Raw genomic sequence first — 50,490 nt, forward strand, 5'->3', positions numbered from 1 at the left:
AATGGGTTTCCATTGCACGAAGTCCGGGTTATTCACGCGAAACTTGAGCTAGTGGAGGATTTTACAACCGGCCGTAACAGTGGTTCTGGTTGCTCTACGAGCACCCCGGAGCCGTCTGATTCGAGTTGCTGCTCCCCGGCAGCTCCTGCGGATCGCTCGGCCGCCTCTAGGGTTTGCTGTGGCTAGTCATCGGCCCCTGTTTGCCGCGTCCATGGTTGCGCTCTCGCTCCTGGGCGATTCGTTTCCGCATCCCGTCCTTCCGGTCTTCTATCCCGACGCCCGAATCCGCCTGGTTGCGGTGGGATGGCTACTCGGCTTGTGGGGGCTCGTCGGCGGTATCATGGCCCTGGGTATGTTGTTCGACCGGACGCAGGGTTAGCACCCCAAGATGGCCTCGCAAAGGAACTCCACAACATCTTCGTGAAGTACCACGCAGTGGCAACACGGAGATGGGACTGGACTCCGACTAGCATATGAGACAGTGCATCGCCTGCACCGCGAGATGGCCATGAGACGGAGAGGCCGATCGAGCGGGAACTCAACCTGAAGTCCGCCTGCCCCTGCGCGCAGGTCGCCGGACTCCCGACTTGGCGGGTGCACGCGTCTTTCGGGGCCACACGGGTGAAGGGGTGGCCCTGACCCCGACAAGCAAAACAGGCGACGGCGCTCGTCCCCGATCGGAGGGGGAGCGCCGTCGCTTTGCTCTGCTCTAACCCATTGCCCTGTCCCATCCCTTGCTGCCCGGGTCGACCGCAAGCATGGGGCCTTTGTGGTCACGGGTGAACGATAGGAATCGTGAGCGCCAAGGGTCAGGACACTAGTGACAAGTGACAGATTCTATTTTGCGGTGACAGAAACTATTGGACGGTGACAGTTACTATTTGGCGTCCACAAAGGGGATGCCGCCTGTCGCGCACTTCACTCCACCGTCACGCTCTTGGCCAGGTTCCGGGGTTTGTCGACGTCGGTGCCGCGGGCGGTCGCGGCGTAGTACGCCAGCAGCTGCAGCGGCACCGCCGCCAGGGCGGGCATGAGGTACCGGTGCGTACGGGGCAGGGAGAAGAGCCGGTCGCAGTGCCGGGCTGTCTCCTCGTCGCCCTCCTGCGCCAGGCCCAGTACGAAGGCCCCGCGGGCCCGGGTCTCTTGGATGTTGGCCGCCGTCTTCTCCACCAGCGCCGACTGCGTGTTCAGGGCCACCACCGGCACCCCGTCGGTGATCAGGGCCAGCGTGCCGTGCTTCAGCTCGCCCGCCGCGTAGGCCTCGGCGTGGATGTAGCTGATCTCCTTCAGCTTCAGCTGCCCCTCCAGGGCCACCGCGTAGTCCAGGTTCCGGCCGATGAAGAAGACGTGCTCGTGCCGGGCCAGCTCCTGCGCGGCCGCCTTCACCGCCTCCTCCAGGGCCAGCACCTCCTCCATCTGCCCGGGCAGCCGACGCAGGCCTTCGACCAGCGCCGCCGCCTCGGCCGGGTCGATGCGGCCATTCTGCTGCCCCAGCCAGATGGCCAGCAGGGTGAGGACAGCCAGCTGCGTGGTGTAGGCCTTGGTAGAAGCCACCGCGATTTCGGGTCCCGCCCAGGTGTACAGCACCCAGTCCGCCTCGCGGGCCACCGTGGAGCCCACCACGTTGGTCACCGCCAGGATGCGCGCACCCCGGCTCCGGGCCTCCCGCAGCGCCGCCAGCGTGTCGGCGGTTTCACCGGACTGCGAGACCGCGACGAAGAGCGTGCGGTCGTCCACCATGGGCTCCCGGTAACGGTACTCCGAAGCCAGGTCCCACTCGACGGGAATGCGGGCCAGCCGCTCGATCAGGTACTTGCCCACGAGCCCTGCGTTCGCCGCCGTGCCACAGGCGACCACGGCCACCTTGCTGAGCCGCTGTACGTCGGCCGCATTCAGCCCCAGTTCCGGGAGCAGCACCCGGCCCTCCGCCGGGTCCAGCCGGCCCGAGAGCGTGTCGCGCAAAGCGCGTGGCTGCTCGTGGATCTCCTTGAGCATGAAGTGGGCATAGCCGCCCCGCTCGGCCTGGCCGGGATCCCAGTCCACGTGGGTGATCCGGGGCTCCACCGGCTCCCCGGCCACGGTCGTGATGGTGACGCTCTCCCGGGTGAGCACGGCCAGCCACCCCTCCTCCATCACGATCACCCGCCGGGTGTAGGGCAGCAGGGCGGGGATGTCCGAGGCCAGGAAGGTCTCCCCCTCCCCGAGCCCGATCACCAGGGGGGAGGCGACCTTGACGGCCACGATCTTCCCGGGCTCGTCCTGGCAGACCACCGCCAGGGCGTACGCCCCGCGCAGCAGCGGCACCACCCGGCGCACCGCCGCCACCACGTCGCCGTCGTAGTGGGCGGCGATGAGGTGGGGAATCACCTCGGTGTCGGTATCGGAGCGGAACGCATACCCCCGCCCCTGCAGATCCGCCTTCAGCTGGGCGTAGTTCTCGATGATGCCGTTGTGCACCACGGCGAACCGGCCCGACGCGTCCGTGTGGGGGTGGGCATTCTCGTCCGACGGCCGCCCGTGGGTCGCCCAGCGGGTGTGGCCGATGCCCACGTGGCCACCGGCCGGGATCCCGCCCAGAGCGGCCTCCACCTCGCTCAGTCTCCCCTTCCGTTTCACCACCCGGGTCGCGCCCGCCGCGATGACGGCCACACCTGCGGAATCGTATCCCCGGTACTCCAGACGCTTCAGTCCGTCGATCAAGATGGGCAGGGCCTCTCGCCCGCCGACATAGCCAACAATGCCACACATGGCGCTTTTCCTCCTTGAGCAGACGAAAAAGGGCCGTGTCCGCCCAACCCACGGGGGCTCGCCCCGCAGGCCACCGTCTGGACACGGCCAACAGACAACAGGATGCCCGGGACGGTCACTGCCCGTCCGCGGCCTCACCTGGCCCCTTTGTCTCCGGGATCGCTCCCGGCCTTTGTAGAGCCGTTTACGGTCGTGAGCAACCGGGGGTCACCCGCCGAATACTCCGAGATCCCCCACCTCGTCAACTTGCGGCCAACCCGGCCGCAAGTCCAGGCGCTTGCATGGATAGCACGTGTCCCTATGCGCTTTTGCAAACCGCAAGTCGGTGTGTCTGCCTTCCTCCCTCCCTTCTTCCCCAAATGTACGGAGCAGGCAGAAGACCTGTGCGCGCCGGGTGCCGGCGTGCCCGGCGTCCGGCCTTTCTACCCGCCGCCATACAATATGACCGGTTCGACCTGGTACAGGTTCCACGCCTCCAGGTCAGCCCGGCTCACGGGCTCAGACCAGACAAAGCCGTCCAGCTCCGCCGGACGCCCGTCCACTCGCAGCAGCACCGCGTCGACCCCGGGGATTTCGGTGAGCGTGTAGACCAGGCTGGCCATCACGGCGTCAGCCGCTTCCCCGCGCACCGCCTCCACCTCGGGAGAAAGCTCCACCACCGCCACGCCGCCCACCAGGTCGGGGGCACCCGCGGTGGTGCCGGGCGGGAACTCCCCGTAGAACCCCACCTCCAGCGGCGGATGGAGCAGGTGCTCCAGCGCGTCCGCCACCGGGGTGGCGGTGGCCGGCACCTTGATCTGCACCGGCTGCAGGGTCAGGCCGCCGGTCTGATCATCCAGGTAGTACACGGTAAGGAACGTCGTCTCCGCCGCGCCGCCGGAGCGGTCGATGGCAGACCGGCTGGCGGCGGGAGCCCATCCCTGCGCATAGGCCTCAGCCCATGCACCGGCTTCGGCCGCAGCGTCGGTTCCGGCCGCCGCGGCTTCCACCGGCAGGGGCTGCTGGTCCCCAGTCGACTGGGTGGAAGCGGTCTCGCTTTCCTCACCGGCCTGTGCGGGTGAGGCTGCCTCAGCCGACGCCTCCCCCGCCACGCCCGCCTCCGACGCAGGCGCAGCGGCGGGCGCCGGGGCCTGCTCGTCCTTCGTCACCCAGTAGCCCAGCGCCAGGAGGAGGAGTACCCCCAGGAGCACCGGTGCGAGCGGGCTGGCCAGAGCCTGGCGGCCGCCATTCGAACGGCGCGCGCGGCTGCGGGCGCCGCGTTTCACGCGGGCGCCCGTCGCAGAACGTCGTTTCGCCTTGCTCGCCTTACCGGAGTTCAGCGCGGACCACCTCCCCGATGGCCGCGGCCAGGCTGCGGAGCTGGTCCATGTCGGGCCCCTCCAGCATCACCCGGATCAGCGGCTCGGTGCCCGAGGCGCGCACCAGCACGCGGCCACGGCCCGCCAGCGCCGCCTCGGCCTCCGCCACGGCAGCCCGGATGGCCGGGTTCTCCTCCCAGCCCTCCTTGCGACTCACCCGCACGTTCTCCAGCCACTGGGGCAGGCGCTGCCACTGGTTCGCCAGCGCCGAGAGGGGCTGGCCCTCACGGGCGACCACGGAGAGCAGCTGCACGGCGGTGAGGATGCCGTCGCCGGTGGTGGCGAGCGCACCGAAGATCACGTGGCCTGACTGCTCGCCGCCCAGCGTGTAGCCGCCCTTCAGCATCTCCTCCAGCACGTACCGGTCGCCCACCTTGGTCCGCAGCAGGCGGAGGCCGTGTTCGCGGAGGAAGAGTTCCAGGCCCATGTTCGACATCACGGTGGCCACCACGGTATCGCCGGGCAGGAGGCCGCGCCGCTTCAGGTCCAGCGCGCAGATGGACATGATCTGGTCGCCGTCCACCAGCTGGCCCCGCTCGTCCACGGCCATGCAGCGGTCGGCGTCGCCGTCGTGGGCGATGCCCGCGTGCGCCTTGTGCGCCAGCACCGCCTGCTGCAGGGCCTCGGGGTGGGTGGAGCCGCAGCCGTCGTTGATGTTGATGCCGTCCGGCGCGGTGTTGAGCGGAATCACCTCCGCACCCAACCGCCGCAGCACCTCGGGGGCCAGACGGTAGGCGGCGCCATGGCCGCAGTCCACCACCACGCGCATCCCACGGAGCGGGCTCCCGGTGGCCACGAGGTGCTGGATGTAAGCCGCAACCTCAGCCTCGCTGGTGCGGATGGTGCCCAGATCCGCCCCCGTCGGGCGGGGCATCGTATCGGTGGTCGAGCGCACCAGCGCCTCCAGTTCGTCCTCCACGGCGTCGGGCAACTTGTACCCGTCGCGGGAGAAGAACTTGATGCCGTTGTCGGGAGCCGGATTGTGCGAGGCCGAAATCATCACGCCGAAGTCGGCCTGCATGTGCGTCGTGATGAACGCGACACCGGGCGTCGTCACCACGCCCAGGTCCACCACGTCGCCGCCGGCGGAACAGATGCCGGCGGAAAGCGCCGCGGCCAGCATGGGGCCGGAGCGCCGGGTATCGCGGCCGATTACCGCCACCGGGCGTTGGCCCGCGTCCCTGCGGGCCAGGGTGGCCGCCGCCCGGCCCAGCGCAAAGGCGAGTTCGGGGGAGAGATCGGGAGTGTTGGCCACACCGCGTACACCGTCAGTTCCGAACATCCTGGGCATTCAGCCCGCCCCTTTCTAGTCAGTTTCTACCGGAGGAGCAGAGATGGTCACTTCGACCACCGCCGGGTCGATGGCCGACTCGACGATTTCGGGCGGGTACGTCACCTTCACCGGCAGCCGGTGGGTGCCCGGCCCGAGCCCGCCCACGTCCACGAAGGCGCCCACGGCGCTCGCGTCCAGCGGGTGGATCAGCGTATAGCGGCCCGTCAGCCGCACCTGGACGGTGGGATGGCTGAGGGCAACCTCGAAGCCCTCGGGGGCGTTCTGCACCATGATGGGCACGGCGCCGAACACCTTCTCCGCGGTGAGCTCGCGGATCGTAACGGTGACCTCCACCGAGGTCTGCGCCACGCTGGTCCCTTCGGGTGCGATCAGCCGGGCCACCGTGGTGAAGCTCTGCGTCTGGCCGGTAAGGTCCACCGGCTCCGTCAGCACCGTGGAGACCGCGGGCAGGGTGCCGTCCAGGCTGGCCGAGCGGATGGTGACGGTCTCGGGGGAGACGCTGAGGCCGCCCAGCTCAAACCCGGCGGGCAACTCGCCGGTGGTCTGGGGCTGCACCGTCACCCGCTTGCCCGGCGGCAGCTCCTCCCACGTGATCACCACGTCCGCGTAATGCTCTGCCAGCTTCTCCACCGGCTGCATCACCGCGTCGACCAGGCGGACGGGCTTCTGCAGCCGCATGCTCGACTGCGTGAGCTTTCCGTCTTCCAGGGGCGGCTCCAGGTCAGAGCTCTGCAGGGAGACCACCGCCGTGCGCACCAGCCCCAGGTAGTCCGACCGGCCCGACACGGAAATGGTTTCGCGCACGGGCCGGGCGGTGTACCGGAACTCCCGGTCGCCCACGGCGACGATGCCGGAATCGGGGGTGACCATCACCGGGACCGTGATGGTGCGGTTCTCCACCAGCGTCACGGTCACGGTGGGCGGGGTGGCCCGGTACTCCAGCTGCCCCCGGTAACGCTCGGGGCCCGATACCTGCACCCGCACCTCCTGGGCGCGGCCGGGCTGCTGCACGGTGCTGTAGTCGACCCACGCGTGCAGGTCGTCGGCGGTCAGCGAGGAGACCAGGAGGTTCGGCCCGGTCACCCGCACCTCCACCTCGGTCTCCAGGTCCAGCCTGCCCTCGTAGACCTCCCACTCGGGGTGCGAGATCACCTCCAGCGGCACGTCGAACGAGACCGAGGTCACCTTATTGTAATCCTGTACCACCATCGCCCAGAGCAGGACGGCGGCAACCACCGCCAGGGCCTTCAGCCAGAAGTCCTGTTTCACGAGGGAGAGCAGCCGCTTGATCATGACGAAGACCCCCAGCCGAAAAGCCCCCGCACGCTGCTTGGCCGCTTGCCGCGGTCCATCAGCTTGAGCAGTATCTCCCGCAGGGATTTCTCGTCCAGATTTCGGGTCAGCCCGCCCTGATAGGCCACCGAGATGATGCCCGTCTCCTCGGAGACGATCACCACGACGCAGTCGGTCTGCTCCGTGATGCCGACCCCCGAGCGGTGGCGGGTGCCCAGGTCATGCGAGAGGACGGTGGACTCGGCCAGGGGCAGCCAGCAGGCCGCCGCAGCCACCCGGTTGTTCTGGATGATGGCAGCGCCGTCGTGGAGGGGGGTCTTTTCCACGAAGATATTGACCAGAAGCTCGGCGGAGACCAGGGCATCCAGCTTGATGCCGGAGTCGATGTACTCCTTGAGGCCCGTCTCCCGCGCAAGCACAATCAGGGCGCCCGTCTTGTTGCGCCCCAGGATCTCCGCGGCGCGCACCACCTGGTCGATGGTGCGCCGCATCTCCGCGTCCTGTTCCTCGTCGGATCGCAGGCTCGCCTTGATCAGGCGGCCCCGGCCGAGGTGCTCCAGGGCGCGCCGCAGCTCGGGCTGGAAGATGATCGGCAGCGCCACCGATGCCGCGATGAAGACGTTCTCCAGGATGAACTGGATCGTATACAGGCGAAGCCACTCAGCAACCTGGAGCGCAACCACGAGCGTGATCACGCCGTTGATGAGGGGCACGGCCCTGGTGCCGCGAATCAGGGAGAACAGCTTGTAAAAGATGTACGCCACCAGGGAGATGTCGAGAATGGTACGGAAAAAGTCCCAGGGGGAGCGCATCCCAACGGCTGCCATGAAGTTGGCGATATGGTCGAGGTTTACGGCGACCACCCCCTCGTGGCAGAGGCCCCAGCTTCTCGCTCCATGATAGCATGGCTTAATCGACCGGACTATTGGACGAAACGGCGCCCAGAAAAGTTCGGCGGCGCCCCTCAGGGGAACGCCGCAGCGACAAGTTTACTCCCCTTCGCCCGGATCTTCCTCGCTGGCGGAGGTGTAGTAGGCGAGGCTCTGGAGCTCAATGGTCAGGTCGATGTTCTGGATGAACACACCATCCAGCTTCAGCTTGGCCGGTGCGAAGTTCAAAATGGCCTCGATGCCGCCCTGCTTCATTAACTCCGCGGTGGACTGTGCGGCGGAGGCCGGCACGGTGAGGATGCCGATCTTCACGCCCTGCTGGCGGCAGGTCTCCACCAGCTGCGACACGGGTTGGATCCGGACGCCCATCACGTCGGTGCCGATCTTCTCGGGGTCGGTATCGAAGAGTGCGGTGATCTGAATGTCCTTGTGCTGTGAGATGGAGTAGCGGGCGAGCGCGTGCCCCAGGTGACCCACGCCGACCAGTGCGGCCCTCACCCCGCGGTGCAGGCCCAGGATCCGGGCGATGCGGCGGCTGAGCAAGGACGTGTCGTAGCCCACCCCCCGGGTGCCGAACGCCCCGAAGTAGGCCAGGTCCTTGCGAATCTGCTCCGGCGAAAGTCCCGTCCGCTCCGCCAGCTCAGCCGATGAGATGATGGGCACGTCGGCGGCCGCAAGCTCGCTGACGACGCGCAGGTAGATCGGCAGACGCCTGATCGCAGCCTCGGGAATATTGGTCCGTCGCATACCGTTGCCTCCTGATCACCAGGATGAAAACCGGATATCAGAACTTCCGGTTGACAACAAAATCGGCAAGGGTCTTCAACACAGGCCGGGTGGTCAGCGTGGGCACCCGCTCCAGCGCCCGCACGGCCCGGTCGATGTGCTCCCGCGCCTTCTCCCGGGCGTAGTCGAACGAGCCGGAGGCCGCCAGGATCTCCTTCACCCGCTCCACCTCTGCCGCACCGATCGACCGCGTGCCGATGATCTCCCGCAGTTCGCCGCGCATGGGCGAGTGGTGCAGGGCGTGAATGACAGGCAGCGTCAGGATGCCGATCTTCAGATCGCCACAGACGGGCTTGCCCAGCGTGCTCTCATCGCCGAAGAAGTCGAGCAGATCGTCGGCGATCTGGAAGCTGAGGCCGATGCCCATGCCGTACTCGTAGACGGCGTCAACTTCCTCCTCGCCGGCGCCGGCCATCACGGCCCCGAGGCGGCACGCCTCTGCGATCAGGTACCCGGTCTTCTGGGCAATGCGCTTGAAGTAGTCCTCCTCCGTCTGCTCCACATCAAAGTAAGAGGCCATCTGCGCCAGCTCGCCCTGGCTCATCTCGCGCACCACCTCGGACATGAGGCGCACGACCCGGTTGTTGCCCGTCTCGGAAAGCAGGGTGAAGGACTTGGCGAAGAGGTAGTCGCCGACCAGGACGGAGACCTGGTTGTCCCAGATGGCGTTCACCGTGGGCCGTCCCCGACGCAGCGTGGCGTTGTCCACCACGTCGTCGTGCACGAGCGTGGCCATGTGAATGAGTTCCACCGCAACCGCCACGTCGATCACCTTGTCGAGGCTGACGCCCGGGAAGCGGCTGGAGAGGATCACCAGCGCCGGACGGATGCGCTTGCCCCCTGCCCTGAGCAGATGTATGGAAACTTCTTCCAGCATCTTCTCGCGCGTCGACAGGGCCGCTTCAATGGCGGTCTCCACCCGGCGCAGATCGTCGGCAATGGTTGCGAAGACGTCCAGCGGCTTCAGATTGTCGGCGAGCGGTTGGAAACTCACCTGATCACCTGCTTTTCAGAGGGTAAGCTGGCTGAGCAGATGGAGCATGGCATCATGCAACATCGAGCTTGTGAATCATTCCTATTGTACCATGACGAGGGTCATTCGCAAGCTGTATAGACTACGTATTGCGGTTCACAGGAGGGCGTCAGAAAGCGCCATGAGCTGGCGCATCCGGTGTGCCGCCCCCGATTTGCTGACCGGCGGACGGCAGAGTTCACCCAGCTCCTTCAGGCTCGCGTCGGGATAGGCCAGCCGGAGGGCCGCCAGCTCCCGCAAGGGCGCGGAGAGGCTGTCCAGGACGCCGGCGGCCTTCAGCCGCTCGATGGCCTCCACCTGCCGCGCCGCGGCGTCGGCCTGCTTCGCCACGTTGGCCAGTTCGGCGTTGACCTGCCGGTTGACCCGGTTCTTCATCTCCTTGAGGACCCGCACCTGCTCGTAGCGCAGGAGGGCCTGGTGGGCGCCGATCACGCCGAGGAAGCGGACGATCTGCTCCGCCTCCTTCACGTAGAGAACCAGCACATCCCTGCGGGCCACCATGCGCGCGGCGATCCCGTAGCGGAAGAGCATCTGCCCCAGCGCGTCGGCCGCCTCCGTGGCGCTGGTGCTCAGCTCCAGGTGGTGCTGCTTCTCCGGCGCCGCCACCCATCCGGTGCCCAGGAACGTCCCCCGCAGGTACGCCCGGCAGCAGTGGTCGTTGGCGAGCTCGGGCGGCTCCGCCCACTCGGTGAGCTCGCCTTCCGGGGTGACGAAGCCCGCCATCCGCAGCAGCTCGCGGATGCCGGGCTGCGGCGGGATGAAGACCCGGTAGACCAGGTTCTTGCGCAGCTTGCGCCGGCGCATCACCACCAGCTTATACTCCACCTGCGAGACCGTGCGCAGGAGCCGGATCGCTTTCCGCGCCACCGGTCCCGAGTCTGTGGAGAGGGTGAGCGCGACGCGGCCCCCTCCGTGCAGCTCAATCCGGCCGATGGCCCGCACGAGCCCCGCCAGCTCCATCCGCTGGCAGCAGGGCAGCTCCGGGCCCGGCAGTGCCAGCTCGGCCTTGACGGCGGCGGAGAAGGACTGTTCTTCGGCCAACGCTCACGCCCCCCCGGGCTGCCCGTAGCGGGTCTGCATGTATCGGAACAGCCGGCGTCGCTCCTCCTCGGGCAGGATAATCGGCTCGCCCAGATGGCTTGCGATGCAGTAGAGTTGCGCGGCCTCCTCCACCCCGACGGCCACCGCATAGGCCCGGTCAAGGGTGGGCCCCACGGCCATGACGCCGTGGTTCTGGAACAGCACGGCCACGTCCTCGTCGCCGAGGGTTTCCACGGCCGTCTGCGCGAACTCCTCGGTGCCGCTCGGCGCGTACGGCGCGCAGCGCACGGCGCTGCCCACCAGGCCCGCCAGTTCCGTGGAGATCACCGGCAGTTCCCGGCCGACGCAGGCGAAGGCCGAGGCGTAAAGCGAGTGGGTGTGCACGATGCCGCCCACGTCGGGGCGCCGGCGGTAGGTCAGCCGGTGCAGCGGGGTCTCCGTGGAGGGGCGGCGTCGCGCGTCCACGACGTTGCCGTCAAGGTCGAGCACGCAGATGTCCGCCGGTTCCAGGCGGTCGTAGGGCATGCCGCTGGGCGTAATGGCCAGCAGGTCCGTGCCCGGAATCCGGCAGGACACGTTGCCCGAGGTCAGCCGCACCAGACCGTCGGCCTGCATCCGGCGCGCGATGACGATCACCTTCCGCCGCTCGGCCTCGTAGGGCAGCGCCGGTTCCGCCTCCTCAGCGACGCTGAGCAGCAGGCCGTCCACCCGGGCGCGGCGGCCCTCCCACTCGGGGGAGACCGCGGCGACGCCCCAGAGCAGCGGGGCATCGCCCACCACCGGCGGCTCTCCGGCCGCCATCACGGCCGGGCGGGTGCGGTCCAGCACCTCCAGGGGTGAGAACTCCGGCGCCACGAGGATCGCGTCGTCCGGGTACGCCGTCCCCTCCAGCCGCCGGGCCAGCCAGCGGGCGACCATCTGCAGGGCCTGCGCCCGCTCCGCCAGCTCCTCGCTGCGCGCCATCACCCCCGCCACGAGTGCGGCCGCCTCCTCCAGGGCCGCCGGCGCGGCCAGGCCGTGCTGGTCGATCAGCATGGTGACCCGTTGCGTGAAGGCCGCGTCCTGCAGGGCCTCGCGGCACTGTTGCAGCACCACCCTCCCCCCGAGGGTGGGCTGCCGCTCGATCCACGTCTCCAGGTCGGCCAGCCCGCGGGCCAGCGCCTCCCGCAGGCGTCCGATCTCCGCCGGCCGGTCGGCGCACTGCGCCCGCTCCGGCCTCTCCGGCGCACCCACCCAGACGATGCGCCCCTCGGCCGTCCCCGGCCAGCCTCCCGCCGCGGTGTAGACCGCCATCTACCGTCTCCCCTCCTCCATCGACCGTTCCCGCAGCCGCTGGCGAAACAGGAAGAACTCCCACGGGGTGCGCTCCTGGCGCGGCCGGCGGGTCAAGAACAGCTGTCCGATCGCCTGAGCCAGTTTCTCCGGATGGTGGCGCACGTAGTCGCCCTCCACCGTGAGCAGGTCGCGGGCCACCACCTGGACGCCGAGCCTGTAGGCCGCCGGGTCGATCACCACGGGAACCGCCCCTTGCTCTGCATAGCGTTCCCGTACCTTCGCCGGCACCGGCCGGTTGTTCGCAAGGCAGACGTCGATCAGGCCGTAACCGCCGTGGTCGATCAGGGCCCGGAGGTGGTGCGACACGGCGTAGCCGTCGGTCTCGCCCGGCTCGGTCATGACGTTGCACACGTAGATCTTGAGGGCCTGTGAGCGCCGGATGGCGTCGGCCACACCCGGCACCAGCAGGTTGGGGATGATGGAGGTGTAGAGGCTGCCGGGGCCCATCACGATGACCTCGGCCTCGGCGATGGCGGTGAGAACGTCGTCCAGCGGGGCGATGGTGCCCCCGTCCGCCCGCTCCAGGAAGACCCGCCGGATGGGGCTGCCTGCCTTGCCGATGAACGACTCACCCGAGACCACGCGGCCGTCGGCCAGCTCCGCTCGCAGGATCACGTCCGCAAGGGTCGATGGCAGCACCCGCCCCCGCACCGCCAGCACCTCGCTGGCCGCCCGCACGGCGTGGTAGAAGTCGCCGGTCGTCTGGCACATGGCGAGGATGAAGAGGTTGCCGAAGGGGTGGCCGGAGAGCCCCTCGCCGCCCTGGAACCGATACTGGAAGAGGCGCTCCATCAGCGGCTCGGTGTCGGCCAGCGCCACGAGGCAGTTGCGGATGTCACCCGGCGGCAGGATGCCGAACTCCGTGCGCAGCCGGCCGGAAGACCCGCCGTCGTCGGCCACCGTCACGACGGCGGAGATGTTGGCCGTGTACTCCTTGAGGCCCCGGAGCAGGGTGGAGAGACCCGTCCCGCCGCCGATGGCGGTGACGCGCGGCCCCCGGAGCAGCAGGCGCCGCTCGAAGAACGCGTCGGCCATGCCCTTCTCCCGGGCCGTCAGCGTGGCCAGCACGGAATGCACGAGCCGGCTCACGCCGAACCAGGTGAGGGCGACGCCCAGCGCCAGCACGAAGAGCCCGACCCACATCGGCCCCTTTCTGAACACGGCGGCGCTGGCGCCGATGTTCTCCACGAGCCAACGGCCCACCAGGGCGTACAGGTTGATCTGGAGGGTGAGCGACAGGCCCACGGCCACGAGGGCCACGCCCAGCACGGCGACGAGCAGCCACCGCTTGATGCCCAGCCCCGGCGCGAACCAGCGCAAGATCCGCATCATGCCTGTTCACCTTCCGTCTGCGCTCCATCCCCGTCGGCCGGAGCCTCCGGCTGAAGCCGCATGTCGCGGTGTTCCACCGACACCGCGTAGCCCTTGTCGCGAATCCAGTCGGCCAGTTTGCGGGCGATGCAGACCGAACGGTGCCGGCCCCCGGTGCAGCCGATGGCGATCGTCAGCTGGCTCTTGCCCTCGCTGACGTACTGCGGCAGCAGGAAGCCGATCAGGTCGGTGAGCAGACGGAAGAACTCCTGCGTGGTGTTCCACTTCATCACATATTCCTGAACCGGGGCGTCCTCGCCGGTCAGCCGCCGCAGATTCTCCACATAGTGGGGATTCGGCAGGAAACGCACGTCGAACACCAGGTCGGCGTCCATGACCGCGCCGTGCTTGAAGCCGAAGGAGACCACGTTCACGCGGAACCCGGGCTCTTCCCCCTCCTGGCCGAAGAGATCCTGCAGTTCCCGGCGCAGGTCCGACGGTTTCATCGCCGACGTGTCAATGATGTGCCGGGCGAGGCCCCGCAGTTCCTGCAGCAGCTTCCGCTCCTTGCGGATGGCCTCCAGCAGCCGGCCCTGCTCCGCCAGCGGGTGGCGGTGCCGGCTCTCCTTGTAGCGGCGCACCAGCACCTCGTCGGAGGCATCCATGAACAGAATCTGGTAGGCCACGCCGATCTGCTCGGTTTGCCGCAGGGCGCCGATGATCTCCTTGAAGAACCTGCCGCCCCGGATGTCGAGACCCAGGGCGAGCCGGTTCACCTTGCCTTCCGTCTGGTCGAACAGCTCGGCGAGCTTTGGCATGAGCGACGGGGGCAGGTTGTCAACGCAGAAGAACCCGAGGTCCTCCAGGAATTTCAGGGCCTGGGTCTTTCCTGCTCCGGACATTCCAGTCACAATCACCAGTCGAATGGAGTGATCCACACCCTCACCCCCTAGCCTTTCACCGCCCCAGGTTTTCGCCCCCGCGGTGCGCTTCTCCTGTTGCGCGGGTGCGCTTCCTGAACCTCCCCCGCGCCGCCAGCGGGGCGACGATCTCGGTGCGCGGCGCCGGGGCCGTTGCGGCGGTCTCACACGAACGCAACGAGGGCAGGTCGCTCACGACCTGCCCTCCGTGTGCCGACGTCAGCGCCAGACCAGCGTCGCTGCGCCGATCAGCCCGGCGTCGTTGCCGAGCGACGCCTGCACCACCTTCACCACGCTGGCCGGACCGGGCATCGCGTGCCTGGCGATCATCTGCCGCATCGGCTCCATCAGGAACTCGCCGCCGTGGGAGGCGCCGCCGCCGATCACAATCAGCTCCGGGTTCAGGGCGGAGACCAGCATCGCCGACACCAACCCCAGGTACTCCCCGGCCTTGCGCAGGATCTGCTGCGCCTCGGGGTCGCCCCCGCGCGCCGCCGTGATCACAACCCGGGCGTCGAGCCGGCCGCCCTGCTCCGACGCCAGGCGGGCCATCGCGGGGGAGCGCCCCGCCGCCACGACCTCCCGGGCCGCCCGCGCCATGGCGGTGGCCGACGCCACGGCCTCCAGGCAGCCCTTCAGCCCGCAGGTGCACTCGGGGCCGTCCGGGTCGACGCAGATATGGCCCAGTTCGCCCGCCCAGCCGGTTGCGCCGCCGTAAATGCGTCCGCCGAGGATGAGGGCGCCGCCCACGCCGGTGCCCAGGGTATACAGGATCACGTCATCGTGCCCGCGTGCGGCGCCGCACCACTGCTCGCCCAGGCCGGCACAGTTGGCGTCGTTCTCCAGCCGCACGGGAACCCCCAGCCGTTCCCGCACCAGCGCCGCCAGCGGCACGTTCTTGAAGTTCAGGTTGCCGGAACTGACGACCACGCCCTCATCGACGTTGCAGATGCCCGGCGTGCCCACCCCGACTCCGTCGAGGTCAGACAGTTCCAGTCCCGCCGCCCGCAGCGCATCCCGCCCGGCCAGGGCGATGTTCTCGGCCACGCCGGCCGGCCCCTTCTCCGGCTCCGTGGCCCGCTCCGCCCGGGCCACGATCTCGCCGGCGCGGCTCACCACCCCGGCCTTGACGGTTGTAGCCCCCAAGTCGATCCCGAGTGCGTACCCTTGCTCCGCCATGGTTCTGAGCCTCCTCAGTATAGCTGCCTCAGTATTGCTGCCGTTGTTGCCTCCACAGGAGCCAGATGCCGGCGCCCAGGGCCAGGACGCCGAGTGCGAGGCCGTTGACGAATCGCTGCACGTGATACAGGCCGAGCATCCGCAGAAGGTCGACGGTCAGCACCCGCCACAGGGCCAGCGCGCCGATGGCGATGAGTGCAATGCCGACCTGGCGCTGGTTCCAGTGCGCCAGCAGCGCCCGCACGTCGACGAAGCCGCGGTCCTCCACGTCGAGCCCCTGCCGGATGCGCAGGTGGATCTCGCGGGCATCGAAGATGCTGAAGAAGATGGCACCGGGAATGTAGAGGGCCAGCAGGCCCGGAAAGACCAATCCGAGGATCGCACCGCCCACCAGCGTGCCCACGAAGAACTGCAGCCCCCGGTTGAAGAGTCCCATGTACAGGTGGCCGACCCCGGGTGCAATGGAGAGGACGAAGCGCACGAACCCGTTAATCTCCCTGGCCGGACGCTCCATCCGGGCGGTCAGGCAGGTCTTGCAATAGGGGCGGCCGCTGAGCTCGACCAGGCACTCCGCGCAGACCGGCCGGCCGCAACTGCTGCAGATGCCCCGGACTTCCCGGTCAGGGTGGTAGGCGCAGCTCATGTTGTTTCCCTCCTAAAGCTAGTACAGGAAGGCCGTCAGCGCGTACCACACGCTGAGGAGCCGCTGGGAGAAGGGGGCTGCGTGGGCCTCCAGGGCCGCCCAGTACGCCTGGCCCCGGGCCGCCCAGACCGCCAGCCGGCCGGTGGCCTGGCTCCAGAGGAAAAGCCCGTTTCCCAGCGAAACTACCACAAAGGTGGCGCAGAGCGCGTAGGCGAGGCTGGCATACTGGTGCGCCGACCACCGGGTGCGCAGCCAGGGCCACAGCAGGTTGAACGGCCGCGGCTTCTCGGCGGCCACCCGCGCCATCACCCGTTCGGTGAAGTCGTCGGGCAGGGGCGGCGGCTCCGTCAGCACCAGCCGTGCCAGCTCAGGGTCATCGAGATCGGCCGCGAGTTCGTGGCCCTCCGCCAGGAGCCGGCAGTCCTCGCAGCAGGCGAGATGCGCCTCCAGGGCTCTGCGCTCCGGCTCAGGGAGTTCCCTGGCCCAGTAGCTCTCCAGTTGCAGGAGCACGTCGCTGCACCTCACCGCGGTCACCTCCCTCCTGGGCCTTCAGCAGCCGCCTCAGGTTCGCTCTGGCCCGGTAGAGCCTGGTCTCCACCGTGCGCACCGGCACCCCGAGCCGGTCGGCAATTTGCTGGTAACTCAGGTGGTAGAAGTGGTAGAGCACCACCACTTCGCGGTAGTCCGGCGAAAGTTGGCCGATCGCCGCCCTGAGGTGCTCCCGCCGCTCCTCCCTGAGCGTCAGTTCCTCCGGTCCTTCGTCGGGGCTGGGCAGGTCGGCCGGGCGCCGGTCCTCGTCGTCGGGCGGCGGCTCCAGCGGCACCGTCAGCGGCCGGCGCTTGCGGGCCCGGAGCCAGTCGAAGGCGAGGTTGAGGGTGATGCGGTGGAGCCAGGTCGTGAAGGCCGCATCGCCCCTGTACCCCGAGAGGGAGCGGTAGACCTTTACGAAGACCTCCTGCGCCAGGTCCTGCGCATCGGCGGCGTCGCCCACCACCTGATAGAGGGTGCGATAGACCCGGCCCTTGTGCCGGTCCACAAGGGCCGCAAACGCCTCCATATCCCCACGCTGTGCGGCGAAGACCAGAGTCTCATCACGGGGCGTCAATGGGCGACACACCTCTCGGGAGTTCTACCGGTTAGACGCCGGCTCGCTGCCCCATTCCTTCAGCGAGCCCCCATTTCGATTTAAGTGAGCGGAGGCTCAGATATCGTGCACACAGATCAACTGGCTGCCCTGGTGCGGGTCCTCAGTTTCTACCTGGTGGCGCTGGTTGCGCTGGTCTTCTTCGGCGGCCTGCTCCAGCACACGCTCGGCCTGGCTGGAGTGGTGCTCTCCCAGCTTCTGATCTTCGTCCTGCTGCCCCTGTTCTTTACCGCCGAGGTGGAGCGGCGCCCGCTCCGCCCCTTCCTCCGGCTGCGCATGCTGACGCCGGGCGGAATCGGCCGGTCGGCGCTGCTCGGCGTCGTGGGCTGGCTGACCGCCCAGCTCATGGGCGCCATGCTGGTGCTGCTCGTGCGACTGCTGGGAGGAGAGATGGTCCACACCTACCAGATGCTGCTGGACGCGGGCTCGGGGCCGGCGCTGCTGGTGGGGGCGCTGCTGCCCGCCATCTGCGAGGAGCTCTCGTTCCGCGGCTATGTCCTCGGGGCACTGCGCCCGCTGGGGCCCACCGCCGCTGTGCTCCTCACCGGCCTGCTCTTCGGTGCGCTGCACCTCAGCCTCGTGCGGCTGGTCCCCCTCACGCTGCTGGGCATGCTCTGGGCGCTGGCGGTTCAGCGTTCGGGTTCCATCCTGCCGGGGATGATCATGCACCTGTTCAACAATGGAATTGCCCTCGGGCTGACCTTTTTCGTTCAGAATCGGACAAATCCTGCCGAACTGGAGAGCCTGGAGGCGGTTCCCGATGCGGCCCTCTGGGCGGCGGTGGTCATGCTGGGGCTGATGGCCACCGGCCTCGGCGTGACCGCCTACCAGCTGGCGATGGGCTTCAGCCCCCGCCACCTCGCCCGCCCGGTCGAGCTGGAGGTGGAACAGGACTGGCGTCCCCGGCCGGAGCCCGCCCGGGACGCCGCGGCCGACAGCCCGGAGGTGGACCGGCTGCGGGCCGAACTCGCCGTGCTCCACCAGCGGCGCCGCCTCCTGCTGGGCGCCGCCTCGGTGCTGATGGGCGGAATGACCCTCTGCATCTACCTCTGGGCGTCCTTCCAGGAATTGGCGGTCGTCTTTGGCTGACGCGATTCAGCGTTTCCCTTTTTCCTGTACCAGGTTGTTCAGGAGAGCGCTGATCACGGCGTAAAGCACCGAGACCACCACCGCGTTGAGGAAGCCACCCACGTGGAAACCGTCCACCAGGGCCGCCGTCAACAACATCATCAACGCGTTGATCACCAGCGTAAACAGGCCGAAGGTGAGGCACGTGATCGGCAGCGTCAGGAGGCGCAGGATTGGCCTCACGGTCAGGTTAAGCACCGAGAGAATCAGCACCGCGACCGCGGCGGCCCGAAAATCGGAAACGTAGAACCCCGGCAGGACGTCCAGGGCCTCCGCCGCGTAGGCAATTCCCAGGAGCGCAAGGGCGTTCAGCACCCAGCGAATCAGCACGCTCACGGAAACCGAACCTCCTCAAAAAGGGGGCCCGCCGCTTTCGTCGCGGCGGGCCCTCTCTACTTGCCTTTCCAGCGCGCCGCACAGAGGCTATTCGACGGTGATGGAGCCGAACCCTGTGCGCACGCGGAGAGAGACCTTCGGTTCTGCCGTATCGAACCCCTCGGTGTGGGCGATCACGTGCTTGTAGCCAATGTTGCGCTCGTCCAGCTCGTAGACCAGGCCGGAGCGGGAGATCGAAACGCTGCCCATACCGGTGTGGGCATCGATGTAGAGGCCGGTGTCCCGGGACAGCCGCCCGGTGTCGATGGTGGCGGAGCCGTTGCCGGTCTTCAGCTGCATCTGCTCCGAACGGCGGCCCGTTGGGATCACGCGCAGGGAGCCGTTCCCGGTGGACGCCTCCAGGTCGGCCACGTCGGCATCGACCTCGATGGAGCCGTTGCCGGACTTGAGGTAGAGCCGGTCGGCGATCACGTTGCGCACGGTGATGCGGCCGTTGCCGGTCCGGGCGCTGCCCTCGCTGAGCCGGAGACCCTCGATCCGGATCGGGCCGTTGCCCGTGCTGGTCTCCAGATGGTAGACGCGGTCCCTGGGCAGGAAGAGCGTCAGGTGTACCTCAACGTCAGACAGGGCGTTCGCGAAGCCCCGGTCTGTCTCCAGCTGGAAGCCGGTCTCGGTGGCCGTCACCCGGCAGGCCTCCTGCGCCTGCCGCTGGGCCTCGGCCTGATTGGACGCACGGGTCTTGGAGACGATCTGGGCCTTGTAGCCGGGCTCGTCCCAGCTCCGCAGTTCCACGGGGCCGTTGCCGGAGAAGATGCGCAGCGGCACCTCGTCGACCGTGAACACGCCGGTGATCTCGGTGGGGAACTGGTACTGCTGGCCCTTAAGCTCGCTGAGCACCCCGGCGACCCGTTCCACCGTCTCCTCGATCAGATTCGTGAGGCTGGAGCCCAGGCCGCCGGACTGGCCGCTGCGCTGGCCAGTGCGCGGCGGCGCGGACGTCCCGCCGGAAGGCTCCTCGTCTCCCTCGAGGGCCTGCAGGAGTGCGACGCCCTCGCTGGGGGTGATCTTCTTGTCGGCCACCATCTGCAGAATCATCAGCCGTTCGTCCTGAGACATCCATCCACCCTCCTCAACGTCTCGGTCTGCACCGCCGACTTCCGCTCCAGCCACCCGGCCAGGGCGCGGATCTGGCGGTAGGGCTCCCGCTGCTCCTGTTCCGCCAGACGCCGCTCCATCACACGCAGCGCCCGGTCCAGCGCCTCATCCACCTCCCGCAGGACGCGCCGCACCAGCTGAGCGGGGCCGTACCCCCGCGGGGTCGGTGCGGCCGCGGACGAGGCCGGCTCGCCGGAGGAACCCACCGCCGCGGGCTCCGCCAGGGCGTCCAGCAGCGCCTCTGCCTCGGCCACGGTGATCTTGCCTTCGGCCAGCATCTGCAGCACCAGCTGTCGTTCTTCGTTCACAGCTGCCACCCCCTAGAGGCTCCTCAACTCGGCCAGCGCCTCCTCGGCGGTGATCTCCCCGCGGTTCAGCCGCTCCAGGAGCTCCCTCCGGCGCTCCTGCTTGGCGCGGGTTTCCTCCTCGACGGAGGTGCGGTCCACCCGGAACCCGAGCGCCTCCAGCACCGCGTCCAGCCGCGCGCGCACGGTGGGGTACGACATGGAGAGCGCGCGCTCGACCTCCTTGATGTTCCCGCGGCACTTGAGGAAGGTGGCCACGAACTCCAGCTGCTCCTCCGTCAGCCGGGCAAAGCGCGTCGCAGAAAACCGACCCTCCAGCCGGGTGTCGCAGTGGCTGCACTGCAGCTGCGTCACGATCAGGTCGCCGTTGCACACGGGGCACCGACTGGGCATTCGCCAGGTCTGCAAACCCGTTCACCTCGCCTCTCCGGGGTGCCCTTCCTCATTGGTTAAGGCCACCCCTTAAGATCTTTAAAGACGTGCTTTCACGTTGATAATACGCGCGCGGAGGGGCAGCTGTCAACAGGTGCCTTTAATGTTTTCAAAGCACCAGTTTCATATTTCGCAGGTTGCACCTTAACATCGCGCACACCCTGAGACGCGTCTGGGCTGCGGCGCGGCTGGGCGGCACTGACCGCTGACGCCCGGCTCCGGTGGTGCCCCGGATGCGCGTGAAGAGCGGGGAGCCGCGCTCCCCGCTCTCTGTTCGCTATGGCAGCACCACGAACTCGTATCCCTCCGCCCGCAGGGCGTCGATGATGAGCGGCACCGCCTCGGCGGTGTGCTTCATCGTGTCATGGGCCAGGATGACCGAGCCCGGATGCAGTTGGTCCAGCACGGCTTCCACCACGAGGTTTGGATCTTTGTACCCGTCCACGACCCCGTCCCAGTCCAGGGAGCCGTTGCTCCAGTTGATCGCCTCCAGCCCCAGCTCGTCCAGCGTGGCCAGGAGCTCGTCATCGTAAGCCCCGAAGGGAGGGCGGAAGTACTTGGGCGGCTCGCCGGTCACCTCGGTGATGAGGTCGATCAGGGGCTGAATCTCGGCGATCTGCTCCTCGCGGCTCAGCTCCGTCATGTTCGGATGGGTCATCGTATGGATCCCCAGCACGTGCCCCTCCTCGTGGATGCGCTTCACCAGATCCGGGTGCTGCTCGGCCCCGTAGCCGGTAATAAAGAACACCGCCTTCACGCCGGCCGCCTTCAGCCCGTCCAGCACCTGGGGCGTGTAGTTCGAAGGGCCATCGTCGAAGGTGAGCATGGCGACCTTCTTGTCTACCGACGGGTCGCTGGGTACCAGCGGGTAGCCGATCCCGCTCGGCTTCCAGGTCACCTCCGGACCGGTGGGGGCTGGGGGCTCGGAATCAGCCGGCCCGCCTGCGGGATCCGACACATCGCCGGACCCGGCTGGCTCGGTGGGTTCCGTTGTGTGGCCGGACGGGTCGCCGGACTCGTTCGGGTCGCCGGAGTCGGCGGAACCGCTCGCCGGTGGCTGGTCTGAGGACCCGGGGCCGGGCTGCGGGTTCGTGACGGCACCGCCGCAGCCGCCCAGGAGCAGAACAGTGCAAAGCACAGATGCGATCCAACGCTTGTTCATACGTACATGATCCTTTCCAAATAGCAATAAACTAAGGGACAATCCTTACTGGGTCGCGCCGCCCAGCGCCTCCTTTACGCGCTCGGCCAGCTCCCGGTTCAGGCCGGGAACCGCCGCCAACTCTTCAATCGAGGCGGCCCGGATGGCCTTCAGCGAGCCGAAGTGCTGCAGCAGGGCCTTCTTGCGCTTCGGGCCGATGCCCGGCACGTCGTCCAGCCGGCTGTGGCTGGCCGCCTTGCGGTGCAGCTTGCGGTGATAGGTGATGGCGAAGCGGTGGGCCTCGTCGCGCACCCGCTGGAGCAGGAAGAGCCCCTGGGACCCGCGGGGCAGTTCGATCCAGCCCGGCCGGTCTTCGGCGCAGAGGAGTTCCTCCTCCTTGGCGAGGCCGAACGTCGGGATATGCTCCACCCCCAGCTCCCGCATCACGGCCCGGGCGTACGAAAGCTGGCCCTTGCCGCCGTCGATGATCAGGAGGTCCGGGAACACCGCAAACTTGCCCCCGTAATCGGCGCCCCCCTCGGCCACCTGGTTCTCCGCCAGGTCCTTCACCCGGCCCTCCACCTGGGCGGCCCGCTCGGCCAGGCCCCGCCGGAAGCGGCGCCCGACAGCCTCCGCCATGTTGGCGAAGTCGTTGTTCTGGTCCACCTTCATCTTGAAACGCCGGTAGTCTTCCTTCTTGGGCTTGCCGTCCTCAAAGACGACCATGGAGGCCACCACTTCAGAACCCTGCACGTGGGAGATGTCGAAGCATTCGATGCGGCGAGGCAGTCGCGGCAGGCCCAGGGCCTGCTGCAGCTCCATCAGCGCGCCCTCGGTGGCGGCCAGCTCCAGCTCGCGTTGCTGCTTGCGCTCCGCCATGGCCTCCTGAGCGTTCTGGGCCACCATCTCCACCAGCCCGCGCTTTTCGCCCCTGAGCGGGCGGCGCAGCACCACCCGGCCGCCGCGCTTGGCGGAGAGCCACTCGGCCAGCATGTCGGCGTCGGGCACGTCTTCGCTCACGAGGATCTCCCTGGGCACGAAGTCCGTCTGGGCGTAATGCTGCTGGATGAACGCGGCCAGGATCTCGCCGCCGCTCATCTCGTCGGCCCCGGTCATGATGAACTGGTCGCGGCCCACCAGCTTGCCCTGGCGGACGAAGAAGACCTGCACACCGGCCTCGTCGTACAGCCGGGCATAGGCGATGGCGTCCAGGTCGTCCATCTCGTGGCTGATGATTTTCTGTTTCTCCGTGACCTTCTCGATGGCCCGCAGCTGGTCGCGCAGTTCGGCCGCCCGCTCGAACTCCAGGTTCTCGGCCGCCTGCTCCATGCGAGCCCGGATGCGCGCCACCACCTCCTGCGTGCGGCCTTCCAGGAAGGCCTGGAGGTCCCGCACCGCCTCCGCGTAGGCCTCGTGCTGATTGAAGTCCGGCAGGCAGGGCCCGAGGCAGCGGCCGATGTGGTACTGCAGGCATCCCCGCGGATGTCGGGACGGATCGTTGCAGGTGCGCAGCGGGAAGAGCCTGCGGGCGAGCTTCATCGTGTCCCACATGGCCTGGCTGTTGGTGTACGGACCGAAGTAGCGGGAGCCGTCCTTCTTCATCGTGCGGGAGACCACCAGCCGCGGCCACTGCTCGGTGAGCGTGAGACGCAGGTAAGGGTAATGCTTGTCATCCCGCAGGCGGATATTATACTTGGGCTTATGTTTCTTAATTAAATTAGACTCGAGCACCAGCGCCTCGGTTTCCGTGTCGGTGACGATGTGCTCGATTTCCGCAATCTGGCTTACCATCGCCAGCACCTTGGCGGTGAGGTTGCGGGAGGACTGGAAATACTGGCGGACCCGGTTCCGCAGGTTGCGCGCCTTGCCGACATAGATGATGCGGCCGGAGGCATCCTTGTAGAGGTAGCACCCCGGTCGCTCCGGCAGCAGTCTGATCTGCTCCTCGAGGTCCACGTGCCTTCACCTCCCCCTCTCTAGTGTAGCACCCGAAGCGACAGAAACGCCCCGCCGGTGCGGGGCGAGCCGTTCTGAAATCGTTTCCTCAGCGCAACAGCGTGATCTCGGCAGACGACCAGCGCAGGTCGCCCGCCCCCAGGCCGCCCCGGTCTGCCTGACCGGGCAGGAAGGCGCCCACCCAGTGACCGGGTGCGAGGACCACAGGCTCCAGTGCCGGCCTGGCCGGCACGGCAAGGAACCAGCAGAGTCCCGCAGCCACGCCCACCGCCAGCAGCTGCCGGAACGCCGCGGTCGCGCGCTGCATCCGGGCGCCCTGTCGGTTCCGGTCGCGCTCCAGTTCCCGGCTGATTCGCTCCCACAGGTCGGGCGGAGGAGAAACTCGCTCCGCCTCGGCTCGCAGTACCTCCCGAATCATCCGTCCATCGACGCGCATGCGCTCACTCCTCGCAGGGCACCAGCGGGGTGTGGGCCGAAAGCCGGTGGTACGACAGGGCAACCAGATCCGGCCGGCCGAGCTGGCGCGCCATGTGATTGCGCAAGAGCTCACGCGCCCGGTGCAGGCGAGACTTTACCGTGCCCGGGGGGCAGCCGATGATGGCAGCAATCTCGCTGTCAGAGAATTCGTGGAAATACTTGAGCACCACCACGGAGCGGTGGACGGGATCCAGGCGGCCGATGGCCACGTGTAGCAGACGCCGCTCCTCGCTGTCGAGCACCGCCTCCTCGGGCTGCCACGCACGCTCGAGGCGGCCGCGCTGGTGCTCCTGGATCGCACCGGGCATCGGGTCCAGCTCTTCCCGGATCCTGCGGCGGCGCAGGAGCGTGATGGCCTCGTTCACCGCCACCCGGTAAAGCCAGGACTTGAAGCTGGATCGGAACTCGAACTTGTTGATGGAGCGGAAGACCTTCAGGAAGGTCTCCTGCACCACGTCCTGAGCCAGGGTTGCGTCCCGTACGACCAGGTAAGCGAAGCGAAAGACATCGTCGCGGTAGACCAGGAACATCTCTTCCAGAGCCGACTGGTCCCCCGCTTGGCAGCGCGCGATCAACTCCGACTCCACGTCGCGCACGGGCTCCAACTCAGCGATGGCCTTCGCCCCCCCACCTACAAATATAACTTACTATACCACAACACTTTCTTAGACTGAAAGACCTCAGTTCGAAAAGAGTTTTCTCAGTCTTCTCCACGCGAGGCGCGTTCTCCTTCCTTCACCCCTGTGGTAAAGATCATCGGTGCTGCACTAAAGAACGCGAGCGCACCGCGCGGCCTTGCGCGCGGTGCGCTCCGTCCTCTGCACTAGCGCTGCAGTTCGTAATGCCCGTCGACCCACTCGAACACGTACACCTGGGCCGCCCGGTTCTCGCCCGTCTGCGGATCAAAGCTGATGGTCGTCGACCAGCCCTTCAGCCCCCGCGTCGACCGCACCAGCTCCGCGAACTCGGCCCGGTCCGGCACCTCGCCGGGGTGCTCCTCGCCGTAGCGAATCAGCGCTTCCAGGATGACCCGCGCCGCGTCGTACCCGAACATGCCGTAGCCGCGGGTGGGCTTGCCCAAAATCGCCTCGTAATGGCGCAGGAACCGGCCGTCGGTCCCCCGGGTGTAGTGGGTGAAGTAGATCTCGCTCCAGCCGCGGCCCTCCGTCTCCTCAAACGCCGGGTTGTACAGCTCGGCCCCGCCGATGATGGGCACCGTGACCCCCTGCCGCCGAAGGGCAACGGCCGCCTGGTAGCCGGACTGGCTGTTGCCGGCGTAGAAGATGGCGCCGGGAGCATACGCCCGGACCGCCGCGGCCAGGGACGCGGCGTTGATCTCGGACGGCAGCACGATTCGCCCGGCCACGGGGAGGGCCATGATCTCGGCCGCGGTCTCAAAGGCGGCTGCCCGCGCTGCAGCCTCCTGGCTGCCGTCCAGCAGCAGCAGGACGGACTCAGCACCGAGGCTGCCGTTCGCAAAGGCGGCGGCAGCCGCCGCCAGGCGTGCCCCGTTGGGCACCAGCCGGTTCACGTGCGGCCACCCCTGCTGCAGGAGGTCCTCCGACCCGGCGATGGGCACGATGAGCACGAGCCGGCTGTCCCGCAACCCCTCCGCCAGGCTGGCGGTAACGGAACTGGTGAAGCTGCCGATGACGCCGATGACCTCCTGATCGTACGCCAGCCGCCGGGCGTGCTCGGCCGCGACCTCGGGCCGTCCCTGGTCGTCGTAGCGGACCAGAGACACCTGATAGCCAACCTTCTGCAACTCGGCCTCCAGGTCCCGCAGGGCCAGTTCGGCCCCGCTGGCCAGGTCGCTGCCCCACACGCCGTGCGTGCCGGAGAGCGGCGTCACCGTGGCCAGCACCACCGGCGTCTGCGCCGTGGCCGGTGTTGCGCTGCATGCAAAGGCCACCGGCTTCTCCACCCAATCGGCAATCAGCCGGCCCACCTCTCCGGCGATGGGCACGGCATAGGCGATGGCGTTGTCGGCTCCGGCGGTGACGATACCCACCACCTCACCGGTCTCGCGCAGGATCAGCGGTCCGCCGCTGGCGCCGTGAAGCACGCTCGCCCCGCGCACCTCCATCAGGCCGGCGTAGTACCGGCCGTCGATCCGGCGGGAGACGCCTGTCTGGCTGACCTCGGCCGGCACCAACGCCTGGTGCGGGCTCCGCTCGGGATTGCCCCAGGCATACACGGAATCGCCTGCCGACAGCGGCTGCGACGAGAGGGTGAGCACGCCGGGCCAGCGGACCAGCGTGGGCGCGTAGATGACCGCAACGTCGCGGTTGCTGTCGGTCCCCACCACCATGCCCTGGTGGGTCGTGCCGTTGTCGTCAATGAGGGTCACGCAGCCGCGGTGCCCCTCCATCACGTGGGCGCTGGTGACAATGTGGCCGCCGGTATCAATGATGAAGCCGGTACCGACCCGGCTCCCCTGCTCACCCCGCACTTGGATGGAGACGATGGCGCGCAGCAACTGCTCCGGAACCGTCTCCGGCCCGTCTTCCCCGTTGGTCTCATCGCCCCCGACCGTTTCGGGCGGCTCGGCCGGTTCGGGGTTCGCGAGAGCCGGCTCGGCGGCGTTCCAGGGCCAGCGGCCCGCGTGGAGGCGGAACCCGCCCAGCACGCCGGAGCTGAAGAACGTGAGCAGGACCACCACGACGACCCAGACGGCCACCCCGCCACCAGGGCGCCCCCGCCGGCGGGCAGGCGCGGGCGCGGCGGCCGCCCTGAGAGGCGTGCCGCAGGAATCACAGTAGTTAGCGGAAGGAGAGACCTCCGTCCCACAATAAGGACACCTGATCGGTTTCGTCACCGGTCTCCTCCCCTGTCTGGCCTTCTCGCACGGGCTGTGTGGAAGACTTCGAGAAGGGGATCGGCGCTCCCTGCCGGTCAGTCGGTCCCCGCCGCCGCCTCCAGCGCCGCCAGGGCGCGCTGCCGCTCCATGTGCCGTTTCAGGAAGATGCCGGTGTAGCTGTTGGGGTTCTCACACACCTCTTCCGGTGTGCCCTCGGCGACGATCTGACCGCCCCGGTCGCCGCCCTCGGGCCCGAGGTCGACAATCCAGTCGGCCTGCTTGATCACGTCGAGGTTGTGCTCGATCACCAGCACCGTGTTCCCGGCGTCGACCAGCCGCTGCAGCACGTCCAGCAGCCGGTGCACGTCGGCCGTGTGCAGGCCGGTGGTCGGCTCATCCAGGATGTAGATCGTGCGGCCCGTCGCCCGGCGCGAGAGCTCCGTGGCCAGCTTCACCCGCTGGGCCTCGCCGCCGGAGAGGGTGGTGGCCGGCTGTCCGAGCTTGATATAGCCGAGGCCCACGTCCTGGAGGGTCTGCATCTTCTTGTAGATGCGCGGCAGGGGGCGGAAGAACTCCACCGCCTCGTCCACGGTCATGTCGAGGATTTCGGCGATGTTCTTGCCCTTGTAGTGCACCTCGAGCGTCTCGCGGTTGTAGCGCGCGCCCTTGCAGACCTCGCACGGCACGTAGACGTCGGGCAGGAAGTGCATTTCGATCTTGATGATGCCGTCGCCCTTGCAGGCCTCGCAGCGGCCGCCCCGCACGTTGAAGGAGAAGCGGCCCGGCTTGTAGCCCCGCATCTTCGCCTCGGGGGTCTGCGCCATCAGCTCCCGGATGAGGTCGAAGACACCCGTATAGGTGGCCGGGTTGGAACGGGGCGTGCGGCCGATCGGCGACTGATCGATGTCGATCACCTTGTCCAGGTACTCCAGGCCCTCGATGCCGTCATGGGCACCCGGGCGCGTGCGGGCCCCGTTCAGGTCGGCGGCCAGACGCCGGTACAGGATCTCGTTCACCAGCGTGGACTTGCCGGAGCCCGAGACGCCGGTCACCACGGTGAACGTGCCCAGGGGCACCCGGAAGGTGATGTTCTTCAGGTTGTGCTCCCGGGCGCCCTTCAGCACCAGCCACTTGCCGTTGGGCTTGCGCCGCCGCTCCGGAATCGGGATCTGCTTGCGCCCCGAGAGGTAGGCGCCGGTGAGCGATTCCGGCGTGGCCATGATCGTCTCCACCGGGCCTGCCGCCACCACGCGGCCGCCGGACTGTCCGGCCCCCGGGCCGATGTCGACGACCCAGTCGGCCGCCCGGATCGTGTCCTCGTCGTGCTCCACCACGATCAGCGTGTTGCCCAGGTCCCTGAGCTGCTGCAGGGTCTCGATCAGCCGGGCGTTGTCACGCTGGTGCAGCCCGATGGACGGCTCATCCAGGATGTAGAGCACCCCCACCAGGTGCGAGCCGATCTGCGTGGCCAGGCGGATGCGCTGCGCCTCACCGCCCGAAAGGGAACCGGCCGACCGGCTCAGCGTCAGGTAGTCGAGGCCCACGTTGATCAGAAAGCCGAGGCGGGCGTCGATCTCCTTCAGGATCTGGCGGGCAATGGCCCGCTCCTTCTCGGTGAGCTCAAGCCGGGAAAGGAACTGCCGGATCTGGACCACGTCCAGATCGGTCAGCTCGGCGATGGAGAGGCCACCCACCTTCACGGCCAGCGACTCCGGCTTCAGCCGGGCACCCTTGCAGGCGGGGCAGGGCCGGGTGGTCATGAACTCGGCCAGGTGGTCGCGGATGGCGTCGCTGGAGGTCTCGCGGTACATCCGCTCCAGCTGCTTGATGGCCCCCTCGTAGGGAACCTCGTACCATTTGCGCTGGCCGAACATGTTCTCGTACTGGAAGCGCACCTTGCCGTCGGGCCAGCCGTAGAGGAGGATGTCGATGAACTTGGGGTCCTGCTGGTTCAGCGGCACGTCCTTGCGGATGCCCAGCTGGCGGCAGAGCGCGTCCAGCATGTTGTGGAAGTACTGCTGCGAGGAGTTGGCCCACGGGATCAGGGCGCCCTCGTCCAGCGACAGGCTGGGGTCGAGGACAAGGTCCGGATCGAACTCGGTGTTGAAACCCAGGCCGGTGCAGGCCGGGCAGGCGCCGAAGGGCGAGTTGAAGGAGAAATTGCGCGGCTGCGGCTCGTCGATGGAGACGCCGCAGTCGGGGCAGGCGAAGTTCTCGCTGAAGAGCATCTCCTCGCCGCCCACCACGTCGACGGTGACGATGCCGCCGGCCAGTTTGAGCGCGATCTCCAGCGAGTCGGCGAGCCGCCGCCCGATGTCCGGCCGGACCACCAGCCGGTCCACCACCACCTCGATGGTGTGCTTCCGGTTCTTGTCGAGGGCGGGCGGCTGATCGGTCACGTCCATGATCTCGCCGTCGACCCGCATGCGCACGTAGCCGCCGCGGCGGATGTCCTCAAACACCCGCACGTGCTCACCCTTGCGGCCCCGCACCAGCGGCGCCAGCACCTGGATACGGGTGCGCTCGGGCAGGCGCAGGAGCGTGTCGACCATCTGATCCACCGTCTGCCGCGTGATGGGCCGGCCGCACCTGGGACAGTGGGGCCGGCCGATGCGGGCATAGAGGAGCCGCAGGTAGTCGTAGATCTCGGTGACGGTGCCCACGGTGGAGCGCGGGTTGCGCGAGGTGGTCTTCTGGTCGATGGAGATCGCAGGCGAGAGCCCTTCGATGGACTCCACATCGGGCTTGTCCATCTGCCCCAGGAACTGCCGGGCGTAAGCGGAGAGCGATTCCACGTACCGCCGCTGACCCTCGGCGTAAATGGTATCGAACGCGAGGGACGACTTGCCCGACCCGGAGACGCCGGTGAAGACCACCAGCTTGTCCCGGGGAATCTCCAGGGTGATGTTCTTCAGGTTGTGCTGGCGCGCACCCCTGATCACCAGACGGTCCTTGGCCACAGCCCAACGCCCCCCACCGGTGGATCAATCAATAGTAGATGGTACCACATCCAGTGTCGCCTCTGCGACGAGGAAATGATACCATGACGAACATTTGTTTGCAACACGTTCCCACGTTCGCTGGTGTGCTATAATAATTTAGTTAACGTGCGGATGGAAAAGATTCGCCATCAGCCCGTCCGCCACACCAGGAAAGGGGGCGAGAGTTCCGTGCCCCGTGAAGGCAAGAATCCCACCGATCTGATCGAGGTCATCGACGTCCGGGGGCGTACCCTCACCCCCTGCAGGCGCGAGGTCGCCGAACGGGAGGTCAGGCTGGGCCGGGCCCGTTGGGTCGGCCGCGCCCGCATCCGGCTCCGCTTTGATCCGTTCGCCTACCGGCACATCCGGCTGAAGGTGCTGGCCCGCGACCGCTACACGTGCTACTGGTGCGGCCGGCCCGGCTTTACGTTGGACCATGTGATCCCCTGGTCCAAGGGCGGTCTCACCACCATGGACAACTGTATCTGCGCCTGTGAGGAGTGCAACGGCCGGCGCGGCGACCTGGACGCCGCCGAGTTCGCCCGCCGCATGGGCCGGCCCACGCCCGCACCCGGGAAGACCGCCGCCGGGGGCAAGCGGCCGCCGGTACGCTTCGTGCGCATGACCCACCTCCTGGAGTCTGCCCCGGTCAGCCGGGGTTCGCTCTACTAGTTGACAACGTCAGGGAGGCCGGGGGGTAAGCCCCCGGCCTCCGCACGTTCCGGTGTGGCCCCACAGCCCGCTCAGCGCTCCAGCCGGATCCACACGCGGCCGGGCGTCGGATCGATCTTGAAGATCCGCGGGACCATCGGGCTGCCGACCTCGATGTAAGGGATGCCCTCCAGGCGATGCACATCCGGGAACGCGCCGCCGGCACTCAGGTAGGCCGCAGCCTTGCCTGACTCCTCCTCGAACTCCGTCAGCCAGCGCTGCACGAGTTCGGCCTCGCGCCCGTCGGCCCAGGCCGGGGGCGCCTCGCCGCCGACCACCACGACCTGCCGGATCGCCTGATCTCGCGCCGTCAGCGACAGAAGCGTCTGCAGGCCGGGCAGTTGGCCGAACTCGGTGGCTCTGAGCCCGCCCTGCTCGGTGCCCAGCAGGATGAAGCGCACGCCGCCGGCGTCGAAGTAGCGGGCCGGAGGCACCATCTCATAGACCGGCACATCACTGCGGCCGAGGTCGGTCAGCGCCTGCCGCACCACCTCCCCGAGGCCGGCGTTGACCAGGAAGAAGGCAGGGTCGGCCGCCAGCGCCGTGGCGACGACCGGCTGCGGCTCCACCTCCGGCGTCTGCCCCAGCACGGCGAAGGACCAGCTGCCCTCGCCGGCCGCATTCCCTGGCGCGAGGATCACGTCGGGCGCCTCCGCGGGCTCCGGTACCTCCGGCATCGCCAGGGCCTCACTCACCGTCAGGTCGGCAAACTGCAGCACGCTGGAGTAGATCCGCGTCGTGTCGGTCTCCACCGGGTAGACCCGGTAGAGGCTGACCGGATAGGCGACCCCGTCCGGAATTCGGGCCTCCACATAACGCCAGCCGGTCCAGTCCACCTTCCGGGCCAGGTCAACCGTGTAGCTGCCGCCGGCGGCGTCCTTCAGCACCGCCCGGAGCCAGGCCCCCTGGCCGTCGCCCTTCACCCAGAGCCCGAACCGATCTGGCTGCCCGGGCAGCACCACCGGTGCCGCCGCCTGCAGGTACGCCGCCCGGTTGCTGGAGGCCGGCCCGAAGTGATACTGCAGGGCCATGGCGGCGCCTGCGGGCCCGCCCGCACCGCCGGTCCCGGCCGCCCCGTTCGCATGGCCACCTTCGTCGGCCCCGTTCACGCCGTTGCCGTTGGCAGGGATGTCGCCCGGTGCGACGGCGCCGCCCACCTCGTCAGGGTAACGGGCGAACTCCCAGAGTGCGGGATCGCTGAGGGCGCTGAGCACGGTCGTGGCGTGTCCGGAGACGAAGGGAATGAAGGTTTCACGGCCCTGCACCGCCACCCGGATCAGGCCCGTTCCGGGGGCTACGGGGAAGGCCCGCAGGCCGTCGCCCTCCCGTTCCACGCGTACCAGGGAGGAATCGTAGGAAATCTCCAGGTCGTCGGGGTCGATTGTGGCCCGGTAGCCGTCTGCGTCATGGCCGATCACCGTGAAGAAGGCTCCCTCTGCGGCCGTGAGGCGCAGCCCGCCGGCGGCGGAGGTCGTGAGGCCGGCCAGCCGCCCCAGCACCCTGATGCGGGCCTCGGCCGTGAGTCCCTCCGCTTCGACGGTGACCACCGCCGAGGCGCCCGCCGGCACCGGTGCGCCGTCCGCGCCTGCCGCCGTGTAGCGGCCGTCCGCCGTGATGGTGCCCGGCCCCGCCAGGGACCAGGCCGGCGTCTCCACCGGCGCGGCCTCGTACTGCTCGTCCAGGGCCGTCACCGTCAGCGTGCGGGATAGCCCGGGGAACACGCGCGGCTCCCCCTCCACCTGCAGCCAGTGCGCCACGCCTGATCCGGGCTCGGCGAAGAGGCCGACGCCGTTGGGAATGCGACGCTCGGCCCCGTCGGCCGGGCGGTTGATCACCGTAAGGCCGCTGGTTCCGGGCAGGCGGGCGACCATGGTGGTCGAGCCGCCGCCGTCCAGCTCCAGGGCCGAGTGGGCGCCGAACTCCCGCATCAGCTCCGCCACTTCCCGGAGCGAGAGCCCCCGGCTGAGGGACAAGTCACCGTCAATCGCCAGCAGGTACATCCGGCTGCCGTCCTTCGAGAAGCCGATGGCCGTGCGGGGGCGGCGGGAGGTGCCATCCAGGCCGTCCACAACGCTGCCGTCGTCCACGAGCACGTTCTGACCGCCCAGGGCCCACCACACGTCGGGGACAGCGCGATAGCTCACCGAAACCGGGTCGCCCACGTTGAGCCGCGCCAGCGGGGCGGCCATGTCGCCGGTACCGACCAGGATGAAGCCGTCCGCGGGCACAGGATCACCGCTCACCTTCGGACTGATGGAGACCACCCGGCCCTGGCGCACCACCACTTCACACCCGACGGCGGCATCGCCCATGGCCCAGGGCCGGTCGATTGTCCAGAGCGAGGTGAAGATGCCGATGGCGCCCTCGGGCACCACCGGGGTGTTGACGACTGCCAGCGGATAGGAACCATCGGGTGTGGTCACGGTTCCCTCCAGCACCACAGAGGCCAGGCGGCCGATGCGGTCCTTCCCCACCAGGACGCCGTTGGGCCAGTTGGGCAGAGGCGATTGCAGGTACTGGCCGTTCTGCACCACCGTTCCCAGTGCGATGCCCGTTCCGGCCATGGCGAAGAAGTCGCCGTTGACGGCGGCGACGGCCCCGGCGCGGGCGGCCATCGCCGAGAGCGGCTCCCGCTCGGTCAGTGCGGGTGCGGTGAGCACGTCGGACCGAAGCGTGGGCTCGGAGAGGTCGGCCATGAGCAGCCAGCCGTTCACCCAGCCATGAGGATAAAGACGCTGAAACGACGTTACCGTCAGCCCCTGTGCGACGGGCGTCACCTGCTGGTGCGCGCTGACGTAGGGCGCGACGGAACCAGGGCCCGGGTTGGCGGCGGCGGGCGCCGCCAGCGCGGCCACCAGCAGTGGCGTCAAGAGCCAGGTCAATCGCTTCATCAAGAGGTGCCCTCCTGGACAGGTTTATGTAACCTGTAACCTTGGACGGGCCAGGAGGTGCAGTGGTTTCCATGTTGACGTGTAAATGATGGAGAGGGGACCAGATTCGGTCCCCTCTCATGTTCTCTGGCACGGTCACTCGGGCTGGGAGTGAATCCAGTCCGCGATGGCCTGCACCACGTACTCGGGCACGTTGGCGGCCACCATGTACTCGGCCATCGTGCTCATCTCGCCTTCGCCCTCGGTAAAGAGGTGGTTCAGCTTCGGGAACAGCTGGAAGGTGAGGTTCGTCCGCCCGGCGAGGTCGGCCTGAAGGCTCTCGAACTCCGAGACCGGCACCTGGAAGTCCCGGGCGCCCTGCAGGAACAGGATCGGCTGCTGCTGCTCCCGGAGCAGTTCAGACGCCTTGGGCACCAGGTCGTGCCAGTAGTGCGGGGTGCCGAGGGCGTAGCCTTCGGGCGGGTTGTCGGGATCGAAGGCGGGGTCGCGCAGCATGTCGAGCTGCGGCTTGATGAACTCAAGCTGCTCGGGCGGCAGCTGTCCCGACTCCACCAGGATGCGGTTCTGGGCCCACAGAGTGTCGAGCATGCTGTTGGGCGCCGCCATGGCGATGCCGCCGCGGATCAGACCCTCCTCGTCCTGGGCGAAAATGCGGGGAAGGGCGAGGCCGCCCAGCGAGTGGCCGAGCACGTAGATCTGGTCACGGGCGATGCGCTCGTCCGCCGCGAGCAGGCGCACGGCCGCCAGGGCGTCCTCCACCGACTCCTCCTGCAGCGTGAACTCCGGGTTGCTGCCGAACTTCTGCGAGTGCACGTAGGTGCGCTTGTCGAACCGCAGGGTGGCAATGCCCTGGGCCGCCAGGCCTTGAGCGAGGTCACGGAAGGGCTTCACGGCGTAGGCCGTCTCGTCGCGGTCCACGGGGCCCGAGCCGTGGACCAGCACCACCGCGGGGAAAGGCCCCTCGCCGGCAGGCAGCGTCAGGGTGCCGGGCAGGGCCCAGGGGGCCTCGCCGATCACGACCTCCTTCTCGGTGAAGCTCTCCGGGTCGGCGTAGGGCGGGTCGCCCGCGACGGGCACAGGAGCGTAAGCGTCGATGCGGAAGTCGTCAACGCGCCCCTCGCCGTCGAAGCGGATCGTTACCTTGAGCGGCGCCTGGGTAAAGGGAACGAGGAGGTCGACGTTGTGGTGAACCGCCGTGGTGCTCGCACCCAGCACCTGCGGGCGCCCGGGCTCACCGTACGACGCCAGCTGGAGCCCGGTCAGCAGGAGCAGTTCGGGGGAGACGGCCTCCTGCAGGGCCGGGCTGAACCGGGCGTGTACGGTGCTGAGCTCGCCCCGCAGCAGGTCACGGGCGAGCCGGTGGGCCTGGAGCACGTACGGGTCGACCCGGGCCTCCCGCGCCTCGGGGTCCCAGGTGACCGGCATGGCCAGCAGGCTGTCCATGAAGGCCTGGGGCACCATCGTGCGGTCGTCCACGATGATCGCCTCGGCGCCGATTGGGACGGCCTGCCCGTCCACCACGGCCTCGGTGGCACCGATCTGCAGGGTGGCGGTGACGCCATCGTCGGTGACGACGGTGACCGTGCGGGTCTCGCCATCCCACTCCACGGTCGCGCCGGTCGCCTCGGCCAGGAACCTGAGCGGCACCAGGTCGGCGGCGGCCGCCAGCGCCGGTGCGGCCGGCCAGCAGGTGAGCGCGGCCAGCAGGACGAGGGCCAGCCCGCGCCGGATCCAGTGGATCACACGCATACCATCTCCTCCTTCGCCTGTGCGTTCACACGAAGAAGGAGTTCGGGACAGGAGGGGATGTCCCCTGCGCGCTGGAGCAAGATCGGCAGGCTGGCCCGCGCCCCGGGCGTCGGCTTGCCCCTTCGGGAGGCCAGGAGCCGGGCGCAGTGCGCCGCAGCGGTCAGACCAGGACAACCTTATAGTGGCGGAGCCAGACCTCCAGTTGAATCAGGTAGGCCAGGTACTGGGGGCCGGCCATGAGCTGGCCGAACCAGGGGAGGCCGGTGGCTTCCTGCTCCTGCTCCGCCAGGGCCCGCACGCGGTCGGCTCTGACGATCTCGTGCAGGCGGCACGCCGGGTCGTCCAGCAACGAGAGCAGCAGGTCTCGGACCATGCGGAAGTAATCGGGGTTGTGGGTCTTGGGGAAGGGGCTCTTGCGCCGAATGCGCACGGCCTCCGGCACCACCCCGCGCAGCGCCTCGCGGAGGATGCCCTTCTCGCGGCCGCCATAGGTCTTGAGCGACCAGGGGATGTTCCAGACGTACTCGACCAGGTGGTGGTCGCAGACGGGAACGCGGGCCTCCACTCCGGCCGCCATCGACATGCGGTCGTTCCGGTCCAGCAGCGTGGCCATGAACCAACAGAGGTTGAGGTAGAACATCTCCCGCCGGCGGGCCTCCTCGGGTTCCTCGCCCGGCAGCCGGGGTACGCTGGCCACGGTATCGCTGTATCGCTGGGCCACGTACTCGTCGGCCGTGATGTTGCCCGTCACGCCCGGTTGCAGCAGCGCCGTCCGCTCGGCCAGCGAGCGCACCCAGGGGAAGGAGCCGCCCGCATGGAGGGCCGGCTGGTGAAACCATGGGTAACCGCCGAAGACCTCGTCCGCGCACTCGCCCGAGAGGACCACCGTGGCCCCCTTCTTGATCTCCCTGCAGAAGAGGTAGAGCGATGCGTCCACGTCGGCCATGCCGGGCAGGTCCCGGATGAGCGTGGCCTTGGTCAGAGCCGCGACCAGTTCGGGCGTGTCGATGATGACGTCGTGGTGAACGGTTCCCAAGGTGTCCACCATGGTCTGGACGAAGGGGCGATCCGGGTCGGGCTGGAAGGCGTGGGCCCGGAAGTGCCGGTCGTTGCCCGCGTAGTCGATGGACCAGGTGTGAAGCGGCCCTCGCCCTTCGGCGCGGAAGACCTCGGCGGCAAAGGCGGTGATGGCGCTGGAGTCCACGCCCCCGGAGAGCAGGGTGGCCACCGGCACGTCGGCCACCAGCTGCCGGTGGACGGCGGCGCGCAGGAGTTCCCGCACCCGCTCTGCCGTCTCCGCCGGGCCGTCCGTGTGGGGCCGGCTCTCCAGCCGCCAGTAGGGCTGCGTCCGCAGGCCGCGGCGGTCGTAGATCAGCCAGTACCCGGGCAGGAGCTCCCGCACCCCGCGGAAAACGCCGTGGCCGGGCGTGCGGGAAGGCCCCAGGTAGAGGATCTCGGCCAGCCCTTCCGCGTCCACCTCCGGCCTGACCAGCGGGTGCGCCAGCAGCGCCTTCAGCTCAGACCCAAACACCAAGCTCCGGCCCATCTCTTTGTAGAACAGCGGCTTGACGCCGAACCGGTCGCGGGCCAGGAAGAGCCGCTGCTCGGCCTCATCCCATACTGCGAAGGCGTAGATGCCATTGAGGCGCTCGGTGCAGGCCGGCCCCCATTCGATATAGGCGACCAGCAGAACCTCGGTATCCGACTGCGTGGTGAAGGCGTGCCCCCTGGCCGTGAGCTCCGCCCGCAGTTCGTCCGTATTGTACAGTTGCCCATTGTAGACCAGCACGTAGGTCCGGTCTCCCCGGCGGCGGACCATGGGCTGCACACCCCCGACCAGGTCCACCACCGCCAGGCGCCGGTGACCGAACGCGCAGTGCGCGGACAGCCAGGTACCCCCGGCGTCGGGACCCCGCTCAGCCAGCGGAGCGGTCATCGCTTCCACTACCGGACCGTGCTGGGAGAGGTCCTTCTCCCAGTCGACCCAACCGGCTATGCCACACATCGCTTGTGCTGTCCCCCCGTACCGGCTGAACACACCGGCTGAATACTCCATGGTACTCGCCGGCGGCGGGATCTCCCCCTTAGAGCACGCCAGGGGCGCCCCCGGCAGCGGTGCCGCACGTGGCATGGAGACGCAGGTTAGTCGTCGCCCGTATGGGAGTGCACCGGCACGGATTGGAAGTCGGGGTAAGCCCGCACGCCGTGCTCGGTGTCCAGGCCGGAGAGCTCCTCCTCCCTGGAGACCCGGAGCCCCACGGTCGCCTTGATGACGGCGAAGATCAACAGGCAGGCCGTGAAGCTATAGCCGAATACCGCCGCCGCACCCAGGGTCTGGATGCCCAGCAACTGCGGCCCGCCCCCCGTGAGCAGCCCCTGCGTTTCATGGAAGAGCCCCACCGCCAGGGTGCCCCAGAACCCGGCAAAGCCGTGCACGGGAATGGCGCCCACGGCGTCGTCGATCCGGAACCGCTCCAGCAGGGCCGTGCCCGGGGCCAGGAGCAGCCCGGCCACGGCGCCGATCACGATGGCGGCGGCCGGCGAGACGAAGGCGGTGCCGGCGGTGATGCCCACCAGGCCGGCCAGAGCGCCGTTCAGCGCGGCCCCGACCTCCCAGATGCCAGTGCGCAGGTACGCGCTGAGCAGTGCCGCCAGGGCGCCGGCGGCCGCACCCAGGTTGGTGGTCACCGCAATCCGGCCGATGTTCGGGTCGGTAGCCGACAGCGTGCTGCCCGGGTTGAAGCCGAACCAGCCGAACCAGAGGATGAACACCCCCAGGGCTGCCAGCACCAGGTTGTGGCCGACGATCTTCCGCGGCCGGCCCTGCTTGTCGTAGCGCCCGATGCGGGGACCCAGGAAAATCAGGCCCGCCAGCGCGGCCCACGCGCCCACCGAATGCACCACCGTCGAACCGGCGAAGTCGACAAAGCCCAGCTGGGCGAGCCAGCCGCCGCCCCAGATCCAGTGGCCCACCACCGGGTAGACGAGCAGCGTGATGGCGGCACTGAAGAGCAGATAGGCCGAGAACTTGGTGCGCTCCGCCATCGCCCCGGAGACGATGGTCGACGCCGTGCCGGCAAACGTGGTCTGGAACCAGAGGAACACGAAGAACGGAATCGCCAGACCCAGGTGAAGGAAGCGGGACTCGGCAGACCCGAAGCCGCCGAGGCCGATCAGTCCGGCGGCATCAGCCCCGAACATCAGCCCGAAGCCCACTGCCCAGAAGGCAATAGAGGCCACCACGAAGTCCATCAGATTCTTGAGCACGATGTTCGCGGCGTTTTTGGAGCGAGTGAACCCGGCCTCCACCATCGCAAACCCCGCCTGCATGAAGAAGACCAACGAGGCGGCCACCATCGTCCACGCCGAATCGATCCCCACAGTCCATCCATCCAGGTTCATCGCTCCAGCCCTCCTTTGTGCCTGCCGAATACCGCATTCCGGTCTCGGCGACAGGATGATCACCCGCTGCCTGACGGGTGAAAACGTGATCGTGTCGTTGACCCCCCGGCACGCTACTCTGTGCTGATGCCGGGATCAGCCTGTTGCCCCGCCGGCCGGAGCGCCACAAAATGCCGGCCGCAGTCGAGCATGAGGCCCATGACCTCGGCCGCCTCCTCGGGCTGCCGGGCCTCCAAGAGGATGCGGTGGTAGACCGACAGGAGTTCCGTCAGGTCCTTCTCCCCCTGCTCCCCGACAGGGGTGAGCTGCACGCGCGCCCCCTTGGCGATTCGCCGCCGGAGCGCCGCCTCGTCCAGCCCCAGTTCCGGCTGAAGGCGCACGTAGACCACGCCGCCGGTCATCCCGGAGCAGATCCACGGCCCGGGGTCGCCGAGCACCACGACGCGCCCCTGCGTCATGTACTCGAAGGCGAACCCCTTCAGGTTGGCCCGGGTGCCGATGGAGCCCAGGTCGTCCCGGAGCGGCTCCCGGATGCGGCCGCCGAGGATCAGGTCGGCCCCGGAGAGCCGGATGCCGCAGCGGGCGTCGGCGTCGCCCTGCACGACGAACAGCCCGCGCTGGGCGCCGTAGGCAAACGACTTGCCGACCGCCCCGTTGACCCACTGCCCCCTCCGGTTCCGGTGCTTCAGGATGACGACGCGTCCGCCCAGCATTCCCTTGCCCACGCCGTCCTGCGCGCCGCCCTGCACCCGGACGGAGACGGCGCCGGTGGAGAAGGCGGCGAGGCCGTTGCCCGCGATGGAGCCCTCCGCGAGTTCGATCTGTGCGGCGAAATCCGGAGGAAGGTCGGGCAGCCGTGCTTCCGCCGCGTCCGGACGCACCCGGGCCCGGGCCACCGCGCCGGCCACGGCGGTGCCGATGATGCGGTCGCGGGCGGTGACGCCGGCCTGTCGGTGGCAGACCGCCGACTCCCCGGCCCGGGCCCGGCCGGCGGCCACTGCGGCGATCTCCCGGCTCAGTTCGCTGCGGGCGTACCGGCGGACAGGGACCCGTTCGGCCGCCGGAACGGCGGGCACCTCCCAGGGCACGGGGGCGATCAGCCCGGAAAGGTCGACCCTGCCCAGACCCCGCGCCTGCCAGAGCAGTTCCGCCCGCCCCACCAGGTCCTGCGTGCGGCGGAACCCCAGCTCGGCCGTGAGCTGGCGCACCTCCTCCCCCACGCAGGTGAAAAGCGTCACCAGCCGCTCCACGGCCTCCTCGTAGACCCGGGGCACGAAGGCCCTGAGGCCCCTCGCCCGCGCCTCCGCACAGCTCTCGATCTGCGTGGCGATGCCCACGTGGCAGGTGTCCAGGTGGCAGCCCCGGCAGATGGTACAGCCGACGGCCACCATCGCCAGCGTGGCGAAGCCCACCCGGTTGGCCCCCAGCAGCATCATCTTCACCACGTCGGTGCCCGAGCGCATGCCCGAGTCGGCCCAGATCTCCACCCGGTCACGGATCCCTGCCGCCACGAGGGCGAGGTGGGCCTGCCGCACCCCGATTTCCACCGGCAGACCGGCGTGGCGCAGGGCGTGCTGGCGGGCAGCCCCGGTGCCGCCGTCGTAGCCGCAGAGCGCCACCACGTCGGCGCCCGCCTTGGCCACGCCCACCGCGATGGTGCCGATGCCAGGGACGACGGGCATCTTCACGACGATCTTCGCCAGCGGGTTGACGGTGCGGAGTTCCTCCACCAACTGGGCCAGGTCCTCGATGGAGGAGATGTCGTGGTTGTTGGAAGGCGAGATCAGGTCGACCCCCACGGTGGCGTTGCGCGCCCGGGCGACCTTGGCCGAGACCTTGGCCCCCGGCAGGTGGCCGCCCTCGCCGGGCTTCGCCCCCTGGCCGATCTTGATTTCGATGAAGCGGCTGCCGTTCAGCATTTCGGCGTGGACGCCGAACCGGCCGGAAGCCACCTGCTGTCCCCGCCAGCGCCAGTACCGGCCGACCATGTCGGGGATCTCGCCGCCCTCGCCGTTCATGCAGACGATGTCAAGCCGCCGGGCCGCCTCGGCGTAGGCCCGGAAGGCCGTCTCGCCCTGGGAGCCGAACGACATGCCCGAGATGGTGATCGGGTAGCGGTAGCCTTCAATGGTGGTATCCACCTCGGCCGTGAGGGGGCGCTCCCGTCCGTGCGGCCGGAAGTCCAGCAGGTGGCGCAGGCAGACGGGGGTCTCCCGCTCCTGCTTCCCAAGCCGCACCAGGTAGTCGGCGTACTTGCTGCCGTCGGCCGCCGCCTCGCCGGCGGCTTTCCAGAGGCGGGGCCAGAAGCGGAAGGTGCGCGGCAGCCTGCCGCTGCCCTGTCCTGCGGCCACCTGGTAGCGCTCGTGCGCGTCTGCCTTCAGCCGGGCCAGCGAGAGCCCGCCCTCCTCGGAACCCAGAAACCCTCCGGTGGCGAAGTAAGCGGCCACCTCCGGACGGAGCCCGACGTGGCTGAAGCACCGGGCGTAGCCCCTGAGCTCGTGGATGCCCAGCGTGGAGATGACCTTCTCCAGCCCCTTGCGGAGGGCGGAGAGCAGGTTGGCCAGTCCCTCCTCCGGCGCAGGTCCGGCCTGGGCCGCGGCCTCCAGCATGAGGTAAGGGTTGACGGCGTCGGCCCCCAGGCCCAGGGCGAGTACCACGTCGTGCAGGGAGCGGAGCGCACCGGAGCGCAGCACCAGCGAGCACTGCCGTCGCAGGCGGTGCCGGCCATCTGCCTGCGCCGCCGCGTGAAGCGCCCGGTCCACCGCCGAGAGGATGAGGTGGGGGTCGATCCAGTGCCGGTCGCCGACGAGGGCGTCGCCGTCGTCCAGGAGAAGCACCTGGGCGCCGCGCTGCACCGCCTCCACGGCCTCCGCGGCCAGCCGGGCGAGCGCCTGCGCCAGCGGCTCGGTGGGTGTAAAGTACAGGGCGATGCGCTGCACCGCGCCGGGGGAGCCGGCCTGAAACGCCGCCAGCAGGTCGGGGAGCAGCCAGGTGCCGGCCGAGCGGGCCAGCCGGCGGCCGGCCGCCGGAGGAACCAGCGGTTCGGCACGCTCTCCGCCCAGGAGCACCGGGATGCCCAGCTCCACCCGCGTCGCCGCCAGGCTGCGGGCGTCGTCCTCGCCCCGCAGGTGGATGGGCGGGCGCACGCCGAGCACCGCGCGGGTGGAGAAGTGCTCGATCTCCCGCTCCCGGTCCACGGCCGGGTTGGTGACCACCGCCACCGACTCCTTGAAGTAGTCGGCAAGGTTCTGCCTCGTCTCGGCGAGGCAGGCCAGCGGTCCGTCGTACCCGAGGGAGCCGATGGGCTCGGCACCGGTGCGGGCCATAGCCGTCACCTGCTCCAGGTCCTCGGCGCTCCAGCCCATGGCGGCCATCAGTCGGTCCCGCTCCACCCCGGCGTTGGCGCGGCCGGGTTCGGCCGCGGGCGGCACGCCGTTTCCCTGGGCGGCGGGCGTCCCGTCCGCCTGCGGTGTCCAACCGTCCTCCACAGGCCCGCCGACGGCGATGAAGCGCCGGTAGCTCGCCGGTGCGGGGAAACGCTGCCGCGAGAGCTGCAGCACCCGATCCTGCAGCCGGGTGTAGGGCAGCAGCTCCGGCTCGCAGCCCTGGGGGAGGATCACCCCCACCCTCTCGCCCGGCGCCAGGGGGCGCGGATCCCGCACGAGGTCGACGCTGTTCACGATGCCCGGCTCCGAGGAGAAAAAGAGGCACTCCTCGGTTTCCACATGCCACAGGGGGCGCAGCCCCATGGCGTCCACCGACGCCACCAGGTAGTCGCCGCTGCGGGCGAGAATGGCCGCAGGCCCCTGGGCAAACGGGCCCCAGGCCTGCCGGTAGTACATATAGAGATCCTGCAGCGCCCCGGGCATCTGCTTGATCTCCCCGATGATCGGCGGGAAGAGCATCTCCATGGCCTCGAAGAGGGTCAGGCCGTGCAGATGGACCAGCCCCTCGACGGTGCGGTTGAGGTCCTGCGAGTCGGAGCCGCCCCGGTGGAGGGCAATGCCCACCAGCGGCGCCTGCTCCCGCAGGGCCCGGATGGTGTTGATCTCGCCGTTGTGCCCCAGCACCGAGAACGGCTGCACCCGCTCGAAGGCGGTGGCCGTGTTGGTGGAGTACCGGTTGTGCCCCAACACGGCGCGGCTCTCGCAGCGGGGGTCCCCGAGGTCGGGGTAGTAGGCCGCCAGGACGGCGGCATCCCCGCGCACCTTGTAGACCACCGTGTCGGGGGAGAAGGAGCAGACGTGCAGGTCTGTCTCCGCCTCCAGGGCGACCGTCAGCTGGAAGCAGGCCCTGTCGGCCGCCTGCCGGTCGGCGGCGGGCGCCAGCACCGCCACCTGCCAGAACTCGGGCTCATCCTGCCGTCCGCGCACCCCGAGGGCCTCCCGGTTGACCGCCCCGCTGCGCTGGGCGAGAATCCGGAAGCCGTCGGCCGCCATGCGCCGGCAGATCTGCTCCTTCAGGGGGCCCGACCAGTACGCCTCGCGCTGGGGAATGAAGATGTGCGCCACCGCAAAGTGGGGCTCCCCGACCAGCCGCGGATCCTGCCCGGCGTCGCGCAGCAGCGCTGCCCACAGCCGGCGCGGGATGTCGATCTGCACCCCGCACCCGTCGCCCTCGCCGTCGACGTCGCCCGAGCGGTGGACCATGCGGGCCAGGGCAGCCAGCGCGTCCGCCACGACCGCATGCGTCGGGTATCCATCCTTGCGCACGGCCGCCATGAGAGCGCAGGCGTCGTGCTCGTTCTCCACCAGGTACCGCCGGATGTCGCGCTCGCTAAGCACGAACCGCACTGCTCTCTCACCTCTTTCGCAGCCTCCTCGCCGGGGTGCCGGTTAGCGCCCCCGCTATGTGAAAATTGTGTTTTGCAGTATACGGGCGGCATCCACTTAATGTCAATGCGCGTGCGGCCTCTGCCCAAATACAAGTTCGGTATCGGTATGCAGCGAGGTTTCAATCAACGCGAGGACCAGAGACAGATCCACCGGGAACCGACCGTCACGACAGAACTTGGCCACAGGCAAAAGGCTGCCCCGGAAGAGCCGCTGGCTCCTCCGGGGCCGTTCCGTCTCGCCCGGCCGACCCCTAGTCCGCGGGCGCCTGTTCTGTGGACAGGTGATGCCAGTACTTCTCCCGCAGCACCTTCTTGTTGAACTTGCCCACACTGGTCTTGGGCACCTCAGCGATGAAGACCACGTCGTCCGGAATCCACCAGTCAGCCACCTTCCCCTTCAGGAACGCCTTGATCTCGTCTGCGGTGAGCGCGGCGCCGGGCTTCGGCACCACGCAGGCGAGGGGCCGCTCCTGCCACTTCGGGTGGTAGACCGCCACCACCGCGGCCTCGGCCACTTGCGGGTGGGCCATGATCGCGTTCTCCAGGTCGACCGACGAGATCCACTCGTCGCCGGACTTCACCAGGTCCTTCATCCGGTCGACGATCTGCATGTAGCCGTCCGGGTCCACGGTGACCACGTCGCCGGTGTAGTACCACCCGTCCCGGAACGTCTCCGCCGACCGTTCATCGTTGTAGTAGGCGCCGGCAATCCACGGCCCGCGCAGGGCCATCTCCCCCATTCCCTTGCCGTCCCAGGCCACCTCGGCGCCGTCCGGGTTCACGACCCGCATGTCCAGGCCCGGGACGAGCATGCCCTGCTTCGCCTTCTTCGCGTACCGCTCGCTCGCCGGCAGATCCTCCAGCGTGGACTTGAGCCGGCTCACGTGGGTGACCGGTGCCCCCTCGGTCATGCCGTACGCGTGCAGGAACGGCACACCCAGCTTCAGTTCGTACGCCTCGATCAGCGCCCGGGGCGGGGCCGCGCCGCCGCAGGCGATGCGGGTGATGGAGGAGAGGTCGTACCCCTTCTGCTCCACCGCCTGCAGCACGCCCATCCAGACCGTGGGCACTCCGGCAGCCAGGGTGACCTTTTCATCCTGGATCAGCTGGCAGAGGAGGTGCGGGTCGGGACGGGGACCGGGCAGCACCTGCTTGGCGCCCATCCAGAGGGCTGCGAAGGGCAGGCCCCAGGCGTTCACGTGGAACATCGGCACCACGGGCATGCACACGTCTTTCTCCGAAATCCCGATGGTGTCGGCCATGCAGACCATCATCGAGTGGAGGTAGATCGCCCGGTGGGCATAGGTGACCCCCTTGGGCAGGCCGGTAGTGGCCGACGAGAAGCACATGCCTGCCTCCGCCCACTCGTCGACGTCGTCGGGGAACCGGTAGTCAGCGGAGGCGGCGGCCAGCAACTCTTCATAGCTGTGGACCGGGGAAAGCCTGGTCTCCGGCAGGGGCCCGTCGGCCATGATGATGTAGTGCTCCACCGTCTCCAGGCGGGGATGCACCGCCTCGACCAGCGGCACCACGTCCGGGTCGACCAGGAGCACGCGGTCCCCGGCGTGGTTGATCACGTAGGTCAGGTGATCCGGGGGAAGCCGCAGATTGACGGTGTGCAGCGAGGCCCCCATACAGGGCACCGCGAAGTAGGCTTCCAGGTGCCGGTGATGGTTCCAGGCGATGGTGCCGACCCGGTCCCCGCGCCGAACGCCCAGCCGGGTGAGGGCGGCCGCGAGCCGGCGGGTCCGCTCGTGGTAGTCGGCGTAGGTGTACCGGAACATCCCTGCACCCGTGCGGGAGACGATCTCCCTGTCCGGGAAGTAGCGCCGTGCCCGCTCGAGCATGGTGTGCAGGGTCAGCTGGTGCCGCATGGTCATCGGTCACAACCCCTCCTCTTCTTCCCGCCGCTGGCCGGCGCGGCGGGAGTGTTTCTTCACCTATTGGCCGTGCCCTGCGGATGACCTTCTGATATTACCCACTATTCTGGCTACTTGTTCCGATGAAACTGCGCCCGCAGCCGGGCATGCTGCGACCCGCCACACCACCTCGGCGGACCCGGCCGGGGGCGGGCACCCACAGACACCAGGCCCACCGGGAGAAGCCCCCGGTGGGCCTGCCGGTCCGTTCTTCAGGTTCCGCTCCGGTGAACCGCCCGCTCCGCTGCCATGAGGCGGAACCGCTGCAGCACCACCAGCGCCTGGCCGCCGATGAGGGCGCCCGCCGCGCTGCTGGCGGCGAAGCTGGGGATGTAGAAGCCGATGCCGCCCGCGGCCACCTTGGCATCGCCCATCAGCAGCACCGCCACCGGGTAGGCCGCCACCGCGCCGATCAGGCCCGTGCCGATCACCTCGCCGGCCATCGCCGCCAGCCGCGAGCCGGTACGCTGGTAGAAAAGGCCCGCCAGCACGGCGCCGAAGATCGTCCCCGGAATCGCCAGCGGCGTACCGCTTCCCAGCAGGATGCGGATCACGGCGATGCCCAGGCCCACCCCCCCGGCGTAGACGGGGCCCAGCATGGCGCCGGCCACCACGTTGATGGCGTGCTGCGCCGGGAACAGCTTCGCCCCGAACAGCGGGATCGCCGAGACGTAGGAGGAAGCCACGCCGAGCGCCACCAGAATCGCCATCCGGGTGAGGAGTTCGGTCCGGTTCATGTCCATCCCCCCCGCTTGGCGCTTTCGACCTCTTCCAGAATCGCACGGGCCGCCGCCCCGGGATCAGCCGCCCCGGCGACGGCGGAGATCACCGCCACGCCCGCGGCCCCCGCCGCGATCACGGGCGCTGCCCCGCCGATGCCGATGCCGCCGATGCCGACCACCGGCAAGCAGGTCGCCTCGCTCACCCGGCGGACGACGTCCGGACCGTAAGGCGCGCCGGCGTCGGCCTTGGACGGAGTCGCGTACACCGGCCCGGCGCCGATGTAGTCCGCCCCGGCCGCCTCGGCGGCCCGGGCCTCCCCGGCCGTCTCGCACGTGGCCCCGATGATCGCCTCCGGCCCCAGGATCCGCCGGGCCGCCGCCACCGGCATGTCGTCCTGCCCGAGGTGGACCCCGTCGGCCCCGACCGCCAGCGCCAGGTCCACCCGGTCGTTGACCAGGAAGAGCGCCCCGTACCGCCGGCAGGCTTCCCGCACCCAGCGTGCGGCCTCCACCTGGGCGGCGAGCGGGAGGTGCTTTTCGCGGAACTGGATCATACGGCAGCCCGCCTGCAGCACCGCCTCCACCACTTCCGCCGGGGTGGTGCCGCTCACCAGCACGTACAGGCTCAGCCGCTCGGAAAGCGGCGGTGCAACGCGCCCCGCCGGCAGCAGTTCGACCCCGGCCAGTCGGTCGAGGTAGGCCGCGGCGAAGCTGCCGGGGCCCCGCGCGTCCGCCGCCGCCTGCTCCCCCGCCCAACCGGCCCAGAGGAGCGCCTCCGCCGCCGCCTCCACGGGCGCGGAGCCGTCACCCGCCGCCAGGGCCGCCGCCACCAGCGCCGCCGCCAGGCAGCCGGCACCCGGGATTTGCGCCATCAGGGGGTGCCCCGCCCGCACGGCCAGGGTACGCTGGCCGTCGGTGACCAGGTCCACCGGGCCGGTGACGGCCACGACGCAGCCGAAGCGCCGGGCCACGGCGCGGGCCGCCCGCTCCAGCCGCAGGCCCTGGGCCTCTTGCGGCCCATCGATGCCCCGCACCAGCCCCTGCTCGCCCGCCAGCGCCAGGACTTCCCCGGCGTTGCCCCGGACGGCGGTCACCTTCACCCGCTCCAGCAGATCCAGGGCGGCACGGGTGCGGGTCGCGATGCCGCCCGCCCCCACCGGGTCGAGCACCACCGGGATTCCGCCCCGGGCGGCCGCCTGCCCGGCCTCCAGCATCGCTTGCTGCAGATCGGGGCCCCAGGTGCCCAGGTTGAGCACCAGGGCGTCGGCCGCGGCGGCGACGAGGGGGGCCTCCGACCCGTCCCGGGCCATCACCGGACGGGCTCCGGCGGCCAGGAGCCCCCGGGCGACCCAGTCCATGGTGACGTAGTTGGTCATGGCGTGCACCAGGGGCCGCCGCTCCCGAACCCGCTCAGGCAGCGCCGTCATCGTCCGCCACCCCCACGGGCCGGGACGCGCCCTTCCTCCAGCCAGGCCAGGTGGTTGGTGGGACCGTGGCCGGCGCCGATCCCCGGCGCCTTTCGAATCGCCAGGGTGATGAAGTCCTTGGCCAGGCGGACCGCCTCGTGCAGCTCCAGACCCCGGGCCAGCCCGGCGGCGATGGCCGCGCTGTACGTGCATCCGGTCCCGTGGGTCTGCCGGGTCTCGACGCGCTCGGCCTCCAACCAGAGCCGGCTGCCGTCGGCGGCGATCAGCAGGTCGGCCGCCAGGTCGCCCTCCAGGTGGCCACCCTTGACCACCGCGGCCTGTGCCCCCATCTGCAGGAGCCGCTGCCCAGCCACTTCCATATCGGCACGGGTGCGGATGATCATGCCGGTCAGGGCTTCCGCCTCGGACAGGTTGGGCGTTACCACCCGCGCCAAGGGCAGCAGCAGCTCCCGCAGGGCGGCCTGCGCTTCGGGCAGGAGCAGGGGGGCGCCGCTCTTGGCGATCATCACCGGGTCCACCACGAGGTTGCATACGCCGTACCGCCGCACCCGGTCGGCCACCACGGCGACGGTGGAGGCGTCGTAGAGCATGCCGGTCTTGGCCGCGTCGGTGCCGATGTCGGAGAGGACGGCGTCCAGCTGCGCTGCCACCTGGTCGGCGGTGAGGGGGTAGACGCCGGTCACCCCCAGGGTGTTCTGCGCGGTGACGCAGGTGATCACGGAGCTGCCGTAGGTCAGCAGGGCGGTGAAGGTTTTCAGGTCGGCCTGGATGCCGGCGCCGCCGCCCGAGTCGGAGCCGGCAATGGTGAGGGCGCGTGGCAGGGTCACGGTCGCTCACACCTTTCTGTTGGAATGGGCAGTGCGCCGGGCCCGACCGGGGGAGGGTTCGGAACACAAAAAGGCCGCCCCTACGAAGAAACGTGGAGGCGACCGCACGATGACAGAACGGCCGGCCGTCCACTTCCCTCCGCTGGTATTACCCAGTTCAGGTTCTAAGGGTCCAGGTCTCGGCAGACCTGTTCTCAGCCCAAGAGGGCTCCCCTAGTGGATCGGACCCAGTATGCACTTGTTGACAGCGTACCATCGGCGGAAAAAGGGTGTCAAGACAGCCGCGGGGGTGATGTGAGGCCGCAGCCCCGGGCCAACGTCGTCTGACGGCGGTCACCGCCAGAGGGCCCGGCGCAGTAACCGTTCACAAGTACTTGCGCAGCACCAGCCGGTCGTCGCCGGGGCCGTAGAAATCCTTGTCCACTCGCCAGTCCTGGAACCCGATCCTGCGGTAGAAGGCTCGGGTGCCCGCATACGGGGCGTAATCCACGCTGTCCGCCAGGGTCGTGACTTCCATGACGAAGATGCCGATCTGGCGGCAGCGGTCTGCCACGGCGTCGACCAGCGAGCGGCCCAGGCCCCGTCGCTGGAACTGCGGGTCCACGCCCAGCCAGGTCAGTTCCACCAGGCTGACGTCCGCCGATCGGGGGAGCCACGTGACAAAGCCAACGACCCGGTCTGTGCCCCCGCTCTGGCAGACGGCCAGGAAGCCCTGTTGGGTCTTGAGGTCGGTGGCCATTTCCCGGAGGCCCTGCGCGTTGAACCATTCGGGAAGGGAGCGGGCCACCGCAAGCATTCCTTCGTAGTCAGGTGGGGATGCTGTCCGAATCTGCAGCATGTCTTGATCCTCCGGCGCGCACCCGGTACGCACCCGCCCCACCACTGAGGGCTCGCACCCGGGTTGGTGGAATGGTGTGTCGTTCAGGTCCAGCAGGAACCGTCGCAGTGAAAGAGCATACGTTCCCTCCCTTTGCGCTGTACACTGTTGTATATTTATGACCGTTTCCTATCGCACACAAGTTCCGCACACGACCAGGAGGAGGCTCATCAGTTGGTGAGTAAACCAGTCAGGCATAGCATCGAATGCTGGGTGATCCGCCGCAGGGAGAATGAGGAGGACGTCGTGCTCCTCCTCCACGTCCCGGCGAGCCCGGCCATTCCGGCCGGTTTCTGGCAGCCCCTCACAGGTGGAATGGAAGCAGGCCAGTCTGCCCGCGCGGCCTGCGTCCGGCCGTCGAAGGCGAAGCGCGCGTGGATTCCGATTCGACCGGGACGATGGAGTCGGCGTTTCTCGCCGTGGAGGTGATCGACCTGTAATGGCAGGGCTCGACTGGTGGGCGATGGTTGTGGCGCTGGCTGCCGTCTGTGCGGTGGCCACGTTCGTCGCTTACGGGCTCGACAAGTACTGCGCGACCCATAACATGTGGCGGATTCCGGAGCGGACCCTCCTCCTCTGTGCGCTGCTTCCCGGAGGTCCGTTCGGTGCGGTGGCCGGGATGCAGTTGTTTCACCACAAGACCCGGAAGTGGTACTTCCAGGTGGTCAACGTGGGCGCCTGCCTCCTCCAGTTTCTGTTGGTCTCTCTGGTGGTCCGGGGCCGCAACCGGTAGTGGTTCGGCCCCCGTCACGTGGGCGATGGGGCTTCAAGCAGTCTTGCGATTGTCGTGGCACCATTCTCCCCTTATCGTGGGATCGTGTCCCGTCAAGTGGTGTTGGCATGATGGGAGTTGGTTAGGTCCTCCGGCGGCCGACTAATAATTCAGGAACCTTTGGATCTTGCTGTCGTGCCTCTCTTGCTTGGAACAAGGCTACGTAGCAATAACGTCGCTGTCACGTTCACCTCATTGCACCAGGTGTACGTTGCCCCAGGACATAAGAGATAGGAGGGTTTCTCATTTACCCCCCGATGCTTAGATTGAAACCTCAAACCGTCTACTACCTCTGGACAGGGTTCCTCGCCTTCGGATTCGCCATGATTTTCACCCTTCTTCCGGTCTACTACATAAACGAGGTCGAGTTAACCCCATTTCCGTTAGTATTGGTTGGGACCGCACTAGAATGTACCGTATTCATCTTTGAAGTTCCCACAGGTGTGGTAGCAGACGTCTATAGCCGGCGCCTTTCCGTGGTTATTGGCACCCTCCTCCTCGGTACCGGTCTGGCGATCGAGGGGGCCATTCCTGCTGTGGCCGCCATCTTCATCGGTGAGGTGATGCGCGGTATCGGCCACACGTTCACCAGTGGTGCGATGGAGGCCTGGCTGGCTAACGAGATCGGCGAAGAGACGGTGGGCAATGTGTACCTCCGGGCGAGCCAGGTGGA

General features: G+C 68.7%; 38 protein-coding genes, 1 pseudogene and 1 riboswitch. Of the genes and pseudogenes, 3 read left to right on the forward strand and 36 right to left on the reverse strand.

The genetic code is table 11. From position 1 onward, the window contains the following. Positions 1 to 918: 918 nt before the first annotated feature. From glmS to AB2385_RS10135, 15 genes are all read right to left on the reverse strand, one after another. Positions 919 to 2,748, reverse strand: coding sequence for a glutamine--fructose-6-phosphate transaminase (isomerizing) (gene glmS / locus AB2385_RS10065; RefSeq protein ID WP_367654848.1), 1,830 nt, complete (start codon positions 2,746 to 2,748; stop codon positions 919 to 921). A gap of 422 nt (positions 2,749 to 3,170) precedes the next feature. Then, positions 3,171 to 4,013, reverse strand: a complete 843-nt coding sequence (locus AB2385_RS10070) for a GerMN domain-containing protein (protein ID WP_367654849.1) — start codon at positions 4,011 to 4,013, stop codon at positions 3,171 to 3,173. Between the two features lie 40 nt (positions 4,014 to 4,053). Further along, positions 4,054 to 5,397: a phosphoglucosamine mutase gene (gene glmM, locus AB2385_RS10075; protein ID WP_367654850.1), complete on the reverse strand. Its 1,344-nt coding sequence runs from the start codon at positions 5,395 to 5,397 to the stop codon at positions 4,054 to 4,056. Positions 5,398 to 5,412: 15 nt separating this feature from the next. Next, entirely contained in the window at positions 5,413 to 6,693 is a 1,281-nt protein-coding gene (locus AB2385_RS10080) for a YbbR-like domain-containing protein (protein ID WP_367654851.1), read from the reverse strand. Further along, positions 6,690 to 7,556: a diadenylate cyclase CdaA gene (gene cdaA / locus AB2385_RS10085; RefSeq protein ID WP_367654852.1), complete on the reverse strand. Its 867-nt coding sequence runs from the start codon at positions 7,554 to 7,556 to the stop codon at positions 6,690 to 6,692. The genes AB2385_RS10080 and cdaA overlap by 4 nt, the downstream gene beginning before the upstream one ends. 126 nt (positions 7,557 to 7,682) lie before the next feature. After that, positions 7,683 to 8,330: a redox-sensing transcriptional repressor Rex gene (locus AB2385_RS10090; protein ID WP_367654853.1), complete on the reverse strand. Its 648-nt coding sequence runs from the start codon at positions 8,328 to 8,330 to the stop codon at positions 7,683 to 7,685. 37 nt (positions 8,331 to 8,367) lie between these two features. Beyond that, a complete protein-coding gene (locus AB2385_RS10095) occupies positions 8,368 to 9,363 on the reverse strand; it encodes a polyprenyl synthetase family protein (protein ID WP_367654854.1) in 996 nt (331 codons plus the stop codon). A gap of 135 nt (positions 9,364 to 9,498) precedes the next feature. Next, complete coding sequence (gene whiA / locus AB2385_RS10100) at positions 9,499 to 10,443, reverse strand: DNA-binding protein WhiA (RefSeq protein ID WP_367654855.1); 945 nt, start codon at positions 10,441 to 10,443, stop codon at positions 9,499 to 9,501. Positions 10,444 to 10,446: 3 nt separating this feature from the next. Next, a complete protein-coding gene (locus AB2385_RS10105) occupies positions 10,447 to 11,736 on the reverse strand; it encodes a class II aldolase/adducin family protein (RefSeq protein ID WP_367654856.1) in 1,290 nt (429 codons plus the stop codon). After that, positions 11,737 to 13,110: a uridine diphosphate-N-acetylglucosamine-binding protein YvcK gene (yvcK, locus tag AB2385_RS10110; RefSeq protein WP_367654857.1), complete on the reverse strand. Its 1,374-nt coding sequence runs from the start codon at positions 13,108 to 13,110 to the stop codon at positions 11,737 to 11,739. Continuing rightward, a complete protein-coding gene (rapZ, locus tag AB2385_RS10115; protein ID WP_367654858.1) occupies positions 13,107 to 14,027 on the reverse strand; it encodes an RNase adapter RapZ in 921 nt (306 codons plus the stop codon). The genes yvcK and rapZ overlap by 4 nt, the downstream gene beginning before the upstream one ends. Before the next feature lie 201 nt (positions 14,028 to 14,228). Continuing rightward, positions 14,229 to 15,188, reverse strand: coding sequence for an ROK family protein (locus tag AB2385_RS10120; protein WP_367654859.1), 960 nt, complete (start codon positions 15,186 to 15,188; stop codon positions 14,229 to 14,231). A gap of 28 nt (positions 15,189 to 15,216) precedes the next feature. After that, positions 15,217 to 15,831, reverse strand: coding sequence for a hypothetical protein (locus tag AB2385_RS10125; protein WP_367654861.1), 615 nt, complete (start codon positions 15,829 to 15,831; stop codon positions 15,217 to 15,219). Between the two features lie 18 nt (positions 15,832 to 15,849). Continuing rightward, the gene (locus AB2385_RS10130) at positions 15,850 to 16,356 is read right to left on the reverse strand and encodes an anti-sigma factor (RefSeq protein ID WP_367654862.1); all 507 of its coding nucleotides are present in this window, start codon (positions 16,354 to 16,356) and stop codon (positions 15,850 to 15,852) included. Then, positions 16,298 to 16,936, reverse strand: coding sequence for an RNA polymerase sigma factor (locus AB2385_RS10135; RefSeq protein ID WP_367654863.1), 639 nt, complete (start codon positions 16,934 to 16,936; stop codon positions 16,298 to 16,300). The genes AB2385_RS10130 and AB2385_RS10135 overlap by 59 nt, the downstream gene beginning before the upstream one ends. A gap of 105 nt (positions 16,937 to 17,041) precedes the next feature. On the opposite strand from AB2385_RS10135, the gene AB2385_RS10140 reads away from it, so the two are divergent. Beyond that, positions 17,042 to 18,064, forward strand: coding sequence for a CPBP family glutamic-type intramembrane protease (locus AB2385_RS10140; protein ID WP_367654864.1), 1,023 nt, complete (start codon positions 17,042 to 17,044; stop codon positions 18,062 to 18,064). A 6-nt stretch (positions 18,065 to 18,070) separates the two neighbouring features. On the opposite strand, the gene AB2385_RS10145 is transcribed toward AB2385_RS10140, so the two are convergent. From AB2385_RS10145 to uvrA, 11 genes and pseudogenes are all read right to left on the reverse strand, one after another. Next, positions 18,071 to 18,439, reverse strand: coding sequence for a phage holin family protein (locus AB2385_RS10145; protein WP_367654865.1), 369 nt, complete (start codon positions 18,437 to 18,439; stop codon positions 18,071 to 18,073). 87 nt (positions 18,440 to 18,526) lie between these two features. After that, on the reverse strand, positions 18,527 to 19,555 hold the full coding sequence (locus AB2385_RS10150; RefSeq protein WP_367654866.1) for a DUF4097 domain-containing protein: 1,029 nt from the start codon (positions 19,553 to 19,555) through the stop codon (positions 18,527 to 18,529). Continuing rightward, complete coding sequence (locus AB2385_RS10155; RefSeq protein WP_367654867.1) at positions 19,534 to 19,902, reverse strand: hypothetical protein; 369 nt, start codon at positions 19,900 to 19,902, stop codon at positions 19,534 to 19,536. Before AB2385_RS10155 ends, AB2385_RS10150 begins: the two co-directional genes overlap by 22 nt. A gap of 12 nt (positions 19,903 to 19,914) precedes the next feature. After that, a complete protein-coding gene (locus AB2385_RS10160) occupies positions 19,915 to 20,307 on the reverse strand; it encodes a DUF2089 domain-containing protein (RefSeq protein ID WP_367654868.1) in 393 nt (130 codons plus the stop codon). A gap of 301 nt (positions 20,308 to 20,608) precedes the next feature. Next, positions 20,609 to 21,493 carry a polysaccharide deacetylase family protein gene (locus tag AB2385_RS10165; RefSeq protein ID WP_367654869.1) on the reverse strand — a complete coding sequence of 295 codons (885 nt, stop codon included), beginning with the start codon at positions 21,491 to 21,493 and terminating at the stop codon, positions 20,609 to 20,611. A 45-nt stretch (positions 21,494 to 21,538) separates the two neighbouring features. After that, the gene (uvrC, locus tag AB2385_RS10170) at positions 21,539 to 23,428 is read right to left on the reverse strand and encodes an excinuclease ABC subunit UvrC (protein ID WP_367654870.1); all 1,890 of its coding nucleotides are present in this window, start codon (positions 23,426 to 23,428) and stop codon (positions 21,539 to 21,541) included. An 88-nt stretch (positions 23,429 to 23,516) separates the two neighbouring features. Continuing rightward, positions 23,517 to 23,864: a hypothetical protein gene (locus AB2385_RS10175; protein WP_367654871.1), complete on the reverse strand. Its 348-nt coding sequence runs from the start codon at positions 23,862 to 23,864 to the stop codon at positions 23,517 to 23,519. 4 nt (positions 23,865 to 23,868) lie between these two features. Then, complete coding sequence (locus AB2385_RS10180) at positions 23,869 to 24,501, reverse strand: RNA polymerase sigma factor (RefSeq protein ID WP_367654887.1); 633 nt, start codon at positions 24,499 to 24,501, stop codon at positions 23,869 to 23,871. Positions 24,502 to 24,728: 227 nt separating this feature from the next. Continuing rightward, positions 24,729 to 26,585, reverse strand: a complete 1,857-nt coding sequence (locus AB2385_RS10185; RefSeq protein ID WP_367654888.1) for an ABC transporter substrate-binding protein — start codon at positions 26,583 to 26,585, stop codon at positions 24,729 to 24,731. A 60-nt stretch (positions 26,586 to 26,645) separates the two neighbouring features. Beyond that, positions 26,646 to 26,723, reverse strand: a pseudogene (locus tag AB2385_RS10190) (zinc-ribbon domain-containing protein); the annotation flags it as partial. A gap of 77 nt (positions 26,724 to 26,800) precedes the next feature. After that, positions 26,801 to 29,665 carry an excinuclease ABC subunit UvrA gene (uvrA, locus tag AB2385_RS10195; protein WP_367654872.1) on the reverse strand — a complete coding sequence of 955 codons (2,865 nt, stop codon included), beginning with the start codon at positions 29,663 to 29,665 and terminating at the stop codon, positions 26,801 to 26,803. Between the two features lie 210 nt (positions 29,666 to 29,875). On the opposite strand from uvrA, the gene AB2385_RS10200 reads away from it, so the two are divergent. Beyond that, the gene (locus AB2385_RS10200) at positions 29,876 to 30,358 is read left to right on the forward strand and encodes an HNH endonuclease (RefSeq protein WP_367654873.1); all 483 of its coding nucleotides are present in this window, start codon (positions 29,876 to 29,878) and stop codon (positions 30,356 to 30,358) included. Between the two features lie 71 nt (positions 30,359 to 30,429). Here AB2385_RS10200 and AB2385_RS10205 read toward each other — a convergent pair whose 3' ends face one another. The 10 genes from AB2385_RS10205 to AB2385_RS10250 all read right to left on the reverse strand — a co-directional run bounded on the left by AB2385_RS10205 (position 30,430) and on the right by AB2385_RS10250 (position 49,006). After that, positions 30,430 to 33,288, reverse strand: a complete 2,859-nt coding sequence (locus tag AB2385_RS10205; RefSeq protein ID WP_367654874.1) for a phosphodiester glycosidase family protein — start codon at positions 33,286 to 33,288, stop codon at positions 30,430 to 30,432. A gap of 135 nt (positions 33,289 to 33,423) precedes the next feature. Further along, a complete protein-coding gene (locus tag AB2385_RS10210; RefSeq protein WP_367654875.1) occupies positions 33,424 to 35,037 on the reverse strand; it encodes an alpha/beta fold hydrolase in 1,614 nt (537 codons plus the stop codon). Positions 35,038 to 35,197: 160 nt separating this feature from the next. Beyond that, on the reverse strand, positions 35,198 to 37,042 hold the full coding sequence (asnB, locus tag AB2385_RS10215; protein WP_367654877.1) for an asparagine synthase (glutamine-hydrolyzing): 1,845 nt from the start codon (positions 37,040 to 37,042) through the stop codon (positions 35,198 to 35,200). 137 nt (positions 37,043 to 37,179) lie between these two features. Next, the gene (locus AB2385_RS10220; protein ID WP_367654878.1) at positions 37,180 to 38,439 is read right to left on the reverse strand and encodes an ammonium transporter; all 1,260 of its coding nucleotides are present in this window, start codon (positions 38,437 to 38,439) and stop codon (positions 37,180 to 37,182) included. Positions 38,440 to 38,552: 113 nt separating this feature from the next. Beyond that, positions 38,553 to 43,232 (reverse strand): glutamate synthase-related protein, encoded by a 4,680-nt coding sequence (locus tag AB2385_RS10225; protein ID WP_367654879.1) that lies wholly within the window; start codon positions 43,230 to 43,232, stop codon positions 38,553 to 38,555. A gap of 292 nt (positions 43,233 to 43,524) precedes the next feature. Then, on the reverse strand, positions 43,525 to 45,153 hold the full coding sequence (locus AB2385_RS10230; protein WP_367654880.1) for a long-chain fatty acid--CoA ligase: 1,629 nt from the start codon (positions 45,151 to 45,153) through the stop codon (positions 43,525 to 43,527). A gap of 251 nt (positions 45,154 to 45,404) precedes the next feature. Further along, positions 45,405 to 45,929 carry an energy coupling factor transporter S component ThiW gene (gene thiW, locus AB2385_RS10235; protein WP_367654881.1) on the reverse strand — a complete coding sequence of 175 codons (525 nt, stop codon included), beginning with the start codon at positions 45,927 to 45,929 and terminating at the stop codon, positions 45,405 to 45,407. After that, positions 45,926 to 47,341: a hydroxyethylthiazole kinase gene (gene thiM, locus AB2385_RS10240; protein ID WP_367654882.1), complete on the reverse strand. Its 1,416-nt coding sequence runs from the start codon at positions 47,339 to 47,341 to the stop codon at positions 45,926 to 45,928. Before thiM ends, thiW begins: the two co-directional genes overlap by 4 nt. Then, positions 47,338 to 48,168: a bifunctional hydroxymethylpyrimidine kinase/phosphomethylpyrimidine kinase gene (gene thiD, locus AB2385_RS10245; RefSeq protein WP_367654883.1), complete on the reverse strand. Its 831-nt coding sequence runs from the start codon at positions 48,166 to 48,168 to the stop codon at positions 47,338 to 47,340. Before thiD ends, thiM begins: the two co-directional genes overlap by 4 nt. A 117-nt stretch (positions 48,169 to 48,285) precedes the next feature. Beyond that, positions 48,286 to 48,393: riboswitch (TPP riboswitch) on the reverse strand. Between the two features lie 139 nt (positions 48,394 to 48,532). Further along, positions 48,533 to 49,006, reverse strand: a complete 474-nt coding sequence (locus AB2385_RS10250) for a GNAT family N-acetyltransferase (protein WP_367654884.1) — start codon at positions 49,004 to 49,006, stop codon at positions 48,533 to 48,535. Positions 49,007 to 49,484: 478 nt separating this feature from the next. Here AB2385_RS10250 and AB2385_RS10255 point away from each other — a divergent pair, with 478 nt between their 5' ends. Further along, entirely contained in the window at positions 49,485 to 49,778 is a 294-nt protein-coding gene (locus tag AB2385_RS10255) for a DUF1294 domain-containing protein (protein ID WP_367654886.1), read from the forward strand. Positions 49,779 to 50,490 lie beyond the last annotated feature (712 nt).

Origin of the sequence: Symbiobacterium sp. (assembly GCF_040797425.1) — a bacterium.
Lineage (GTDB): Bacteria > Bacillota > Sulfobacillia > Symbiobacteriales > Symbiobacteriaceae > Symbiobacterium.

Coding starts and splice junctions, on each gene's coding strand:
- glmS (WP_367654848.1), bottom strand. CDS start 2,748: ATGTGTGGCATTGTTGGCTATGTCGGCGGGCGAGAGGCCCTGCCCATC.
- glmM (WP_367654850.1), bottom strand. CDS start 5,397: ATGCCCAGGATGTTCGGAACTGACGGTGTACGCGGTGTGGCCAACACT.
- AB2385_RS10080 (WP_367654851.1), bottom strand. CDS start 6,693: ATGATCAAGCGGCTGCTCTCCCTCGTGAAACAGGACTTCTGGCTGAAG.
- AB2385_RS10090 (WP_367654853.1), bottom strand. CDS start 8,330: ATGCGACGGACCAATATTCCCGAGGCTGCGATCAGGCGTCTGCCGATC.
- AB2385_RS10105 (WP_367654856.1), bottom strand. CDS start 11,736: ATGGCGGTCTACACCGCGGCGGGAGGCTGGCCGGGGACGGCCGAGGGG.
- yvcK (WP_367654857.1), bottom strand. CDS start 13,110: ATGATGCGGATCTTGCGCTGGTTCGCGCCGGGGCTGGGCATCAAGCGG.
- AB2385_RS10120 (WP_367654859.1), bottom strand. CDS start 15,188: ATGGCGGAGCAAGGGTACGCACTCGGGATCGACTTGGGGGCTACAACC.
- AB2385_RS10125 (WP_367654861.1), bottom strand. CDS start 15,831: ATGAGCTGCGCCTACCACCCTGACCGGGAAGTCCGGGGCATCTGCAGC.
- AB2385_RS10150 (WP_367654866.1), bottom strand. CDS start 19,555: ATGTCTCAGGACGAACGGCTGATGATTCTGCAGATGGTGGCCGACAAG.
- AB2385_RS10165 (WP_367654869.1), bottom strand. CDS start 21,493: ATGAACAAGCGTTGGATCGCATCTGTGCTTTGCACTGTTCTGCTCCTG.
- AB2385_RS10175 (WP_367654871.1), bottom strand. CDS start 23,864: ATGCGCGTCGATGGACGGATGATTCGGGAGGTACTGCGAGCCGAGGCG.
- AB2385_RS10205 (WP_367654874.1), bottom strand. CDS start 33,288: ATGAAGCGATTGACCTGGCTCTTGACGCCACTGCTGGTGGCCGCGCTG.
- AB2385_RS10210 (WP_367654875.1), bottom strand. CDS start 35,037: ATGCGTGTGATCCACTGGATCCGGCGCGGGCTGGCCCTCGTCCTGCTG.
- asnB (WP_367654877.1), bottom strand. CDS start 37,042: ATGTGTGGCATAGCCGGTTGGGTCGACTGGGAGAAGGACCTCTCCCAG.
- AB2385_RS10220 (WP_367654878.1), bottom strand. CDS start 38,439: ATGAACCTGGATGGATGGACTGTGGGGATCGATTCGGCGTGGACGATG.
- AB2385_RS10230 (WP_367654880.1), bottom strand. CDS start 45,153: ATGACCATGCGGCACCAGCTGACCCTGCACACCATGCTCGAGCGGGCA.
- thiW (WP_367654881.1), bottom strand. CDS start 45,929: ATGAACCGGACCGAACTCCTCACCCGGATGGCGATTCTGGTGGCGCTC.
- thiM (WP_367654882.1), bottom strand. CDS start 47,341: ATGACGGCGCTGCCTGAGCGGGTTCGGGAGCGGCGGCCCCTGGTGCAC.
- AB2385_RS10250 (WP_367654884.1), bottom strand. CDS start 49,006: ATGCTGCAGATTCGGACAGCATCCCCACCTGACTACGAAGGAATGCTT.
- AB2385_RS10255 (WP_367654886.1), top strand. CDS start 49,485: ATGGCAGGGCTCGACTGGTGGGCGATGGTTGTGGCGCTGGCTGCCGTC.